The 56,442-nt window shown below is 71.0% G+C and carries 50 protein-coding genes and 1 pseudogene (2 of these 51 only partly in view); 31 read left to right on the forward strand and 20 right to left on the reverse strand.

What is annotated here, in order from left to right; all coding sequences use genetic code 11:
- Positions 1–575 carry the 5' portion of a phenylacetic acid degradation operon negative regulatory protein PaaX gene (paaX, locus tag TSO352_RS28760; protein WP_109110472.1) on the reverse strand. The gene continues 370 nt to the left of window position 1, outside the view, so only the first 575 of its 945 coding nucleotides appear in the window; it begins with the start codon at positions 573–575; its stop codon lies off the left edge, out of view.
- Between the two features lie 456 nt (positions 576–1,031).
- Here paaX and TSO352_RS28765 point away from each other — a divergent pair, with 456 nt between their 5' ends.
- The 7 genes from TSO352_RS28765 to TSO352_RS28795 all read left to right on the forward strand — a co-directional run bounded on the left by TSO352_RS28765 (position 1,032) and on the right by TSO352_RS28795 (position 9,282).
- Positions 1,032–2,192, forward strand: coding sequence for an ABC transporter substrate-binding protein (locus tag TSO352_RS28765; RefSeq protein WP_109110473.1), 1,161 nt, complete (start codon positions 1,032–1,034; stop codon positions 2,190–2,192).
- Between the two features lie 164 nt (positions 2,193–2,356).
- Positions 2,357–3,232, forward strand: coding sequence for a branched-chain amino acid ABC transporter permease (locus TSO352_RS28770; RefSeq protein WP_109110474.1), 876 nt, complete (start codon positions 2,357–2,359; stop codon positions 3,230–3,232).
- A 14-nt stretch (positions 3,233–3,246) separates the two neighbouring features.
- Entirely contained in the window at positions 3,247–4,194 is a 948-nt protein-coding gene (locus TSO352_RS28775; RefSeq protein WP_109110475.1) for a branched-chain amino acid ABC transporter permease, read from the forward strand.
- Complete coding sequence (locus TSO352_RS28780; protein ID WP_109110476.1) at positions 4,191–5,015, forward strand: ABC transporter ATP-binding protein; 825 nt, start codon at positions 4,191–4,193, stop codon at positions 5,013–5,015. The genes TSO352_RS28775 and TSO352_RS28780 overlap by 4 nt, the downstream gene beginning before the upstream one ends.
- A 15-nt stretch (positions 5,016–5,030) precedes the next feature.
- Positions 5,031–5,735: an ABC transporter ATP-binding protein gene (locus tag TSO352_RS28785; protein WP_109110477.1), complete on the forward strand. Its 705-nt coding sequence runs from the start codon at positions 5,031–5,033 to the stop codon at positions 5,733–5,735.
- 173 nt (positions 5,736–5,908) lie between these two features.
- A complete protein-coding gene (gene maiA, locus TSO352_RS28790) occupies positions 5,909–6,559 on the forward strand; it encodes a maleylacetoacetate isomerase (protein ID WP_109110478.1) in 651 nt (216 codons plus the stop codon).
- Positions 6,560–6,708: 149 nt separating this feature from the next.
- Positions 6,709–9,282, forward strand: coding sequence for an ATP-binding protein (locus tag TSO352_RS28795; RefSeq protein ID WP_109110928.1), 2,574 nt, complete (start codon positions 6,709–6,711; stop codon positions 9,280–9,282).
- 36 nt (positions 9,283–9,318) lie between these two features.
- On the opposite strand, the gene TSO352_RS28800 is transcribed toward TSO352_RS28795, so the two are convergent.
- Positions 9,319–10,245 (reverse strand): DMT family transporter, encoded by a 927-nt coding sequence (locus TSO352_RS28800; protein WP_109110479.1) that lies wholly within the window; start codon positions 10,243–10,245, stop codon positions 9,319–9,321.
- Between the two features lie 180 nt (positions 10,246–10,425).
- On the opposite strand from TSO352_RS28800, the gene TSO352_RS28805 reads away from it, so the two are divergent.
- Both TSO352_RS28805 and TSO352_RS34330 read left to right on the forward strand, forming a co-directional pair.
- Positions 10,426–11,019 (forward strand): hypothetical protein, encoded by a 594-nt coding sequence (locus TSO352_RS28805; protein WP_109110480.1) that lies wholly within the window; start codon positions 10,426–10,428, stop codon positions 11,017–11,019.
- 373 nt (positions 11,020–11,392) lie between these two features.
- Positions 11,393–12,136: a cold shock domain-containing protein gene (locus tag TSO352_RS34330; RefSeq protein ID WP_109110481.1), complete on the forward strand. Its 744-nt coding sequence runs from the start codon at positions 11,393–11,395 to the stop codon at positions 12,134–12,136.
- Positions 12,137–12,158: 22 nt separating this feature from the next.
- Here the strand turns inward: TSO352_RS34330 and TSO352_RS28815 are convergent, their stop codons facing one another.
- From TSO352_RS28815 to TSO352_RS28825, 3 genes are all read right to left on the reverse strand, one after another.
- On the reverse strand, positions 12,159–12,428 hold the full coding sequence (locus tag TSO352_RS28815) for a DUF2934 domain-containing protein (protein WP_109110482.1): 270 nt from the start codon (positions 12,426–12,428) through the stop codon (positions 12,159–12,161).
- A gap of 39 nt (positions 12,429–12,467) precedes the next feature.
- Entirely contained in the window at positions 12,468–12,899 is a 432-nt protein-coding gene (locus TSO352_RS28820; RefSeq protein ID WP_109110483.1) for a CBS domain-containing protein, read from the reverse strand.
- A 78-nt stretch (positions 12,900–12,977) separates the two neighbouring features.
- Positions 12,978–13,649 (reverse strand): NnrU family protein, encoded by a 672-nt coding sequence (locus TSO352_RS28825; protein WP_109110929.1) that lies wholly within the window; start codon positions 13,647–13,649, stop codon positions 12,978–12,980.
- 149 nt (positions 13,650–13,798) lie between these two features.
- Between TSO352_RS28825 and TSO352_RS28830 the strand changes: the two genes are divergently transcribed.
- The 3 genes from TSO352_RS28830 (at position 13,799) to TSO352_RS28840 (ending at position 15,960) form a co-directional block, all read left to right on the forward strand.
- Positions 13,799–14,419 carry a DedA family protein gene (locus TSO352_RS28830; RefSeq protein ID WP_109110484.1) on the forward strand — a complete coding sequence of 207 codons (621 nt, stop codon included), beginning with the start codon at positions 13,799–13,801 and terminating at the stop codon, positions 14,417–14,419.
- Positions 14,420–14,554: 135 nt separating this feature from the next.
- Positions 14,555–15,124 (forward strand): DUF4398 domain-containing protein, encoded by a 570-nt coding sequence (locus tag TSO352_RS28835; RefSeq protein ID WP_109110485.1) that lies wholly within the window; start codon positions 14,555–14,557, stop codon positions 15,122–15,124.
- Positions 15,121–15,960 carry an OmpA family protein gene (locus tag TSO352_RS28840; RefSeq protein ID WP_109110486.1) on the forward strand — a complete coding sequence of 280 codons (840 nt, stop codon included), beginning with the start codon at positions 15,121–15,123 and terminating at the stop codon, positions 15,958–15,960. The genes TSO352_RS28835 and TSO352_RS28840 overlap by 4 nt, the downstream gene beginning before the upstream one ends.
- A 5-nt stretch (positions 15,961–15,965) precedes the next feature.
- Here the strand turns inward: TSO352_RS28840 and TSO352_RS28845 are convergent, their stop codons facing one another.
- The gene (locus tag TSO352_RS28845; RefSeq protein ID WP_109110487.1) at positions 15,966–17,648 is read right to left on the reverse strand and encodes a phospholipase D-like domain-containing protein; all 1,683 of its coding nucleotides are present in this window, start codon (positions 17,646–17,648) and stop codon (positions 15,966–15,968) included.
- Positions 17,649–17,937: 289 nt separating this feature from the next.
- Here TSO352_RS28845 and TSO352_RS28850 point away from each other — a divergent pair, with 289 nt between their 5' ends.
- On the forward strand, positions 17,938–18,315 hold the full coding sequence (locus TSO352_RS28850; RefSeq protein ID WP_146210806.1) for a hypothetical protein: 378 nt from the start codon (positions 17,938–17,940) through the stop codon (positions 18,313–18,315).
- Between the two features lie 120 nt (positions 18,316–18,435).
- On the opposite strand, the gene TSO352_RS28855 is transcribed toward TSO352_RS28850, so the two are convergent.
- Together TSO352_RS28855 and TSO352_RS28860 are read right to left on the reverse strand one after the other, a co-directional pair.
- The gene (locus TSO352_RS28855) at positions 18,436–19,200 is read right to left on the reverse strand and encodes a gamma-glutamyl-gamma-aminobutyrate hydrolase family protein (RefSeq protein ID WP_109110489.1); all 765 of its coding nucleotides are present in this window, start codon (positions 19,198–19,200) and stop codon (positions 18,436–18,438) included.
- 11 nt (positions 19,201–19,211) lie between these two features.
- Positions 19,212–20,255 (reverse strand): amidoligase family protein, encoded by a 1,044-nt coding sequence (locus TSO352_RS28860; protein ID WP_109110490.1) that lies wholly within the window; start codon positions 20,253–20,255, stop codon positions 19,212–19,214.
- Positions 20,256–20,644: 389 nt separating this feature from the next.
- Between TSO352_RS28860 and TSO352_RS28865 the strand changes: the two genes are divergently transcribed.
- On the forward strand, positions 20,645–23,719 hold the full coding sequence (locus TSO352_RS28865) for a PAS domain-containing protein (RefSeq protein WP_109110491.1): 3,075 nt from the start codon (positions 20,645–20,647) through the stop codon (positions 23,717–23,719).
- 71 nt (positions 23,720–23,790) lie between these two features.
- Here TSO352_RS28865 and acnA read toward each other — a convergent pair whose 3' ends face one another.
- Both acnA and TSO352_RS28875 read right to left on the reverse strand, forming a co-directional pair.
- Positions 23,791–26,481 carry an aconitate hydratase AcnA gene (gene acnA, locus TSO352_RS28870; RefSeq protein ID WP_109110492.1) on the reverse strand — a complete coding sequence of 897 codons (2,691 nt, stop codon included), beginning with the start codon at positions 26,479–26,481 and terminating at the stop codon, positions 23,791–23,793.
- Positions 26,482–26,836: 355 nt separating this feature from the next.
- Positions 26,837–27,796 (reverse strand): methyltransferase domain-containing protein, encoded by a 960-nt coding sequence (locus TSO352_RS28875; RefSeq protein WP_247872487.1) that lies wholly within the window; start codon positions 27,794–27,796, stop codon positions 26,837–26,839.
- A gap of 348 nt (positions 27,797–28,144) precedes the next feature.
- On the opposite strand from TSO352_RS28875, the gene TSO352_RS28880 reads away from it, so the two are divergent.
- From TSO352_RS28880 to TSO352_RS28895, 4 genes are all read left to right on the forward strand, one after another.
- On the forward strand, positions 28,145–28,759 hold the full coding sequence (locus TSO352_RS28880) for an NUDIX hydrolase (protein ID WP_109110494.1): 615 nt from the start codon (positions 28,145–28,147) through the stop codon (positions 28,757–28,759).
- Positions 28,760–28,796: 37 nt separating this feature from the next.
- Positions 28,797–29,438 carry a 3'-5' exonuclease gene (locus TSO352_RS28885; RefSeq protein ID WP_247872488.1) on the forward strand — a complete coding sequence of 214 codons (642 nt, stop codon included), beginning with the start codon at positions 28,797–28,799 and terminating at the stop codon, positions 29,436–29,438.
- Between the two features lie 77 nt (positions 29,439–29,515).
- The gene (locus TSO352_RS28890; RefSeq protein ID WP_109110495.1) at positions 29,516–29,800 is read left to right on the forward strand and encodes a YciI family protein; all 285 of its coding nucleotides are present in this window, start codon (positions 29,516–29,518) and stop codon (positions 29,798–29,800) included.
- A gap of 17 nt (positions 29,801–29,817) precedes the next feature.
- A complete protein-coding gene (locus TSO352_RS28895) occupies positions 29,818–30,237 on the forward strand; it encodes an EVE domain-containing protein (protein ID WP_109110496.1) in 420 nt (139 codons plus the stop codon).
- A gap of 81 nt (positions 30,238–30,318) precedes the next feature.
- On the opposite strand, the gene TSO352_RS28900 is transcribed toward TSO352_RS28895, so the two are convergent.
- A complete protein-coding gene (locus TSO352_RS28900) occupies positions 30,319–31,242 on the reverse strand; it encodes a class I SAM-dependent methyltransferase (protein WP_247872489.1) in 924 nt (307 codons plus the stop codon).
- Between the two features lie 33 nt (positions 31,243–31,275).
- Positions 31,276–31,527: a hypothetical protein gene (locus TSO352_RS28905; RefSeq protein ID WP_109110497.1), complete on the reverse strand. Its 252-nt coding sequence runs from the start codon at positions 31,525–31,527 to the stop codon at positions 31,276–31,278.
- Positions 31,528–31,914: 387 nt separating this feature from the next.
- On the opposite strand from TSO352_RS28905, the gene acs reads away from it, so the two are divergent.
- Complete coding sequence (acs, locus tag TSO352_RS28910; RefSeq protein WP_109110498.1) at positions 31,915–33,855, forward strand: acetate--CoA ligase; 1,941 nt, start codon at positions 31,915–31,917, stop codon at positions 33,853–33,855.
- Positions 33,856–33,967: 112 nt separating this feature from the next.
- On the opposite strand, the gene TSO352_RS28915 is transcribed toward acs, so the two are convergent.
- The 3 genes from TSO352_RS28915 to TSO352_RS28925 all read right to left on the reverse strand — a co-directional run bounded on the left by TSO352_RS28915 (position 33,968) and on the right by TSO352_RS28925 (position 35,941).
- Entirely contained in the window at positions 33,968–34,465 is a 498-nt protein-coding gene (locus tag TSO352_RS28915; RefSeq protein WP_109110499.1) for a hypothetical protein, read from the reverse strand.
- Positions 34,462–35,034: a hypothetical protein gene (locus TSO352_RS28920; protein ID WP_109110500.1), complete on the reverse strand. Its 573-nt coding sequence runs from the start codon at positions 35,032–35,034 to the stop codon at positions 34,462–34,464. The genes TSO352_RS28915 and TSO352_RS28920 overlap by 4 nt, the downstream gene beginning before the upstream one ends.
- Before the next feature lie 202 nt (positions 35,035–35,236).
- Positions 35,237–35,941 (reverse strand): SDR family oxidoreductase, encoded by a 705-nt coding sequence (locus TSO352_RS28925; protein ID WP_109110501.1) that lies wholly within the window; start codon positions 35,939–35,941, stop codon positions 35,237–35,239.
- A 130-nt stretch (positions 35,942–36,071) separates the two neighbouring features.
- On the opposite strand from TSO352_RS28925, the gene gcvA reads away from it, so the two are divergent.
- Positions 36,072–36,980 (forward strand): transcriptional regulator GcvA, encoded by a 909-nt coding sequence (gene gcvA, locus TSO352_RS28930; protein WP_109110502.1) that lies wholly within the window; start codon positions 36,072–36,074, stop codon positions 36,978–36,980.
- Positions 36,981–37,064: 84 nt separating this feature from the next.
- Here the strand turns inward: gcvA and TSO352_RS28935 are convergent, their stop codons facing one another.
- Positions 37,065–38,102: a DctP family TRAP transporter solute-binding subunit gene (locus tag TSO352_RS28935; RefSeq protein ID WP_109110503.1), complete on the reverse strand. Its 1,038-nt coding sequence runs from the start codon at positions 38,100–38,102 to the stop codon at positions 37,065–37,067.
- A gap of 116 nt (positions 38,103–38,218) precedes the next feature.
- Here TSO352_RS28935 and TSO352_RS28940 point away from each other — a divergent pair, with 116 nt between their 5' ends.
- The 5 genes and pseudogenes from TSO352_RS28940 to cowN all read left to right on the forward strand — a co-directional run.
- Positions 38,219–38,845 (forward strand): OmpA family protein, encoded by a 627-nt coding sequence (locus TSO352_RS28940; protein WP_247872490.1) that lies wholly within the window; start codon positions 38,219–38,221, stop codon positions 38,843–38,845.
- A gap of 119 nt (positions 38,846–38,964) precedes the next feature.
- The gene (locus tag TSO352_RS28945; protein ID WP_109110505.1) at positions 38,965–39,447 is read left to right on the forward strand and encodes a cupin domain-containing protein; all 483 of its coding nucleotides are present in this window, start codon (positions 38,965–38,967) and stop codon (positions 39,445–39,447) included.
- Between the two features lie 111 nt (positions 39,448–39,558).
- Complete coding sequence (locus TSO352_RS28950) at positions 39,559–40,701, forward strand: UDP-3-O-(3-hydroxymyristoyl)glucosamine N-acyltransferase (RefSeq protein ID WP_109110506.1); 1,143 nt, start codon at positions 39,559–39,561, stop codon at positions 40,699–40,701.
- Between the two features lie 77 nt (positions 40,702–40,778).
- Complete coding sequence (locus TSO352_RS28955) at positions 40,779–41,582, forward strand: RNA methyltransferase (protein ID WP_109110507.1); 804 nt, start codon at positions 40,779–40,781, stop codon at positions 41,580–41,582.
- 40 nt (positions 41,583–41,622) lie between these two features.
- Positions 41,623–41,916 (forward strand): annotated as a pseudogene (cowN, locus tag TSO352_RS28960) (N(2)-fixation sustaining protein CowN); the annotation flags it as partial.
- A gap of 7 nt (positions 41,917–41,923) precedes the next feature.
- On the opposite strand, the gene TSO352_RS28965 reads toward cowN, so the two are convergent.
- Complete coding sequence (locus tag TSO352_RS28965; RefSeq protein WP_109110508.1) at positions 41,924–43,312, reverse strand: PQQ-dependent sugar dehydrogenase; 1,389 nt, start codon at positions 43,310–43,312, stop codon at positions 41,924–41,926.
- Between the two features lie 315 nt (positions 43,313–43,627).
- Here TSO352_RS28965 and TSO352_RS34335 point away from each other — a divergent pair, with 315 nt between their 5' ends.
- From TSO352_RS34335 to TSO352_RS28995, 6 genes are all read left to right on the forward strand, one after another.
- Positions 43,628–47,533, forward strand: coding sequence for a response regulator (locus TSO352_RS34335; protein WP_109110509.1), 3,906 nt, complete (start codon positions 43,628–43,630; stop codon positions 47,531–47,533).
- An 8-nt stretch (positions 47,534–47,541) separates the two neighbouring features.
- Positions 47,542–48,459 (forward strand): PleD family two-component system response regulator, encoded by a 918-nt coding sequence (locus tag TSO352_RS28975; protein ID WP_109110510.1) that lies wholly within the window; start codon positions 47,542–47,544, stop codon positions 48,457–48,459.
- 27 nt (positions 48,460–48,486) lie between these two features.
- On the forward strand, positions 48,487–49,725 hold the full coding sequence (locus TSO352_RS28980; RefSeq protein ID WP_109110511.1) for a molybdopterin-binding protein: 1,239 nt from the start codon (positions 48,487–48,489) through the stop codon (positions 49,723–49,725).
- Between the two features lie 23 nt (positions 49,726–49,748).
- On the forward strand, positions 49,749–51,734 hold the full coding sequence (locus TSO352_RS28985) for a molybdopterin biosynthesis protein (RefSeq protein ID WP_247872491.1): 1,986 nt from the start codon (positions 49,749–49,751) through the stop codon (positions 51,732–51,734).
- Between the two features lie 235 nt (positions 51,735–51,969).
- On the forward strand, positions 51,970–52,560 hold the full coding sequence (locus TSO352_RS28990) for a sigma-70 family RNA polymerase sigma factor (protein WP_109110512.1): 591 nt from the start codon (positions 51,970–51,972) through the stop codon (positions 52,558–52,560).
- Positions 52,561–52,600: 40 nt separating this feature from the next.
- On the forward strand, positions 52,601–53,272 hold the full coding sequence (locus TSO352_RS28995; protein WP_109110513.1) for a ChrR family anti-sigma-E factor: 672 nt from the start codon (positions 52,601–52,603) through the stop codon (positions 53,270–53,272).
- A gap of 49 nt (positions 53,273–53,321) precedes the next feature.
- On the opposite strand, the gene TSO352_RS29000 is transcribed toward TSO352_RS28995, so the two are convergent.
- The 3 genes from TSO352_RS29000 to TSO352_RS29010 form a co-directional block, all read right to left on the reverse strand.
- Positions 53,322–53,789, reverse strand: coding sequence for a preQ0 transporter (locus TSO352_RS29000; protein ID WP_109110514.1), 468 nt, complete (start codon positions 53,787–53,789; stop codon positions 53,322–53,324).
- A gap of 172 nt (positions 53,790–53,961) precedes the next feature.
- On the reverse strand, positions 53,962–55,563 hold the full coding sequence (gene cimA / locus TSO352_RS29005; protein WP_109110515.1) for a citramalate synthase: 1,602 nt from the start codon (positions 55,561–55,563) through the stop codon (positions 53,962–53,964).
- 211 nt (positions 55,564–55,774) lie between these two features.
- Positions 55,775–56,442, reverse strand: the 3' portion of a protein-coding gene (locus TSO352_RS29010) for an NAD(P)-dependent oxidoreductase (RefSeq protein ID WP_109110516.1). Its footprint extends 235 nt past the window's final position; the window shows 668 of its 903 coding nt (coding positions 236–903); its start codon lies beyond the right edge, outside the window; the stop codon is at positions 55,775–55,777.

The following is a 56,442-nucleotide window of genomic DNA, read 5'->3' on the forward strand; positions in this document are numbered from 1 at the left end:
CGGACGAGGTCGCGCAGCGCGCCGAACCCCTCGGTGCGGTCGAGGCTGGCCTTCATGTGGACGATCTTGTCGGCGATGCCCAGCTCCGCCAGCAGACGGTGCATCGCCGCCTCGTCGCAGTTGGGGTGGGCGTAGACGGTGGCCGACGCCGCGCCGAAGCCCTGCCAGACCAGTTCGCGCCGCAGCGCGTCGCGCGTCTCGCCGTCGAGCGCGTTGGGCGGCACCATCAGCAGGTCCCAGCCGCGGTCCCATTCGCGGGCCAGCGGCGCGTAGATCCGCCGTTCCGCCGCGGCGAAGCGTTCCTTGCCGCTGTCGGTGACGCGGTAGAAGCTGCGGCGGCCGATCTGCGTGTTGGTCAGCCAATCGTCCTTGCACAGCCGGAACACCGATGTGCGGACGATCCGCTCGCTCAGGCCGAACAGGGCCATCAGCTCGATCAGGCTGCCCAGCCACGCCGAGCCGCCATGCGGCAGCACCGCGTCGCCATAGACGGTGATGATCAGCGACTTCGCCCGCGGCGCGATCGTCTCGGTCAGGTGGGCGGCGAGGTCTTCGGGGCGGCGCGGGCGGGCCATGCGGTCGGAACGTCCTTGACGGCGGGTTGAGATGATGGGGATGGGCCCGCGCCGGCAGGCGCGACGGAGTTGTATACCCAGCTCTGCCCCCGCAGGGCCAGCGCCGCGATACGGCGGGTGGGGCGATCGGCGGGGCAGGGCGCCGGGATAGGAGGCATCCCGGACTTTCCGTTTGACAATCATTAATGTGATACACTACGGTTGGCGCTGCAAAGTAAAACTGTGTCATAAAATGAAACGTGCATCCGCCGCCCTGTCCTTGGAGGGATTGCAAAGGGAAAGGGTCGCTTCCGGCAACATCCGCACGTCGTTTGTGGGCAAGTCGGCGAAAATTTTTCTTCCGAAATGATTTCCTTTGAAACATTATGCTTGTCAAATCGTCCCCCGCGCTGGGGCCGGGTGATGCCCGGACCGGCGGAAGGGGGCAGAATGCCGCCAAAAAAACGGGAGGAATTCATGCGCAAACGCCTGCTCTCCACCATGGCCGCCGTCACCCTGACCGGGTTGGCGATGACCGGCCTGACCGGCACGGCCTCGGCCGCCGAGCCGATCAAGATCGGCGCCATCATCTCGGCGACCGGCCCGGCCTCCTTTCTCGGCGACCCCGAGAAGAAGGTGCTGGAGCTTTACGCCGACCGCATCAACAAGGCCGGCGGCGTCGACGGCCGCCCGGTGCAGCTGACCGTCTATGACGACGGCGGCGCGGCGGACAAGGCGGCGTCCTTCACCAAGCGCCTGATCGAAAGCGACAAGGTCGACGTGATCGTCGGCGGCACGACGACGGCCGCCACCATGGCCGCGGTGCCGCTGGTGGAACGCGCGGAGGTGCCCTTCATCTCGCTCGCCGGCGCCGTGGTGATCGTCGAGCCGGTGAAGAAGTGGGTGTTCAAGACCCCGCACACCGACCGCATGGCCGCGGAAAAGGTGATGGAGGACATGAAGAAGCGCGGGCTGACCAAGCTGGCGCTGATCTCCGAGGATTCGGGCTTCGGCAAGTCGGGCCGCGAGCAGACGCTGGCCGTCGCCAAGGAGCGCGGCGTCGAGCTGGTCGCCGACGAGACCTACGGCGCCAAGGACACCGACGTCACGGCGCAGCTGACCAAGGTCAAGAACAACGCCGCGGCGCAGGCCGTGCTGGTGTTCGGCCTGGGCCAGGGCCCGGCGGTGGTGACCAAGAACTACCGCCAGCTCGGCATTTCCCTGCCGCTCTACCAGTCGCACGGCGTGGCGTCGAAGGAATACATCCGGCTGGCCGGCGGCGCCGCCGAAGGCGTCCGCCTGCCGGCCGCCGGCCTGGTCGTCGCCGCCCAGCTGCCGGAGAGCGATCCGCAGAAGACGGTGGTGACCGACTTCACCAAGACCTACGAGCAGGCCTTCACCTCCGAGGTGTCGACCTTCGCCGGCCACGCCTATGACGGGCTGATGATCGCGCTGGACGCGGTCAAGCGCGCCGGCGGCACCGACAAGGCCAAGCTGCGCGACGCCATCGAGCAGACCAAGGGCTATGTCGGCACCGGCGGCACCGTGACGATGAGCCCGAAGGACCATATGGGCCTGACGCTCGACGCCTTCCACATGGTGGAGGTGAAGCAGGGCGACTGGGCGCTGGTGAAGTGACGAGGGCTTCCGCTCCCGTCCTTTTCACATCACCGATGCCCCCTCCCTAACCCTCCCCCACCTCCGGTGGGAGAGGGGACTGCCGCCGCCTGCCCGTAAGGCACCCTCTCCCACCGGAGGTGGGGGAGGGTCGGGGAGGGGGCCAGCGAAGCGGAAACCCAACGATGTTCGCGGAACTGCTGCAATACATGCTGTCGGGGCTGACCATCGGCGCGATCTATGCGCTGGCGGGGCTCGGCTTTTCGATCATCTACAACGCCAGCCACGTCATCAACTTCGCCCAGGGCGAGTTCATCATGATCGGCGGCATGGCGTCGGCCACCCTGACCGCGTCGGGGGTGCCGCTGCCGCTGGCGATCCTGATCGGCTGCGGCGGCGCCATGCTGGTCGGTGTGCTGGTCGCCAAGTTCGCGGTGGAGCGCGCCCGCAACGCCTCGACCGTCACCCTGATCATCATCACCATCGGCGCGTCGATCTTCCTGCGCGGCGTGGCGGAGCTGATCTGGGGCAAGGACTTCAAGCGGCTCGACGCCTTTTCGGGCGAGACGCCGATCCAGATCCTGGGCGCCTCGATGCAGCCGCAGTCGCTGTGGGTGGTCGGCTGCGCCGCGGTGCTGATCGTCGCCATCGGCCTGTTCTTCGCCAAGACGCTGACCGGCAAGGCGATGCTCGCCACCTCGCACAACCGGCTGGCCGCCCAGCTGGTCGGCATCGACGTGAAGCGGGTGGTGCTGGCCTCCTTCGCGCTGTCGGCGGCGCTGGGCGCGGTCGGCGGCGCGGTGGTGGCGCCGATCACCTTCTCCTACACCGAGATGGGCATCATGCTGGGGCTGAAGGGCTTCACCGCCGCGGTGCTGGGCGGCCTCGGCAACGGGCCGGGCGCGGTGGTCGGCGGCGTGATCGTCGGCGTGGCCGAGGCGCTGGGCGCCGGCTACATCTCGTCGGCCTACAAGGACGCCATCGCCTTCGTCATCATCCTCGCCGTCCTGCTCTTCATGCCGAACGGGCTGTTCGGCAAGCGCGGCACCGAGCGCGTGTAAGGACCGTAAAGTCGATGAATGCACTTCTCCACGGGCGGCTGACCGGCCTGCTGGTCATGGGCGCGGTGATCGCGATCCTGCCGGCCTTCCTGCCCAACAACTTCTATCTCGACATCGCCATCCTGGCCGGCTTCAACGCCATGGTCTGCGTCGGGCTGAACCTGCTGATCGGCTATGCCGGGCAGATCAGCCTGGGCCACGCCGGCTTCTTCGGCATCGGCGCCTACGCCTCGGGCGTGCTGGCCGGGACCTACGGCTGGCCGCCGATCCTGGCGCTGCTGGCCGGGGCGGTGTTCGTCGGGGTGCTGGCCTTCGCCGTCGCCAAGCCGATCCTGCGGCTGAAGGGCCATTACCTCGCCATGGCGACACTGGGCATCGGCATCATCGTCTCGATCGTGCTGCGCACCGAAAGCGGCATCACCGGCGGCCCCGACGGCATGATGGTCGACCCGTTCAAGATCTTCGGCGTCGAGCTGTATGGCGAGAAGGTCTGGTACTGGGTGGTCGGCGCGCTGCTGGTCGGCGTCGTCTGGCTGTCGCTGAACCTGATCGACAGCCCGATGGGCCGGGCGCTGCGCGCCGTCCACGGGTCGGAGGTCGCGGCCGAGGTGGTCGGCGTCGACACCGCCCGCTTCAAGGTCATGGTCTTCGTGCTGTCGGCGGTGTTCGCCAGCGTGGCGGGCAGCCTGTTCGCCCATTACGCCGGCCTGATCACCCCGGCCAAGGCCGACTTCTTCAAGTCGATCGAGCTGGTCACCATGGTGGTGTTCGGCGGCATGGCCTCGACCTTCGGCGCCGTCGTCGGCGCGGTGGTGCTGACGCTGCTGCCGCAGGCGCTGACGGTGTTCCAGGACTACCAGCAGATCGTGCTGGGCGGCATCCTGATGGCGACGATGGTCTTCATGCCGAAGGGCCTGCTTCCCACCCTGGCGGCGCTGCTCCCGGCGCGGAGGCGGGCATGAACATGCTGACGACCCCCGAACTCGCTCCCGACACCGCCGCCCAGGCCCGCCGCGTCGGCCCGCCGATCCTGAAGGTGGAGCATCTCAGCCGCGAGTTCGGCGGCGTGCTGGCGATCGGCGACCTCAGCTTCACCATTGCCGCCGGCGACATCCACTCGATCATCGGGCCGAACGGGGCGGGCAAGACCACGCTGTTCAACCTGGTGACCGGTGTCTACAAGCCGTCGGGCGGGCGGGTGCTGTTCGACGGCGCCGACGTGTCGGGCATGGCGCCCTACAAGCTGGCCGCGCGCGGCATGTCGCGCACCTTCCAGAACCTGCAGATCTTCTTCAACATGACGGCGCTGGAGAACGTCATGGTGGGGCGGCACCTGCACCTGAACACGCGGCTGCTGCCGGCGCTGTTCCGCTTCCCCTCGCTGGTGCGCAAGGACCGCGAGGCGCGTGACCGCGCGGTCCAGCTGATGACCGACGTCGGGCTGGCGAAATACGTCGACGCCGACGCCGCCTCCATGCCCTACGGCGCGCTGAAACGGCTGGAGATCGCCCGCGCCCTGGCCTCGGAACCCAAGCTGCTGCTGCTGGACGAGCCGGCCGCCGGCCTGAACGCCACCGAAAGCCGCGAGATCGACGAGGTCATCAAGACCGTCGCGGCGAACGGCGTCACCATCATCCTGGTGGAACACGACATGAAGATGGTGATGGGCATCTCGCACCGGATCACCGCGCTGAACCACGGCCGCAAGCTGGCCGAGGGGACGCCGCAGGAGGTCGCCTCCAACCCCGACGTCATCGCCGCCTATCTCGGCGCGGCACCGTAAGGAAGGCCGAGGGACATGCTTCTGGAAATCGACGGCCTCAACAGCCATTACGGCCGCATCCACGCCCTGAAATCGGCCAGCCTGACCGTGCGCGAGGGCGAGCTGGTGGCGCTGGTCGGCGCCAACGGCGCGGGCAAGACGACGCTGCTGCGCACCCTGTCCGGCGTGCATCCCGCCAGCAGCGGCCGCATCACCTTCGACGGCTGCGACATCACCCGGATGAAGGCGGCGCGCCGCGTCGCGGAAGGCGTGGTGCAGGTGCCGGAGGGCCGGCAGCTCTTCGGTCCGCAGTCGGTCGAGGACAATCTGCGGCTCGGCGCCTATCGCCGCGGCAGCGGCCGGCCCGACGACGACATCGACCGCCTGTACGAGATGTTCCCGGTGCTGAAGGTCAAGCGCGACCAGCCCGCCGGCACCCTGTCGGGCGGCCAGCAGCAGATCGTCGCGCTTGGCCGCGCGCTGATGGCCAAGCCGCGCCTGTTGCTGCTCGACGAGCCCAGCATGGGCCTGGCCCCGCTGCTGGTCGCCGAGATCTTCGACGCGGTGCAGCGGCTGAAGCGCGAGGGCACGACGATCCTGCTGGTCGAACAGAACGCCCACGCCGCGCTGTCGATCGCCGACCGCGGCTATGTGATCGAGACCGGCGAGATCGTGCTGAGCGACAGCGGCGCCGCGTTGCTGAGCAACGAGCGGGTGCGGCAGGCCTATCTGGGGCTGTGAGTGCGGTCATGATACGGTGTCGGCTGGCGAGTGCCCCCACCTGACCTCCCCCGCTTTCGCAGGGGAGGGACTGCCGCCACCTTTCCGAACAAGCACTTGCCCCCTCCCCTGCGAAAGCGGGGGAGGGTCGGGGCGGGGGCAAGCGCAGCATCAACCGAGCGGACGCCAAACCCGTGAAACTCCACACCTACTTCCGTTCCTCCGCCGCCTACCGCGTGCGCATCGCCCTGAACCTGAAGGGGCTGGCGCCGGAGCAGGCCTTCATCCATCTGCGCCGGGGCGAGCAGGCGAAGCCGCCCTACGCCGACCTCAACCCGGAGCATCTGGTGCCGGCGCTGGAGGTCGAGGGGCCCGACGGTCACCATGTCCTCACCCAGTCGCTTGCCATCATCGAGTATCTGGACGAGACGCACCCCACCCCGCCGCTGCTGCCGGCCGATCCGCTCGGCCGGGCGCGGGTGCGGGCGTTGGCGCTGGCGGTGGCCTGCGACGTCCATCCGTTGAACAACCTGCGCGTCCTGGGCCATCTGAAGGCGATGGGCCACAGCCAGGAGGAGGTCGACGGCTGGTACCGCCACTGGATCGCCGTCGGGTTGACCGCGCTGGAGGCGCAACTGGCGGCGGACCCGCGCACCGGCCGCTTCTGCCATGGCGACGCACCGGGGCTGGCCGACGTGCTGCTGGTGCCGCAGATGGCCAACGCCCGCCGGTTCGGCTGTCCGTTGGACGACTACCCGACCCTGCGCCGGATCGACGAGGCCTGCCAGGCGCTGCCGGCCTTCGCCGCCGCGGCGCCCGAGCGGCAACCGGACGCGGAAGCCTGAAAACCATCGGCCCGCCCAGCGGTTGCCGCCACGGAAAGTCACAGCCCGAACGTCGGGTGTTAACGGTTTCCGCGCCCCTTTCGGTAGTATACAGATAGGTTGAATGGGGCGGGACAAGCGGTCGGGCGATGCTGGGCAACTTTTCTTCGATGGCATACGACCTTGCCGAGAACATCGCGGCAAGCGCCTTCGTCGTGCTCGCCTACACCTTTCTGATCCGCCGGTCCGACTGTGGGCGCGACCTGACCCGGCAGTTCGCCTTCGGCGCGGTGATGGCGCTGACCGCCGTCTTCTCGATGATCCATCCGATCCATGTCGGGCCGGGCCTGATCATCGACGCGCGCTCGCCGCTGGTCGGCTTGGCGGCCTTGTTCGGCGGCCCGATCTCCGCCGCGCTGACCGCGACGGCGGCGGCCGGCTACCGCGCCTGGCTGGGCGGCGTCGGCATGGAAGCCGGCATGGCCAACGCGCTGGTGTCGTTCCTGACCGGCGTCGGATTCGCGTGGTGGATGCGCCGCCGGGGCCTGCGGCTGGGGGCGGTGTCGCTGCTGCTGTTCGGGCTGCTGCTGACGGTGGTGTCGCTGTCGACGCTGCTGCTGCTGCCCAGCCTGGATCTGGCCGCGCAGGTGCTGGGCCGGACGGCGCTGCCGCTGCTGACCATCGGTCCGCTCGGCACCCTGTTCCTCGGCGGGCTGCTGCTGCGCGAGCAGCGCCATCACAGCGCCGAGCAGCGGCTGGGCGAGAGCGAGGCGCGCTATCGCCTGCTGGCCGACAACGCCACCGACATGATCCTGGAGATGAAGGCCGACGGCGCGGTCCGCTACCTGTCGCCCTCGGTGCGCGACATCCTGGGCCATGACCCGGCGGAGATCGTCGGCCGCGCCCCGGCGGCGCTGCTGCATCCCGACGACCTGGAAAGCGCGGCGCTGGCCTTTTCCGGCATGAAGCCGGGCTCGCCGCCGGTCACCTTCACCCACCGGCTGCGCCACAAGGACGGGCGCTACCTGTGGGTCGAATCCAGCATGCGCCCGGCGCTGGACGCCGACGGCGCCTTCACCGTGGTCGGCGTCGTCCGCGACGTGACCGAGCGCAAGCGCTACGAGGAGGAACTGTCCGACGCCCGCGCCGAGGCGGAGGCGGCCAACCGGGTCAAGTCCGACTTCCTGGCGTCGATGAGCCACGAGATCCGCACGCCGCTGAACGGTGTGATCGGTTTCGCCGACCTGCTGCTCGGCACCGACCTGACGCCGGAACAGCGCCAGTACGTCGCCCTGCAGCGCGAGGCCGGGCGCGGGCTGCTGGCGATCATCGGCGACATCCTCGACTATTCGAAGATCGAGGCCGGCAAGCTGGAGCTGGAGGAGCGTCCCTTCGACCTGCAGCGGCTGCTGCGCGACTGCCGCGACCTGATGAGCAACACCGCCTCGCAGAAGGGGCTGCTGCTGCAATTGTCGCTGGGCGCCGCGGTGCCGCGCCATGTCCGCGGCGACGAGGCGCGCATCCGCCAGATCCTGCTGAACCTTGTCGGCAACGCCGTGAAGTTCACCGAACGCGGGTCGGTGCTGCTGTCGGTCGGGATGCTGTCGGCGGAGGGCGGGGAGGGCGCCGTGGCGTGGCTGCGCTTCGCGGTCAGCGACACCGGGCCGGGCATCCCCTCGGCCGATCAGGTGAACCTGTTCCAGCGTTTCAGCCAGGGCGACCGCTCGACGACGCGGCGCTACGGCGGCACCGGCCTCGGCCTCATCATCTCCAAGCAATTGTCGGAGCTGATGGGCGGGCGGATCGGCGTGCAGAGCAGCCCCGGCGTCGGCAGCACCTTCTGGTTCGAACTGCCGCTGCCGGTGACGGCGGCGACCGGGGTGGCGGGGGTGACGCCCGACCGGGCCGCCGCGGGCGCGCCCAGCCGGCGCGGCGCGCGCATCCTGCTGGCCGAGGACGTGCCGATGAACCAGATCGTCACCTCCTCCATCCTGTGCAAGGCCGGCCACAGCGTCGAGGTGGCGGAGGACGGCGCGCTGGCGGTCCAGGCGGTGCGCGGCGGTGATTTCGACCTCGTGCTGATGGACATGCAGATGCCGCGGATGGACGGCCTGCAGGCGACTGCGGCGATCCGTCAGCTTGGCGGCCGGCGGGGTGCCGTGCCGATCATCGCGTTGACCGCCAACGCGTTGACCGATCAGCTCCAATTGTGCCTGGATGTCGGCATGAACGACCATGTGACCAAACCGATCGAGCGCGACACCCTGCTGGCCGCGGTCGACCGCTGGCTCGATGCCGGGCCCACCACCGGGACGGCCGGCGACCGGCCGGACGGTTCCGGTGCGGATGGTGGGGTGGCGGAGGATGCGCCGGACGCCGACACGGTGCCGGTGCTGAACCGCGCCAGCCTGGACACGCTGGCCGACACGCTGGGGGCGGAGGTGCTGCCGCGCTTCGTGCTCGGCACGCTGAGCGAACTGGCCCTGCGCGTCGACCGCATCAGCGAGGCCCCGACCGCCAGGGAGGCGGCGGCCGACGCCCACGCCATGGTGTCGCTGGCCGGCAATGTCGGTCTGCTGGAGCTGTCGCGCCTTGCCCGCGCGGTCCAGCACGCCTGCGAGCAGGACCGCCCCGACGCCGCCCTGCTGAAGGCCGACCTGCGCGACGCCGTCAACCGCGCCTCGTCGACGCTGCACGCGGCGCTGCCGACCCTGGGCGCCGCGGTGGAGACGGTGGGGCGCTGAGCCCGCCGGAGGTCGGAACCGTCCGCCGTCAACCCGTCAGCGGTTGACGATCAGGGCGACCCCGGCGACGGCGACGGCGGCGCCGACCCAGGCGCCCAGCGCCGGGCGCTGGCCGGTCAGCACCCACATCATCGGCAGGATCAGCACCGGGCTCAACGCCGACAGGGTGGCGACGACGCCGGCGTTGCCGTTGGCCAGCCCGATCAGCAGCAGCGTCATGCCCAGCCCGACGCCCAGCAGCCCGTTGCCGGCGACCTGCAGCGCCAGCCTGGGCGTCAGGCCGGGCCCGAAGCGGAACAACCCGGCCGCCACGGCGCCGAGGCTGGTGGCGGCGCCGGTCCGCACCGCCGACAGCGCGCCGATGGCGGTGAACATCAGCGCCGCCGTGGTGACGCGCACCGCGGCCGACGCCACCGGGTCGGCGCCCGCCGCCATCACCGGCTTGGCGATGACCGACCCGACCGCCTGGCCGACCGCCGCGACCATGCAGACCGCCACGGCGGCCAGCAGGCTGCCCTGCACCGCCTCCCAACTGTGGGTGGAGCCGGAGCGCAGCGCCACCGCCAGCATCACCCCCAGCGTGACCAGCAGGACGCCCAGCATGGTCCAGGGCCCCAGCGCCTCCCCCAGCACGGCGTAGGCGAGCAGGGCGGTCAGCGGTGCGTTGGCGGCGTAGATGACGACGTTGCGGCGCGGACCCAGCCGGCTGAGCGACCAGAACAGCGCCATGTCGCCCAGCACGATCCCCATGGCGCCCGACAGCGCCAGGGTCAGCACGGCGCCGCCGTCCAGCGTGTGCCAGCCGCCCATCAGCGTGGCGGCGGCCAGCAGCCCGGTGGCGACGATGGTCAGGCGCAGCCGGTTGAAGGCGATGGAGCCGAGCACGCGCACTGGCCCGATGGCGATCAGGCCGCCGGCGGCCCAGCACAGCGCCGCGCCCAGCGCGGCCATGTTGGCGATCATGATGGTGACGGGACCGTGGTCGAACGAAAGGGACGGGCACTCTACAACCACCGCCTGCTGCCCGCAAAATGAGCATCGCGCATGGCCGGGCCGCCCTTCTCCGCAGGGGGAACCCGCCGACGGTCGCCGCCGTTGATTCGAGTGATCTCATGATTTGGGCCAGCTCAGGAGGACGCGACCATGCGGACAGGACCAACGCGGCACACCCCGGCTCCCCTCGCCGCGGCGACCGCGCTCGCGGCCGGGCTTCTGCTGTCGGCGCCGGCGGCCCAGGCCCAATCGGCCGGCGCGTCATCGAGTTGCGGCGCGATGGTGGAGCAGTTCGCCGCCGACCAGGGCCTGTCGACCAGCCCGCCGCCGGTCGCGGTGCCGGGGACCTCGGCCCCCGGCCTGTCCGGTTCGACCCCGCGTGAGGACTCCGGCAGCGGCGCGGCGGGCGGTGCGACCAGCAACCGGCTGGCGCAGTCGGGCGGCATGGTCGCGCCACCGGCCGTCGGCGACCGTTCGGTGATCGAGCCGCCGTCGACCGGCAGCAACATGCCGACGGCGCCGGCGGTCGGGGCGGACAGCGGCTCCCGGGCGACGCCGGACGGCGCCCCCGGCAGCGCGGGAAGCAGCGGCGGCGGGCTGATGGAGCAGGCGGCGCGCAACGCCCAGCTTGAATCGCTGGTCACCGCCGCGCGCAGCGCCGCCCGCGACGGCGACGAGAGCCGGTGCATGGACAGCCTGAGCGATGCCCGCCGCCTGTCGCAGACCGCGCCGGGCGGCGGCTGAGCGAGGCGTGCAGGCACCTCCACCCTGGAAACGACACGGATCATCGCGATGAAACTTGGACCCTACCCGCCGGCCCCGCCGCACGAAACTCCCGTCCCCGACCGGCCGCTGCCGGTGCCGGGCGACCCCTCGCGTCCGCCGATGGACGAACCGCCGAGGCCCATCCCGGTCCCGCCGCGCGAACCGCCGCCGGTGCCGGATCGCCTGTCTCCATGAGGCATCGACGCTGATTCGGCGTCGATCCGATGGATTCGGAGTGGTCCTGACTTGCCAAGCGGGCCAGGACGGGCGATGTGTCAGGGGTAGGCGTCCGCCGGTCCGCATCCGGGCCGGTTGGGGCGCCGCTTCTGTTCGCCGGAGTTCGGGTTTCCCCATGCACAATCAGACGCCCCGTAGCCACGTCTACCGCCAGCCCAACACCGTCGCCACGCAGGTGACGGCCACCGTCAAATGGTTCAGCCCGGAGCGGGGCTATGGCTTCGTGACGGTGGGCGGCGGGGGCAAGGACGCCCTGCTACCGGCCTCCATCGTCGTTCCGGCCGGCCACGCCACCCTGCCGGACGGCGCCACCGTCGTCGTCGACATCGTCGAGGACCGCAAGGGCCAGCAGGTCAGTGTCCTGCATTCCGTCGACCTGTCGACCGCCACCCCGGCGCGTCCGGCGGATCGCGGCTTCGGCGACCGTGGCGGCAACCGTGGCTTCGGGGATCGGGGGGGTGATCGTGGCGGCGACCGTGGTGGTCCCCGCGGCTTCGGCGACCGGGGTGGCGATCGTGGTGGGTTCGGTGCGCGCCGCGACGCCGGTCCCGGTCCGCGCGACCGCGGTTTTCAGGATCGGGGTTTTCAGGACCGGGGCGGCCCCGGCCAGGATCGCGGCCCGGCGCGGCGGCCGGCGGCGGCCGGTCCGACCAGCGAGATGGCCGGCACGGTCAAGTGGTTCAACGGTGGCAAGGGCTTCGGCTTCGTGCAGCCCGATGACGGCGGGCGCGACGTGTTCGTGCCGGCCCGCGCGCTGGAAAGCGCCGGCCTGCGCGGCCTGGACGACGGCCAGCGCGTGCGCATGACCGTCCGCCAGACCGAAAAGGGCATGGAAGCGGTCAGCCTCAAGGTGGAGTGACCGCTTCCCCGTCCGTCACGCCTCAGCGCGTGTCGGACGGCACGGTGGACTGGCCGAGATGCTCCGCCGCTTCCCGCTGGTTGCGGGCGGCGGCGTCATCGGGGACGGCCAGGCCGGCGTCGGGGCTGTTGGCGTTCGGGCCGCCGGCGTTTCGGCGGTCCTCCTCCTCGATCTCGCGGGCGGCCTGCGCCCAGTGGTCGAGATGGCGGTGGTCGGGCCGCCCCTCGCGTTCCCACAACTCATAGGCGCGCTCGCGGACCCTCGGGTCGTTGGGACCCAACGTGTGTTCCATGGCGGTCGGCTCCAATGCTGAAGGGGTGGCCGGCGGGTGTCACCGGTCCGGCTGCGAGGGTGAGGAGATGCGCTCCAGCGTGTCCTGCACCGCGCGGTCGTTCTTGGCGTCGGTCGCCAGATCGCCGAGCGAGACGATGCCGGTCAGCCGGTCGTTGCGGTCCACCACCGGCACCCGCCGGATCTGCTGGCCGCCCATCAGCTCGGTCACGCTGCCGACGGGATCGTCCTCGTAGCAATAGCGCGGGTTGGCGGTCATCACCTCCGCCACCTTGCAGCGGTCGGGCTGTTTTCCGGCCGAAATGGCGCGGACGGTGATGTCGCGGTCGGTCACGACGCCGACCAGATCCCGCCCCTCGCACACGGGCAGGATGCCGACGTTCAACTGGTCCATCAATTGCGCGGCCCGGCGGATGCTGTCGTCGGGCCGAACCGTCTGCACGTCGCGGGTCATGATCTCGCGGATTTTCATCGGGGCTTCCTGACGCGGTTGTCGTGAGGCGCGGTACTCCAGTCCGGCCTCAACAGATGCGCCGCTTTACCGTCCCGCTCAACCCACCCAATAGAGGGGATCCACCCCAAACAGCCAGGGGTGCAGCGCCAGCATGCCGGCGTAGGCCGCCAGCCCGCCCACCAGCCGCAACGCGCCCATCTCCACCAGCCCGCGGCCGGCGCCGCGCAGGCCCTGCGGCCCGGCCAGCGGCAGCAGGGACGTTTCCGCCCGGAAGGCCCGCCCGGCGGCGCTGCGGCGGAGCACGACCTCGTTCTTGACCAGCGCGAACAGCGCGATGGCCGCCATGGTGCCGAACAGCAGCACCCGACGGCCGTCGCCGGTGGCGTTCAGATGCACCAGCGCCCACAGCAGCAGCGCCAGGCTGCCCGGCGCGCGGGTGATGCGGACGATGCCCTGCGGCGGGTTCGGCGCGTCCAGGTGGCCGATGCGGGTGGTGACGCGGGCGACCAGCAGGATGAACACCACCGGCATGACGGCGGCGACCAGCGGCGCCGCCCAGCCGGCCGGGGTGAACACGACCTCCCCGCCGTCGGCCGCGCGGTAGGCCAGCACGAACAGCGCCAGCGTCGCCAGCGACCCGACGGAATGCAGCGCCATGAAGCCGCCACGGCCGAGCCGGCCGATCAGCGCGGGGCGCACCCCCGGCCAGGACGGCACGGCGTGGCTGAGGAACAGGAGGGCGGCGGCCAGGGCGAGGGGGGCGGTCATGATGGCGGCATTCAAGTGTGGACGGACGGTTCCCGCCTTGATGCGGGTCAAGCTGCGGGCCGGGGCGTCGCCAAGGCGCCAATGCGTCGGGAACGCCGGTACGGCCGCGGCGGTTCATCCTACAGGCCCTTCAACCAAGCCGGCACCCCATGACCGAGTGGATCATCCAGATCGTGCAGCAGTTCGGCTATCTCGGCATCTTCCTGATGCTGGTCCTGGCCCGCGTGCTGCCGCCGGTGCCGGCGGAAACGGTGATCCCGCTGGCCGGCATGGGGGTGGCCAGCGGCGAGTTCAACCTGCTGCTGATCGCGCTGGCCGCCGGGCTGGGGTCCGCGGTGGGGGAACTGGTCTGGTACCTGCCCTCCCACTGGATGGGGCGCGAGCGGTTCGAGGCGTTCCTGCGCCGGCACGGCCATTGGCTGACCGTCAAGCCGGAGCAGGTCCACCGCGCCACCGAGTGGTTCGCCCGGCGCGGCGGGGTGGCGGTGCTGCTGTGCCAGCCGCTGCCGGGGCTGCGCACCCTGATCTCCGTCCCCGCCGGGGCCTGCGGGCTGCCGATGGCGGTGTTCCTGGCCTACGCCGCCACCGGCGCCGCGCTGTGGTCGCTGGTGCTGGCCGCCACCGGCTATCTGGTGCGGGTCGGCTTCCCCTGGATCGCCGACTGGATGGTGCCGGGGGCGCTGGTGCTGTTCGTCGTGCTGCTGGTCACCTACGTGCTGCGGCTGGTCCGGCACCGCCGCGCCGACCGGCTGTCGCGCAGCGAAGGCTGAAGCGTGGAACTTTCCGGCTGGCGTGTGCGTTGGACGCTGCAACAGCCCGGACGGACATTCGCCTTCCGGCCAAGCCGGGGGCCTTCCGGCCGGTCCGGGCCGGCGCAACGCCGCTTCCAGAGGGAACCCGACCCGATGACCCGCAACCCCGCAACGACGTTCCGGTGGCGATCCGCCGCCATCCTGTCGGCGGCGCTCGGCATGGCCGCCTGCGCGTCCGACGTCCCGCCGCCCACCGCGCAACTCGGCGCCGCCTCGCAGGCGGTGCAGGAGGCCGAGCGCGCCAACGCCCTGCAATACGCCCCGGTGGCCCTGCAGTCCGCCCGCGACAAGCTGGCCGCCGCCGACGCCGCCATGCGCACCGACCAGCGCACCCGTGCCCGCCGCCTGGCCGAAGAGGCGCGGGTCGATGCCGAACTGGCGACGGTGACGTCGCAGCGGTCGGTGACCCAGCAGGCGGCGACCGCCGTGCGGAAGTCGGCGGTCCCGGCGGCCCCGCAATCGGCAATGACGCCGGGCGCCGTCCCGCCGGCGCCGGCCACCAGCGGGTCGTCGCTGGGCACGCCGCCCGCGCCCGGCCCGGCCTTGAACGGCTCTGCCGGCAGCTCGGCCATGGACGGCGCGGTCCCGAGCGGGTCGAGCTACGGCGCTCCCGCCACCGGCGGCAACAGCTGGGGCTACCGTTATCCGGAGGTGCAGCAATGATCGCCGCCACCACGATCCCGAAGATCGGCGCCTCCCGCACCGCGACCGCCGCCCGCGCCCTGCTGGTGCTGGCCGGGCTGGGCGTCGGGCTGGCCGGTTGCGCCACCCAGCCGACCGACAGCGCCGCGCTGACCCAGGCGCGCCAGGACTACAGCGTCGCCGCCGCCAACCCGCAGGTCGGCGCCAACGCGCCCCTGGAGCTGCGCAACGCCGAAGAGGCGCTGCGCCGGGCCGAGGCGCTGCGCGACCAGGGCGCCGACGCCGCCGAGGTCGATCATCAGGCCTACATCGCCAGCCGCCGCGTGCAGATCGCGCAGGAGACGGCCGGGGTGAAGGGCGCCCAGACGGTGGTCGCCAACGCCGACACCTACCGCCTCCAGGCCCGCAACAGCGCGCTGGAGCAGCAGCTCCGCGATCTCCAGGCGCAGCGGACGGAACGCGGTCTGGTCATGACGCTGGGCGACATCCTGTTCGCCACCGGCCGGGCCGAGCTGACCTCCGGCGCCTACGAGCGCATCGACCGGCTTGCCCAGTTCATGCAGCGCTACCCGGCCCGCACGGTGCGGATCGAGGGGCACACCGACAACACCGGCAGCGACGCCACCAACCTCCGCCTGTCGGAGGCCCGCGCCCAGGCCGTCCGCGACGCCCTGACCGCCCGCGGCGTGTCGCCGGCGCGCATCGTCTCCCAGGGCATGGGCGAGGCGCAGCCGGTCGCCTCCAACAGCACCGATTCCGGCCGCCAGCAGAATCGCCGGGTCGACATCGTCATCTCCGACGACGGCACGGTGGCCGAGACGCGGCCGCAAACCACGCCGCAAACTCCGCTGCCGTAAGGCGCTCAGCCCCGCCCTCTTCCCGCGCGGGAGAGGGCGGACCGGCGCACCAGTCCCCACAGCCCGGCGGCGGCGCCGACCGTCAGCAGCGCGGCGCCGGCGGCGCGCAGGGTGGAGCGGGGCGGGGACGGCACGCGCCGCCACGGGGCCCAGGCCTCCTCCGGGCGGTCGGGGTCGGCGATGCGGAGCGCGGCGAAGGCCTGTTCGGTCAGGCTGGGGTCGTCGACCGGCAACGGCACCAGCCGCCGCCCCGCCGGCTTTTGCAGGCGGTCCATCGCCGCGATCAGGCTGCCGGTCCCGCGCACCGCCGCCGCCAGCCGGCCGCAAGCGACGCCCATATGCTCGGCCACCAGCCGGTCGCGCACGCCGACGATGGCGGCCGAGACGTCTCCGCCCCTGGCCCCGCCCTCGTCCCCGTCCCCGTCCCCGTCCGGCGCCTCGATGGTCAGGTCGCATTCGGTGTCGTAGCCCATCGATCGGTTGTTGAGGTTCGACGAGCCGATGCGCAGCAGCCGGCCGTCGACGACGATCACCTTGGAATGGACGATGATCGGCCCGCCGCCTTCGGTGACCGGAGTCATCGTGCGCAGCCGGCCGTGACGGTCGGCCATCCGCAGGCAGCGCAGGGCGACCGCGCGCGGGGTGTCCATTGCCATGCGGTCGAACCAGCTCGGGCTTTCCATCGAGAGAACCAGCACCACCTCCGGCCCGTCCGGTTCGGCCAGGCGGCGGGCCAGCGCCTCGGCGATGCGGGCGGAGGCGAAATACTGGTTCTCCAGATAAATCGTCCGTTTCGCCGCCGCGATGGCGGCGAAGGTCAGCGCCTCGCTCTCGCGGATGGCGGGATTGCGGCTGGATGGCGGGCCAAACGGCGGCATGGTGCGCGACACGCCGACGATCGCATCGGTCAGCACCGGCGGGACCTCGGCCGGCCACGGATCCGCTTCCGTGGCGGCCGGTCCGGGCTCCGGCGCCTCGCCGGTGGCGCGGCGCCAGCGCTCCCGGCCCAGTTCGGCCAGCGCGCGGGCGGCGTCGCCGTCGACCATCATCATCACATCGTGGCGCGGGCCATAGGGCTCGCCGTTGGGGCACCGCCGCCGCGGGTCGTGGTCGCGGTGCGCCGCGGTGTCCCAGCGGTCGAAGGACAGGTCGATGCCGCCGCAGAAGGCCAGCGCGTCGTCGACCACCAGCAGCTTCTGGTGCTGGGCGGCGCCGACCGGCAGCTCCGAATCCAGGCGGGCGTTCAGCCGGCGGCCGGTGCTGCGGTCCAGCCGCTCCAACGGGTCGTGCGGATGCTCCAGCACGATGGGGAAGGGCATGTCCCATTTCAGCACCCGCACATGCAGAGTGGGCCGCGACCGCATCAGGCGGGTCAGGAAACGGTCGAGCGTCTCCGCGCGATCGGGGTCGAGCCGCATGCGCGGGTCGATGTCCCAGCCGACCAGCAGGATCGAACGCCGCGCCTGCTCCATGGCGGCGCGGGCGGCGGCGAAATACTCGGCGCCGTCGACCAGCACCGCCACCCGGCCGGTCCGCGCCGTCCGCCAGCAGGTGACGCCGGGGCGCAGCACCGGGCCGGCCGGGCGGGGCGCCGGGCCATGGGGCGCGGGATCGTCGGCCAAGCGATTTGGGGCGGAGCGGGCTTCCGGCAGGCGCGTGCGGAACGGGGCGGCGGGGTCGTCGGGCATCGTCTTCCGGAAGGACCGTGCGGCGGAACGGACGGTCCGCCTGCGCCTTGCAACCCCGGGCGGGGCCGCGTTGTTCCCGCACCGCCTCCCGGGCATTCGGGGTCACACCGAACGGCACCCCGCTTCGCCGAACGCCAGACAGGATGTGCCGTCGGGGTGGAAACTATAACGGCGCCGGCCTGTTGAGGGTTGTCGAACGAGACGCGGATGGGGTGATCGACACCGCAGCCGTGTCCTTCGGAAAAAGACGCCCGATCGCGAGGCGTCACCACCATGAAGGAGTTCGAGGATGCGTAACCTGATGATCGGTGCCGTTTCGGCCGTGTTCCTGATGGCTGCCCCGGCGATGGCCCAGACCAGCAGCACCACCGGCACCAGCACGATGGGTCCGGACGGCATCGTCCGCACCACGCCGGGCGCCACCACCTCGCCGTCGGCCGGCGCGTCGACCAACGGCCCGCTCAACGCGCCGGGCACCGCCGGGTCCAGCGGCACCTACAACAGCAATTCGTCGGGCTCGTCGATGCCGGGCGTGACCACCGCGCCGTCGGGCATGGGCAACAACACCGGCAGCAACATCCCGCGCGACAACCAGACCGCGACCGGCACCCACTGCCCGCCGGGCACCCCGAACTGCGGCCCGGACCAGGGCGGCGGCAGCCAGTAAGCATCGCGGCGGCGTCCCCGCCCCATTCGGGCGCGGGGACGGTGCCCGATCACGCAACGGGCGCCCCGGAGAGATCCGGCGGCGCCCGTGTCGTTGTGTGGGGTGTGGCGGTCCGGGTGATCAGCCGGACACGCGGGCCGGGCGGACGACGCCGTCCAGGCTGCCGTCGGCCGCCTCGTCCTGCGCCGCGATGCCCGACGCCAGCCCCATGGCGGTGGCGACCAGTTGATGGAACAGCGCCTGCTGCCGGCGGTCGGCCACCAGATATTCGGGGTGCCACTGCACGCCGATCAGGAACGGCTCCGCCGGCGCCTCGATGCCCTGGACCACGCCGGCGCGCTCGCGGGCGACCACGCGCAGGCCGTCGCCGACCCGGTCCACCGACTGGTGGTGCAGCGCGTTGACCCGGCATTCGCCGATGCCGAGGATGCGGTAGAGCCGGCTGTCCGGCACGATCCGGATGCGCTTGCGCGGCAGCACCGTGCGCATGTGCGGCGCCTCCTCGTACACCTCGTGGATGTCGATGTGCAGCGAGCCGCCACGGTGGACGTTGATCATCTGCGACCCGCGGCAGATGCCGAGCACCGGCAGCCCCAGCGCCGCCGCGGTGTCGAGCGCCCGCAGTTCCAGCCGGTCACGCTGCGGGTCGATGCGGATCTGCGGGCGGGCGGATTCGCCGTACAGCGTGGCGTCGATGTCGTCGCCGCCGCCGACGACCAGCGCGTCGAGCTGTTCGATGGGGAAGGGGGCCTCGGCGGTGATGCGGACCGACGACGCGCCGGCCCGCCGCAGCGCCAGCTTGTTGGCCCAGCCGGCGATGCGGCTGCCGTGGACCGAGGCGGTGATGCCGACCAGCGGCCGGGCCCTACCGATGATGGCGGCCATGGCGCGCGCCCTCAGCCGGCCTGCCGCGCCGGACCGGCCGGGTCCCGGCCGGCCGGACCTTGGGCCGCCAGATCCGGGGCCGCCAGATCCGGGGTGCCGGGATGGTCCGCCAGGAAGGCGCCGATGCGCTCCGGCCAGCGCTCCAGCGCCTGCGCGTCCGCCGCCCGGCGGTAGTCGGTGCCGAGCCGGTCCAGCGCCGCCCGGTCGCCGGCCAGCCGCTCCACCGCCACCCAGCGGTTCCAGTCGGCGGCCAGCGACCAGCCCGGGTCGCTCAGCCGCGCGTTGGGCAGCCGGTAATGGAAGGTCGGGCGCGGCCGCACATGCGGGTCGGCCATCGCCGCGGCCAACCGGTCGGGGTCAAGCTCGGCGAACAGCGGGAACAGGTCCAGCTCGCGGTTGCGGGTGGGGTTGTCGGCCAGATAGTCGTCGATCAGCCGGTCGCGGCCGGGGCGGTAGTCGGGATCGACCACCTTGGCGGCGTAGCCCGGCGGAAAGGAGGCGATGAAGCCGGAGAAGCGCCGGGTCGGGTCGACGCGGATCTCGCGCCGCAGCCAGGGCGCCAGCAGCAGGAACGCCTTCAGGTGGTCGAGCAGATAGTCGCCGTCGGTCCGCGCCACCTCCGGGTTGAAGTGCAGGCCGAAGGCGAACAGCGGGCTGGCCTCGGTCCCGGCGGCGCCCTGGGCGCGCAGTTGGGCGACCAGCGCCTCCAGCTCGGGCAGCTGGTCGATCGGCACCGGCGGGGCGGCGATCTCGAACGGCATCACCAGGCTGCCGATGTTGCCCCACAACGGCCGCAGCGGGTCCAGCACCGCCGCGCCGCCCTTGCCCGGGTGGGCCGAGCGCATGTCCAGCTCGACCGTGAAGTCGCCCAGCCGGGTGCCGGTCACCATGCAGCGGTGCGGGTTTTCCAGCGTCACCGTGCCGCCGAACAGCGCACGCACGCAGGCGGCCGCCGACGGCGCGTCGAGGTCGGCGAATTCAAGCTCCACCCCGACACGGCGCGGCGTGCCGTCGGGGGTGGTGCGGAGCGGGGGGAGGAGGAACGGATTGGTCATCGAGAGCCATAACAGGCCATGTCCGGCGCCGTTCCCGCCCCATCGCTGCGGCCGGGGGCACCAAACGGCCCAAGCGTCATTTTTCCAGATGGACGAAATCAAACCGATGCGACGCCCGATCCTTCCCGCGTATCGGATTGGTCGTACCCCCTTCGATCGAAGCAGCCCGGATGGGGTACGGATCGAAATTCGACCCAAATACCGTTGACGGATGGCAGATGATCGGAAGGTCTTCGCCTTTCGACCTTTGGTGACTGCTTTCCATCCCCAACTGTTTTCTGAATTAACCAGCGCTTAACCATGACGGAGCTAAAGATATCCCCGACGGCACGGTGGGCGCACCTGGTGTTCCATCCGGTCGGCTTCGCGGTGGGAGCCTTATCCACGTCATGACCCTCCTGGCACGCCTCTTCATCCTGGTCCTGCTGGCCGTGCTTCCCGCGATCGGCATCCAGATCCACAGCGTTCTCGAACAGCGGTCGGAGCGTGAGGCGGAGGTGACGGCCCAGGCCGAGCGGACGTTGCATCTGGTCGAAGGGGAACAGGGCCGGATCATCGACAACGCCCGCCTGATGCTGACCGCGATGACCGAGGCGCCGTTCCTGCGCGCCGGCGACCTGGCGCGCTGCCAGACCTATCTGGAGCGGCTGTCCTCCCGCTCCAGCGACTACCGCACCCTGTCGGTCACCGACGAGCAGGGGCGCATCCTGTGCAGCGGTGACCCGTCGCGGGTCGGCGGCACCCTGGCCGCCCAGCCGCATTTCCGCCGGGCGATGGCCCAGAACCGCTTCGTCGTCGGCGAGTGGACGATCACCCGGTCCGGCGCCACCGGCGGCGAACTGCCGGTCGCCGCCCCCTACACCGACCCCGACGGCAAGCAGGCCGGCGTGATCGCCCTGTCGCTGGACGTGCCGTGGCTGGCCGCCACCTTCGCCGCCCGGCCGCTGCCCGACAACGCCGTCCTGACCGTCGCCGACCGCTCCGGCACCATCCTGGTCAGGCTGCCCAACGGCAAGGCCCGGGTCGGTCAGCGGATGCCCGACAGCTATCTGCCCCTGCTGTCCGCCAGCGCACCGGGAGTGGCGACCGTGCTGGGCCAGGACGGCGTGTCGCGCATCGTCGCCTATTCGCCGGCCACCGCCGGGATGCGCGACCTGTTCATCAGCGTCGGCGTCGACCAGCTCGCGGCGATGGGGGCGGTGGACCGCGCCACCCGCGACGGGCTGCTGATGACGCTGACCGGCTTCCTGGTCGCCGCCGCCGCCGCCTGGATCGGCGGCACCCTGTTCATCCGCCGCCCGGTCGACGCCCTGGTGCGCGCCGCCCGCGACTGGAGCGAGGGCAAGACCTCCACCCGCGTCAACCTGTCCGACCGCGCGTCGGAGATCGGCCAGCTCGGCCACGCCTTCGACGCCATGGCCGACCGGCTGGAAGCGCGCGAGGCGGCGCTGCGCCAGTCCGAACGCCACATCCGCGCGGTGCTCGACGCGCTGCCGGCCTTTGTCGGCGTGCTGACCCCCGACGGGGCGGTGGCCCAGGTCAACCGCGCCGCCGCCGACGCCGCCGGCCTGCCGGCCGCCCGCATCGTCGGCCGGCCGTTCGACGAGATCTGCTGGCTGTCCTTCGACGATGCCGGGCGCGAGCGGCTGCGCGGCGCGCTGACGCTGGGGGCGGGCGGCCGGTCCTCCCGCTTCGACGCCGAGCTGCGGATGGCGGACGGGCGGGACCGGACGGTCGACGTCAACCTGACGCCGATGGTCGATTTCGATGGCCATGTCACCCACCTGATCGCCTCGGGCATCGACATCACCGAACGCAAGCACACCGAAGAGGCGCTGCGCGTCGCCGAGGAGCGGGTGCGCACCGCGCTGCGCAACTCCGGCGTCGTGGTGTTCAACCAGGATCGCGACCTGCGCTACACCTGGGCCCATTCGGAATGGCTGGGCGTCGCCCCGGAGGCGCTGATCGGCCGTACCGACGGCGACCTGTCCGACCAGGGGGAGGACAGCGACGGCCTGATCGCGCTGAAGCGCCGGGTGATGGAGAGCGGCATCGGCGCCCGCGAGGAGGTGCGCATCCGCTGCAAGGGCGAGGACCGCTTCTTCGACCTGACCGTCGACCCGCTGCGCGACCCGGCCGGCCGGGTTGAGGGCGTCACCTGCGCCGCCGTGGAGGTCACCGACCGCAAGCGGGCCGAGGCCGAGCTGCGCCGCGCCCGGGAAGACGCCGACACCGCCAGCGAGGGCAAGTCGAAGTTCCTGGCCGCCGCCAGCCACGACCTGCGCCAGCCGGTCCAGTCGCTCTACCTCTTCACCGCGGCGCTGGCCGACCGGCTGCAGGGGCACAGCGCCCTGCCGATCCTCGACAACATCCGCCAGGGGCTGGACACGCTGAAGGGGCTGCTGGACGGGCTGCTCGACATGTCGCGGCTGGAATCGGGCAAGATCGTCGCCACCCCGGTCGAGGTGCGGCTGAACCAGCTGCTCGGCCGGCTGGTCGCGGAGTACGGGCCGCGCGCCGCCCAGAAGGGGCTGGAACTGCGCGCCGTGCCGACCCGCGTCTGGGTGCGCACCGATCCGGCCCATCTGGAGCGTATCCTGCGCAACATGGTGGAGAACGCGCTGCGCTACACCAGCAAGGGCAAGGTGCTGATCGGCTGCCGCCGCACACCGTCGGGCATGCGGGTGGAGGTGTGGGACACCGGCAGCGGGATCCCCGCCGACCGGCTGGAGGACATCTTCGAGGAGTTCACCCAGCTGGGTGAGCGCAGTGAGCGCGGGCTTGGGCTGGGTCTGGCGATCGTGAAGCGCCTGTCGCGCCTGCTCGGCCACCCGGTGACGGTGCGCTCGTGGGAGGGCAAGGGCTCGGTCTTCGCGGTGGAGATGCCGCGGGTGATCCTGGGCACCGCACGCCCCAACGGCACCACCGCCGCCGCCGCGACGCTGGCCCAGCGCTCCGCCGCCAACGACCGCGGCCGGACGCTGAGCGCCCTGACCGGCGCGCTGGGCGGCGGCGACCGGGTGGCGGTCGGGACGTCCGTGCTGACGGTCCCGGCCACCGCTCCCGCGTCCGTTGCGACGGCGGCGGGGGGCGAAAAGGGGATGGTGCTGGTGATCGACGACGAGGCGATCATCCTGCTCGGCCTCAAGGCGATCCTGGAAGGCTGGGGCTACGACGTGCTGACCGCGAAGTCGGGCGATCAGGCGCTGGAACGGTTGCAGGCCGACGGCCGCTGCCCGCAGATCGTGTTGGCCGACTACCAGCTGCAGCAAGGGCGCACCGGTCCGGAGGCGGTGAGTGCCGTTCAGACCATGCTGGGCCAGACGATCCCCGGCATCATCCTGACCGGCGACACCAGCACCGAACGCCAGGAGGAGGCCGAGCGCCGCGGTTTCCGCATCCTGCACAAGCCGGTCTTCCCCAACGACCTGCGCCGCATGATGGCGAGCGCCGGGGCGGCCTGAGGCGCGTTCCATGGAAAAGGGCCGCTTCCCAAGAGGAAGCGGCCCTTTTTCTTAAAACGGTCGAGCTGGCCTTACGTCGCCAGGTTCCGCAGAACGAAGTTCAGCACGCCGCCGTTCCGGTAATACTCCACCTCATCCAGCGTATCGATGCGCAGCAGCAGCGTGTGACGCTCCACCTTGCCGTCGGCGCGGGTCAGGGTCAGGGTGACGTCCTTGCGCGGACGCAAATCCTGCTCGATCCCGTCGATGTCGAAGGTCTCCGACCCGTCCAGCGCCAGGTCGTTGCGGGTCAGGCCGTCCTTGAACTGCAGGGGCAGGATGCCCATCCCGACGAGGTTGGAGCGGTGGATGCGCTCGAAGCTCTCGGCGATCACCGCGCGGACGCCCAGCAGCTTGGTGCCCTTCGCCGCCCAGTCGCGGCTCGATCCGGTGCCGTATTCCTTGCCGGCGACCACCACCAGCGGCACGCCCTCGTCGGCGTAGCGCATGGCGGCGGTGTAGATCGGCAGCCGTTCGCCCGACGGGTAATGCTTGGTCTCGCCGCCCTCGACGCCGGGCAGCAGCTCGTTGCGGATGCGGATGTTGGCGAAGGTGCCGCGCATCATGACTTCATGGTTGCCGCGGCGGGCGCCGTAGCTGTTGAAGTCCTGCGGCCGCACCTGATAGCTCAGCAGATACTCGCCGGCCGGGCCGTTCTTCTTGATCGAGCCGGCGGGGGAGATGTGGTCGGTGGTGATCGAATCACCCAGCACCGCCAGCGCGCGGGCGCCACGGACGTCCGACACCGGGTCCGGCGTCTTGCTCAGGCCGGCGAAGAAGGGCGGCAGCTTCACGTAGGTGGAGCCGTCCTGCCACTGGTAGGTCTGGCCTTCGGCGGTGGCGATGGCCTGCCACTGCGGCGGGCCCTTGAAGACGTCGGAATAGCGGCCGCGGAACATGTCGGCGGTCAGCGCGGCGTCGATGGTGTCCTGCACCTCGCGGTTGCTCGGCCAGATGTCCTTCAGATAGACCGGCTGGCCGTCGGTCCCGGTGCCGAGCGGGTCTTTGCTCAGGTCGATGGTGAGGTTGCCGGCCAGCGCGTAGGCGACGCACAGCGGCGGCGAGGCCAGATAGTTGGCGCGGGTGTGCGGGTTGACGCGGCCTTCGAAGTTGCGGTTGCCCGACAGCACGGCGCCGACCACGAGGTTGCCCTCCTCCACCGCGGCGGCGATCGGGTCGGGCAGCGGGCCGGAGTTGCCGATGCAGGTGGTGCAGCCATAGCCGACGATGTTGAAGCCGATGCGGTCCAGGTAGGGCTGCAGCCCAGCCTTGGCGAGATAGTCGGTGACCACCTGCGAGCCCGGCGCCAGCGAGGTCTTGACCCAGGGCTTCTGCGTCAGCCCCTTCTCCACCGCCTTTTTCGCCAGCAGGCCGGCGGCGACCAGCACCGCCGGGTTGGAGGTGTTGGTGCAGGAGGTGATGGCGGCGATCACCACCGCGCCCTGCTCCAGGCTGTAGTCGCTGCCCTTGACCGGGACGGCCTTCTTCGGATCGTCAGCCTTGTAGGCATCGACCATGTCCTTGGCGAAACCCTGGGCGACCGCCGACAGCGCCACGCGGTCCTGCGGACGCTTCGGCCCGGCCAGCGACGGCTCCACCGTGCTCATGTCGAGTTCAAGCACGTCGGTGAACACCGGGTCGGGGCTGTCCGGCTCGCGCCACATGCCCTGCGCCTTGGCGTAGGCCTCGACCAGCGCGACACGGTCGGCGTCGCGGCCGGTGAAGGTCAGGTAGCGGATGGTCTCGGCGTCGATCGGGAAGATGCCGCAGGTGGCGCCGTATTCCGGGGCCATGTTGCCGATGGTGGCGCGGTCGGGCAGCGTCATGCTGTCCAGGCCGGGGCCGAAGAACTCGACGAACTTGCCGACGACGCCCTTCTTGCGCAGCATCTGGGTGACGGTCAGCACCAGGTCGGTGGCGGTCATGCCCTCCCTCAGCCGGCCGGTCAGCTTGAAGCCGACGACCTCGGGGATCAGCATCGAGATCGGCTGGCCCAGCATCGCCGCCTCGGCCTCGATGCCGCCGACGCCCCAGCCCAGCACGGACAGGCCGTTGACCATGGTGGTGTGGCTGTCGGTGCCAACCAGCGTGTCAGGGTAGGCGACCGGCTTGCCCGACGGATCGGCGTCGGTCCACACCACCTGGGCCAGATACTCGGTGTTGACCTGATGGCAGATGCCGGTGCCCGGCGGCACCACGCGGAAATTGTCGAAGGCCTTCTGGCCCCAGCGCAGGAACTCGTAGCGTTCCAGGTTGCGTTCGAACTCCAGCTCGACGTTCTTCTGGAAGGCGTCGGCGCCGCCGAAGTAATCGACCATCACCGAATGGTCGATGACGAGGTCGACCGGGACCAGCGGGTTGATCTTGGCCGGGTCGCCGCCCAGCGCCGCCATCGCCTCGCGCATCGCCGCCAGATCGCAGACCGCCGGCACGCCGGTGAAGTCCTGCATCAGCACGCGCGCCGGGCGGTAGGCGATTTCACGGTCGGACCGCTTGTCGACCAGCCACTGGGCCACCGCCTTGACGTCGTCGACCGACACGGTGCGCCCGTCCTCGAACCGCAGCAGGTTTTCCAGCAGCACCTTCATCGAGAAGGGCAGCCGCGACAGATCGCCGAGCCCCGCCTGTTCGGCGGCCTTCAGGCTGAAATAGTCGTAGCTCTTGCCGCCGGCGCTCAGCGAGCGGCGGGTCTTCAGCGAATCCTGACCGGTGAAGGTGGTCACGGGAAGCCTCCTTGGCTTTGGAGAGGGCTTGCGCCTTGATCGGCGCTTGGACGGGCGTCTCGGATCGGGTGGGGCGACGGGGGGCCGGTGGTGGGAGCCGGCGGCGGCGACGCTCGGATGTGGTGCCGGCAAAAATGTAGGGCGTGCCGCGGCGCGATCAAACAGGAGGCGGAAAGAAAGCGATAGCGTGGGCGTCGATCCGGCGGCCCGGCCCGTGCAGAACAGGCAAGGCGGTGCAGAACAGACAAGCCGATGGCCGGCTGGTTTCAGCCGTTTCTCATACGACCGCTCGCCCGAATACTTCCATAGAGCCTATGAGGAAAGCGAGGAGCCGGTCGCGCGTCCTCCGCCAGCCTCACGCCGGCTTCATCGCCACATAGCGGCAAAAGCGCAGCCCGCTGCCCAGCACGCGCAGCCGGGCCCACCACAGCGCCAGCTCGCGCTTCAGCGCCGCCAGCACCGGTCCGGCCGGAAGAGTCGCCGCCAGCGCGTCGGCCAGATTGCGGACGCGGTCGATGACGCGGCGGCGGTGCAGCTGGGTCAGATCCTCGGAAATGCGGAGGTCGAGGTTGCGCTGGGTCAGTTCGTCGGCCATCCGGGTGGCGGTCCAGGGATAGACCTCCATCGGCTCCTCCTCCCGCCACGCGTTCCAGGTGTCCCACGAGCCGGGGGCGCCGTCGATCACATAGTCGAACAGCACGATGCCGCCCTTGGGTTTCACGCACTCGCCGACGCGGTCGAGGAACAGCTCCTTGTCGCGCACGCGGTGGACGATGCGGTCGGCCATCACCAAGTCGAAGCTGCCGGCCTGGTTGAAATGCTCCGGGTCGTACTGGGTGATCGCGGCCTTCTTCGACAATCCCAGCGCCTTCGAGCGGTCCATCGCCAGCTTGGCCAGCAGCGGCGACGGCTCCAGCCCGGTGACCCAGGTGTCGCACGCCTCCACCAGCGCCCGGGCGGTGCCGCCCAGCCCGGCCGACAGGTCGAGCACGCTCTTGGCCGGGTTCAGCCCGAAGGAACGCACGGTGTCGACCATCCACTGCGCGTCCTCGGGGCCGGTCATGCCCTCGCCCCACAGCAACTGCGCGCCCTGGCTGCGGGCGGGCGACCAGACCGGCTCGCCATGGCGGTCGAGCTGCATCAGCGCCAGCCGGTCCAGCTCCGGGTTGCCGTCCGGCGTCGTCGTGTCGGGTGCGGGAGCGACCGCGGAAACCGTCGGCGACACGGCGGTGCCGATCGCACCCACCGGCCGCGGCATCCGGCGCTCCGCCAGTCCCGGCATCTTGCGGTCGGAGACGCGGGGCAGGCGGGACAAGTCATAGCCTTCCCACCACGCGGTAAGACGGGTGCGCCAATCGGGGTTTCGCCACCGCTCCAGACCTTGTGGATCGTTCTGCGGAACCACGGTTTTGTCCCTTCCCGGTCGAGGGGGCGATGGAGCGATCACCTGTTCGGGTTATGACTCCGTCACTTCACCCCGCAATTTAGAAGTAAGGTTCGTCCCATTGTCTGTCAAGAAACCATTATTTAACGATTTTCACTTGGTTTTGGTCAATTGTCGGAGAATTTTGCCCAATTTTGTTTCCATTTGCCTCGGGGTGGACCATTGCGGCAACCCGGCCGCCTCCCTATACTCCGGTCGCAACCGACGGAGGGGCCTGGCGTGCCGAACGACACCGGTGATCACACCGGCAACCCCCAGGGCAATCCCTGGACCGTGCTGACCAGCACGACGAAGTACGAGAATGCCTGGATGGAGGTGGTCGAACACAAGGTTCTGACCCCGAAGGGCAGCCCCGGCATCTATGGCGTCGTCCACCCGCGCAGCGTCGCCACCGGCGTGGTGCCCATCCATGACGACGGGTCGGTGACGCTGGTCGGCCAGTACCGCTTCCCGTTGAAGCGCTACAGCTGGGAAATTCCGGAAGGCGGCGGGCGCAAGGGCGTCGATCCGCAGATCTCCGCCGCGCGTGAGCTGAAGGAGGAAACCGGCCTGACGGCGCGGCGCTGGATGCCGCTGATGACGTTGCACCTGTCCAACTGCATCACCGACGAGGTCGCCCACACCTTCGTCGCCTGGGGCCTGGAGCAGGGGGAGTCCGCGCCGGACGAGACGGAGGTGCTGGCGGTGCGCCGGGTGCCCTTCGACGAGGTGATCGAGATGGTGATGAGCGGCGCGATCACCGACGCCATGGCGGTGGCCAGCCTGCTGAAGGTCCGGGTGATGGCGGCGCAGGGTGAACTGCCCGACGACCTCGCCCGCCTGATCGGCCCCTGAGCATCGCCACCCCGCAACGCCCCTCCGCAACAGCCAGATGTCCATGTCCGTCTTCCCCGGCCGCGATCACGCCGTCGCCATCGATTTCGAGACCGCCAACGAAACCCGCACCAGCGCCTGCTCCATCGGCGTCGCCTGGATCGAGAACGGGCGGGTGACCGCGACGGAGGAGCATCTGATCCGCCCGCGCGAGTTGCGCTTCAACAGCTTCAACAGCGCCATCCACGGCATCCGGGCCGGCGACGTCGCCGACGCGCCGGAATTCCCGGAGGTGTGGGGGCGCCTGCGCGAGCGGATGGAGGGGCGGCTGATCCTGGCCCACAACGCCGCCTTCGACATCAGCGTGCTGCGCCACACGCTGACCGACTATGGCTTGGACTGGCCGGACTGCGCCTATCTCTGCACCGTGGTGCTGGCCCGCCGGGCGTGGCCGACGCTGACCGCGCACAAGCTGAACCACCTGGCCGAGTTCCTGGGCATCGCGCTCGACCACCACCACGCCGGCAGCGACGCCGAGGCCTGCGGCCGCATCGCGCTGGCCGCGGCGCGCGAGCTGGGGCTGTTCGGACTGGCCGAGGTGGCGGGCACCGGCATCAGCTTCGGCCGCATCGCCCCCGGCGGCTACACCCCCTGCAAGGGCGGCAAGGCCGCGCCGCGCCGTCCGCGCGTGGTGGTGTGACCTTCCGTCAGGCGACGCTTTCCCCCCGCCGCCGGCTGCGCTAGGCTCCCGCTCCACCGAACGGAGGAGGGGATCGCATGCTGTTCATGTTCCATTGCGTCGACAAGGCGGGCGCCGCCGACGTCCGCACCGCCAACCGCGCCGAGCATCTGGCCTATCTGGAGGCCAACGCCGCCCGCCTGTTCGCCGCCGGGCCGCTGCTGTCCGACGACCAGAGCGGCATGGTCGGCAGCCTGCTGATCGTCGAATGCGCCGACGCCGCGGCGGCCCAGGAGTTCGCCGCCAACGACCCCTACGCCAAGGCCGGCCTGTTCGACAGCGTGACGATCCGGCCCTGGCGCCGCGTCTACCCCAAGGCCTGAGCGGGAGAGCGCCGGCGATGGCCTATTGGCTGCTGAAGTCCGAACCGATCAAATATTCGTGGGACCGCATGGTCGCCGACGGACGGACCCACTGGGACGGGGTGCGCAATCACCAGGCGTCGAACAATCTGAAGGCGATGGTGGTGGGCGACCGCGCCTTCTTCTACCATTCCAACGACGGTCTGGCGGTGGTCGGCATCGTCGAGATCGTCCGCACCTATTACCCCGACCCCAGCGACGAGTCCGGCCGTTTCGGCATGGTCGACGTCGCGCCGGTGATGCCGGTGAGGACTCCGGTCACGCTGAAGCAGATGAAGGCCGACCCGCTGCTGCAGGGCATGGCGCTGGTGCGCCAGTCGCGCCTGTCGGTCTGCCCGGTCAGCGACGAGGAATGGGCCCGGGTCTGCGACTTGGCCGGTGTGGCCGTCCCGGCCTGATCGGCCGCGTCGGGCTGTGGCGGGAGAGCGGAAAGCCAACCCTCTCCCGTCGTTTGCCACGACGGCGGAATCCGGGAGCGTTCAGGCCGTGGCGGTTATGACGTGCGCCTGGATTTTGCCGTCGATCGGGCCGTCGCCGAACCGCCGCGCGACCGCCTGGGCGGCACGATCGGTCACCTCGTCGAGGCGGCCGGCGTCGCGCGCCTCGATCTCGTGGCGCAACGGTGTCCCGGTGCAGAAACCGATCGCCGGGTCCGCCGCCGAGGCGGCCCGGCTGCGCAGCGCCACCGTGTCGATGGTGATCCGGCTGAAACCGGCCGTGCGCAGATCGTGCCGGATCCGCTCCTTGTCGCAGTAGCCGTGGGGCGTGCGGGCCAGGAAGCTGGGCGGGTCGTCGGGGAAGGCGGCGGCGACCGTGTCGCTCACCACCGCGGGGATGTCGTTCTCCTCGATGCGGTCCCACACGCTGAACAGGAAGCGGCCACCCGGACTCAACACCCGGCGCGCTTCGGCGAAGCCGGCGGGCTTGTCCGGGAAGAACATCGCGCCGAATTGACAGACCACCGCATCGAAGCTGGCGTTTCCGAAGGGCAGGCTGAGTGCATTGGCTTGCCGCCACGTCACCTGCGGCGCGTCCAGCGCTTGGGCCGCGTGATCGAGCATCGGCTGGTTGAGGTCCGTCGCGGTGATCGCGACGCCGGCCGGGAGTGTGCGGGCCAGGGCGCGGGTCACGATCCCGGTTCCGGCCGCCGTTTCCAGAAGGCGTCCCCTGAACCCGGCCAGCCGTTCGGCGAGATCGCAGGCGTAGGGCTCGAAGATGAACGGGCCGAGGTAACGGTCGTAGAGCGCCGGGATCGATCCCGCGAAGACTTTGTCCGCCTCGGTCATCACGTTCACCGTGGCCATACAGCGAAACACGCAGCCTATTCCTTGCGGACGGCGCATGGCGACGGCGATTCGGAGAGCGGGAGCAGCCTTCTTGGGTTCGCGGATCGACGAAATCACGTCGGGAGTCAGGCGGCCGGGCGGCGCCGCTTCCTACTCCGCCGCGTCCTGCAGGACGGCACGGAAGTCGCCGGTGGCCTGGAGCATGCGGCGGGCGATCTCCGCGACGCTGGTGGCGGCCGATGTCGGGTCGAACAGGGCCGGGCCGCCGGGGTTGCCATCGCGCGGCAGGGCGCGCAGGGTGGCGTCGAGGGCCATCAGGCTGGTGTGGTCGGCCAAGCCGGTCAGGCGGCCGGTGGTGTCGCCGGATTCGGGAAGATCGTCCGCGCTGGTGGTGCTGGGCATTGCCGTCCTTGCCGCCGATGATCGTTACCGGGATGCAGCAACTCTATAGCCACCGCGGGTTAAGGGTCGGTTAAGCAAGGGAATGCGGGGCGTTGCCCGGGGCGGGCGCGTTACGGCGTTGTCATCCGGGGCGCGGCAGATGGTCGCGGCGACGGACGGTTCGCCCGCCGGAACGAGCTGTTGCGCGGGTTGGCCCGGCCTGGGAAGAATCAGTCTTGCGCTGCAAAAATCGAGAAACAATCCTCCTTTGGTCGGGGGGAGGCCGGGGGCCGATTTGCTTGTTCGTCCCGCAACTTGTGTGGATAATGCGCCTCAATTCGGGCGGCGGCCCGCCGCCCTCCAACATCTTCCGGCCTAAGCGGAAGCACCACGGGGGAATCGCGCCACATGACCGACAACAGCTTCTTTCCGGTAAAGCCCGAAATCGCCGCGGCTGCCCATGTGAACGAGGCGGGCTATGCCCGCATGTACGAGCAGTCGGTCAAGGACCCCGAGGGCTTCTGGGGCGAGCAGGGCAAGCGGCTCGACTGGATCCGGCCCTACACCAAGGTGAAGGACGTCAACTTCAACGACGACGTCCACATCCGCTGGTTCCACGACGGCACCCTGAACGTCTCGGCGAACTGCATCGACCGTCATCTCGCCACCCGCGGCGACCAGACCGCGATCCTGTTCGAAGGCGACGATCCCGGCGTGTCGAAGGCGATCACCTATCGTGAACTGCACGAGAAGGTCTGCCGCCTCGCCAACGTGATGAAGAAGAACGGCGTCAAGAAGGGCGACCGCGTCACCATCTACCTGCCGATGATCCCGGAGGCGGCCTACGCGATGCTGGCCTGCACCCGCATCGGCGCCATCCACTCGATCGTCTTCGGCGGCTTCTCGCCCGACAGCCTGAAGGACCGCATCGTCGACTGCGACAGCCACTTCGTCATCACCTCGGACGAGGGCCTGCGCGGCGGTCGCAAGGTTCCGCTGAAGGCCAACGCCGACAAGGCGGTGGCCGGCGCCCCGATGGTCCAGCATGTGCTGGTGGTCAAGCACACCGGCGGCGACGTCGCCTGGACCGCCGGCCGTGACCTCTGGTACCACGAGGAGATGGACTCGGTGTCCGCCGACTGCCCGCCGGAAGAGATGAGCGCGGAAGACCCGCTGTTCATCCTCTACACCTCGGGCTCGACCGGCAAGCCGAAGGGCGTGCTGCACACCACCGGCGGCTATCTGGTCTACGCGTCGATGACGCACCAGTATGTCTTCGACTACAAGGACGGCGAGGTCTATTGGTGCACGGCCGACGTGGGCTGGGTCACCGGCCACAGCTACATCGTCTACGGCCCGCTCGCCAACGGCGCCACCACGCTGATGTTCGAAGGCGTGCCGACCTACCCGGACGTCTCGCGCTTCTGGCAGGTCATCGACAAGCACAAGGTCAACATCTTCTACACCGCGCCGACCGCCATCCGCTCGCTGATGCGCGAGGGTGAGGGGCCGGTCAAGAAGACTTCGCGCGCCTCGCTGCGCGTCCTGGGCTCGGTCGGCGAGCCGATCAACCCGGAAGCGTGGCTGTGGTACTACAACGTGGTCGGCGACGCCCGTTGCCCGATCGTCGACACCTGGTGGCAGACGGAGACCGGCGGCATCCTGATCACCCCGCTGATCGGCGCCATCGGCCAGAAGCCGGGTTCGGCGACCAAGCCGTTCTTCGGTGTCCAGCCGGTCGTCGTCGACAACGAGGGCCAGATCCTGGACGGCGAGACCGAGGGCAACCTCTGCATCGCCGACGCCTGGCCCGGCATGATGCGCACGGTCTATGGCGACCACGAGCGCTTCGTCCAGACCTACTTCTCGACCTTCCCGGGCAAGTACTTCACCGGTGACGGCTGCCGCCGCGACGCCGACGGCTATTACTGGATCACCGGCCGCGTCGACGACGTCATCAACGTGTCCGGTCACCGCATGGGCACCGCCGAGGTCGAAAGCGCGCTGGTCGCCCACCCGAAGGTCGCCGAGGCGGCGGTCGTCGGCTACCCGCACGACCTGAAGGGCCAGGGCATCTACGCCTACGTCACGCTCAACGCCGGCGAGACGCCGACGGAAGAGCTGCGCAAGGAGCTGGTGAACTGGGTCCGCAAGGAAATCGGCCCGATCGCCTCGCCCGACCTGATCCAGTGGGCCCCCGGCCTGCCGAAGACCCGGTCCGGCAAGATCATGCGCCGCATCCTGCGCAAGATCGCCGCGAACGAGCATGACAGCCTGGGCGACACCTCGACGCTTGCCGATCCGGGCGTGGTCACCGACCTGATCGACAACCGCATGAACAACGCCTGATCCCGTAAGGTCGGGGGTGCCGCCGGCGCCCCCATCCGCGGGCAAGACGTGAACGAAGGCCCCGGCATCCCGCCGGGGCCTTCGTCATGACCAGATCAGCGTGCTGTCCGGATCAGCGTTCCGGCAGAACCAGCGGCGTCGCCGGGGCGATGGCGAAGGCGGCGGCGGTGGGATGGCGTTCCTGGATGCGTTTGCGCGCCTCGTCGGCGCTGGCGGCGGCGATGGCGTAGTGGCGGACCCCGGTCCAGGGCGCGGTGCGGTCCAGCGCTTCGACCGCGACGTACCACAGCGGACCGTCGGCACCGCGGGCGATGCGGTCGACGCAGTGAAACTCCATCGGCGCCAGGGCGGCATCGTCGGCGAGCGCGGCTTGCCGCGCCTGGATGTCGGCCTCGACCTGCGTCGATTCCTCGCGCAGGGCGGCCAGCGACTCCTCCGCCTCGGCACGGCGCAGGGCGGCCAGCTTGCCGTAGTTGGCGTAGACGTCCAGGCGTTCGTTCAACGCCGCCAGCTTGTCGTTCTGCCGCTTGGCGCGGATGCGCAGGATACGCTCGCCCAGCAGGCCGACGCCCAGGCTGACCAGGGCCACCAGGAGCCACAGGCTGTTCATCGCGCCGCAGCCTCCCGCCCGGCATCCGCGCCACCCCCCGCGCTGGCCCCGGCCACGTCGTCGGGATCCTCGCCGCCGGTGATGGTCACGCCGACGCCGTCGTGGAAGATGCTGCGGCTCAGCATCTGTGCCGCGCCGAAGTCGGTGGCCCAGACCTGCGCTTCGTTCTCGAACCGCCAGATGGCGGGATGGACCACCGCCTTGGCGTCGGGCCGGTCGAGGAATCCGGGCGCCATCGCCAGACGGAAGGTGAACTGGCTGCGGCCGGGCTCGAACCGGCCGATCTCGTGGATGAACCGGCGGGAGGTGGCGGCGCGCTTGCCGCTGCGCCGGTCCAGGATCAGCTTTTCGGTCGACAGCTCGACCAGTCTGGCCTTCAGCCGTCCGATGTCGGCCTGCATGGCCTCCAGTTCGTTGGCCTGGGCTTCCAGCGCGTCGCGCTCGGCGATCAGGGCGGCACCGGCGCGCCGGATCTCCCGCTCCGTCCGATGGATCAGGCCGCGGCGGACCGCCAGGAACAGCGGGGTGGCGGTGATGCAGAACAGCGCCAACAGGACAACCGGTGTCATACCCGCCCGCTCCGGACCTCGATGTCGGCCCCTCGATCCCTGGCCATGCTTTGGCCCGACCGACGGCTGATGAGCCGGCGCCGGCCCGTTTCAGCAAGCACCGTCAGACACATGTACCCGATTGCGCCGCAATCCGCATCACGCGGACGTGTGACCCCAGCCCTGAAAATCTGCTCTGGCCCGCCCCCGCCTCACTGGGGCTTCAGACCGACCGGGTGAGGCCGCCATCGACGCGGATGTTCTGGCCGGTGATGTATCCGGCCCCCGGCGAGGCGAGGAAGGCGACGGTCGCGGCGATCTCCTCGCTGCGCCCGTAGCGGCCCATCGGGACGCTCTGGCGGCGCTCCTCGGTCGCGGGCAGGCTGTCGATCCAGCCGGGCAGCACATTGTTCATGCGCACGTTGTCGGCCGCGTACTGGTCGGCGAAGATCTTGGTGTACGCGGCGAGGCCGGCGCGGGCGACGGCCGAGGTGGGGAACATCGCGCTCGGCTCGAACGCCCAGGCGGTGGAGATGTTGACGATCGAGCCCGACTTCTGCGTCACCATGATCGGCGCCACCAGGCGGGTGGCGCGGACCACGTTGAGGAAATAGACGTCGATGCCGCGGTGCCAGTCCTCGTCGGTGATGTCCAGGATGGGGGCGCGCGGGCCGTGGCCGGCGCTGTTGACCAGCGCGTCGACCCGGCCCCAGCGGGCCATCGTCTCGTCGACCAGACGCTTCAGGTCGTCGTTGGACTGGTTGGAGCCGGTCACGCCGATGCCGCCGAGCTCCGCCGCCAGCGCCGCGCCCTTGCCGGAGGAGGACAGGATCGCGACCTTGAACCCGTCCGCCGCGAGCCGCCGCGCCGCCGCGGCACCCATGCCACTGCCGCCCGCGGTCACAATCGCCACTTTTTCTACAGACATCCTGCGATCCTCCCGACGCCGTGAGCCGGACAAAACACTGTTGCCCAGGCTGGTTCATGCTTACGATATGGACGGCGTGTCATCGGCACAAACCAATTCAACGCCTCCGTCCCGATAGAAAATCTACTGCATGCGCGATCCGCACTCCCGGCTGCCGCCTCTGAACGCGTTGCGCGCCTTCGATGTGGCGGCGCGGCACCTGAACTTCCGCCTCGCCGCGGAGGAGATGGGGGTCACGCAGGGGGCCGTCGCGCAACAGGTGCGCAATCTGGAGGCGACGCTCGGCGTGAAAATGTTCGAGCGGCGGCCAAGATCGCTGGCGCTGACCGATGAGGGGCGGTCCTATGTCGTGCAGATCCGACGCGCCTTCGCCTTGATCGCCGACGCCACGGCCGCCGTACGCCCGGCTCCGTTGCGTCTGACCATCAGCGTCACGCCGACCTTTGCCTCGAAGTGGCTGATCCCACGGCTTCCCGACTTCACCGCCGCGCACCCCGACGTGGATCTCCGTGTGCTCGCCGCCGAAAGCCTGTCGAATTTCCAGTCCGACGGCGTCGACATCGCCGTCCGCCAAGGGAAACCGCCCGTGGCGCCGGGACTGCGGGTGGACCCGCTGTTCGAGCAGGGCGTCACGGCGGTGTGCAGCCCCAACCTGTTGGCCGGTGCGCGGCTGCCCCTGGCGCCGGACGACCTCACCCGGTTCACGCTGTTGCACGACGCGCACAACCTCTGGCCCGACTACATCGAGGCGGAGTTCCCCGGGGCTGGTCTCTCCGCCGGGAGGGGCATCCGCTTCAGCCACACCTCGCTCGCCATCGACGCGGCGGTGGCGGGCCAAGGCATCGCCCTGGTGAGCGGAGTCCTGGTCGAGCAGGAGCTTGCCGCCGGTCGGCTCGTCCGTCCGTTCCGCACGACGATCGCGGCGCCGGGGTTCTACGTCGTCATGCCGCGCAAACCGCGTCATCCCGCACCGACCCTGGCGATCCGACGCTGGCTGTTGGAAAACGGCGCCGGACAGGGAGCCTGTTCGCCGGAGTGACACCGGATCCGGAACGTTCGGACGTTTCGGATCCGGTGTCGGCGGCGGATGGCCGGGCGCCCCGGCGTCAGGACGCGCGACCGGTCACTTGCGGGCGGCGATGGCGGTCTGGGCCGCCTTCACCAGATCGGGGCCGATCTGCTTGGCCCACTTGTCGAAGACCGGCTGGGTGGCGGTCTGGAACGCCTTCTGCTGGTCCGGCGTCAGCCGCACCACCTCGACGCCCTGGGCGGCGATGTCCTTCAGCAGGCTGTCGTCGTCGGCGGTGATGCCCTTGCGGGAGATCGCCACCTCCTCGGCGGCGGCCTGGACGGCGGCGGCGCGCACCGCCTCCTGGTCTTCCTTCGACCAGCTCGCCCACACTTCCTTGTTGACGACGAAGATCAGCGGGTCGGCGACGTAGCCCCACAGCGTCAGGTTCTTCTGGCCCAGCGTCGCCAGCTTGGCGGCGACGAAGATGGTCAGCGGGTTCTCCTGGCCGTCGACGGCACCGGTCGACAGGGCGGGCTGCGCGTCGGCCCAGCTCATCTGCGTCGGGTTGGCGCCCAGCGCGCTGAAGGTGTCGAGGAACAGCGGCGAGCCGACGACGCGGATCTTCAGGCCCTTCAGATCCTCCGGCGCCCGGATCGGGTGCTTGGAGTTGGAGATGTCGCGGAAGCCGTTCTCGCCCCAGGCCAGCGGCACGACGTCCTTGGTCGCCAGCAGGTCGAACAGTTTCTTGCCGACCTCGCCCTGGGTCAGCGCGTCGATCGCCTTGTGGTCGGGCATCAGGAAGGGCAGGGAGAACAGGTTCAGTTCCTTCACCTGCGGCGACCAGTTGATGGTCGACCCCACCGCCATGTCGATCGTGCCCTGGCGCAGCGCGGTGAATTCCTTGGTCTGGTCGCCGTTGACCAGCGATGTGCCGGGGTACATCTTGATCGTGATGCGGCCGTTGGTCTTTTCCTTGACCAGTTCGGCCCAGCGGTCCCCGCCCACGCCCCAGGGGAAGGGCTTGCCCAGAACGGTGGAAAGCTTGTACTCCGCCTTGTAGTCGGCGGCGCCGGCGGCACCCGGCAGCAGGGCCGGAACCGTCAGCGCGGCCAGCGCGATGCCGGCGAGCAGAGCCTTCAACATCTTCATCCTTGTTTCCTCCCAAGCGCCCTATACGAAAGATACGGACCGGGATCGTACAGATGCACCCAGGACCATTCCACGCGCAATTTGCCCGGACCGTCCGTGGCGCGAACAATGCGGCCATGCGGCGGGTGCTTTTTGCCGGCGCTTGCGTGTGGCTTGGGCTTGGGTTTGGCCTGCCGGGCACGGCGGTCGCCCAGGGGCTGCCCAACCCGGCGGTACCGATGGGGCCGAACCCCAGCGAGTGCGAGATCCAGGCGGCGCTGCTGGGCACGACCGGGGCCGGCTGCCCGCCGATGCGGATGCAGCGTCCGGCCGCCCCGCCGCCCGCGCAGGCGCCGGCGGCCAAGCCCGGTCCGGTGACGGTGCCGCCGCTGCCCGGACCGTCCGCGGTGCCGGTGCCGGAACTGCGCGCCGCCTTCCGGGTGGAGTTCGATTTCGGCTCGGCCGTCATCCGTCCCGAATCGCGGGTGATCCTGGACCGGGTGGCGGCGGTGATGAGCAACCCGGCGGCGGGGGCCACGCGCTTCCGCATCGTCGGCCACACCGACGTGGTCGGCGGCGACGCGGTCAACCGCGTCCTGTCGGAACGCCGGGCCAGGGCGGTGGTCGAGTATCTGGTGTCGCGCCACCACATCCGCCGCGACCGGCTGGAGGCGTCGGGCATGGGGGCGCGCGAGCTTCTGCTGCCCGACCAGCCCAAGGCGGCGGCCAACCGGCGGGTGGAGATCGTCAATCTGGGAGAATGACGTTCGGCGGGGGCGACGGGAACCTTCGGCGCCGCCATCTGTTGCGACCACGCTGCGGATCCGTCCGTGCGCCGCCGGCCCTCCGCCAGCCCCGTCCAGGAGAGTTCCCAGGAGACCCGATGACCGACTTTACCCCCGTGCCGATCGAAAGCCACCGCATCGCCGATGACGAGGTCGGCAAGCCGGCGCTGTTCGGCACCGTGCTGTCCGGCCAGCCGCTGGAAATCCACCGGGACCTCTACCAGGGCGATCACGGCCGCTTCAAATCCGGGATCTGGCAATGCACCCCCGGCACGGTGGCGATGAAGGACTGGCCGTACGAGGAGTTCTGCGTGCTGCTGTCCGGCCGCGTCATCATCACGCCGCAGGGGGGAACCCCGCGCGAATACAAGGCCGGCGACGCGCTGGTCCTGCCGATGGGCTTCACCGGCACCTGGGAGATCATCGAGACGGTGCGCAAGTACTTCGCGGTGCAGAAGCGGCAGTCGCTGCTGCGGCAGGCGAAGGCGCGGGCGACGGGCTGGCTGCGGTCGCGGCGGCCCGGTGCCGGAAAGACGGGCGCCGGGCAGGCCGGGGGCGCGCAGCCCGGCACCGCGTTCTGAACGCCTCGCCATCCGCCGGACGCCCGTGTTAGGGTCCGCGCCGTCGTCGTCCGTCCATGCCCGGCATGGCGCGTCGGCGGCCTTCACGACCCTGACACCGGTGCTGCCCCCATGACCCAGGCCCTGACCCAGGCCCCGCTGACCCTGTCCGAGATCGCCGCCGCCCTTGGCGCCCAGGTCGAAGGCGACGGTTCCCTCGTGATCCGGCGCGCCGTCCACCCGTCCGAGGCGACGGGCCCCGGGGATCTGGCGCTCGCCATGGACAAGGAGCTGTTGGCGCTGCTGCCCGGCAGCAAGGCGGTCGCCGCCGTGGTCGCCGAAGGGGCCGAGGTGCCGGAGGGGATCGCGGGCCGCGTCGTGGTGAAGCGCCCGCGCTACGCCATGGCCGGGATGCTCGACCTGTTCGAGCGGCCGGTCCACGCCGAACCGGGGGTGTCGCCGCAGGCCTACGTCGCGCCCGACGCGGTGGTGGCGCCGGACGCCTCCATCGCCCCCTTCGCCTACATCGGGCCGCGCGCCCGCGTCGGCGCCGGCGCCATCGTGCTGCCGCACGTCACGGTGGGCGCCGACGCGGTGATCGGCGACGGCTGCCTGCTGCACCCCGGCGCCCGCATCGGCGAGCGGGTGGAGATGGGCGCCCGCTGCATCATCCATCCCAACGCCGCCATCGGCAACGACGGCTTCAGCTTCGTCACGCCGGAGCCGGGCAGCGTCGAATCGGCCAAGACCACCGGCCGCGTCGTCGGCACCAACGTGCTGCTGCGCCGGGTGAACTCCATCGGCACGGTGATCCTGGGCGACGACGTCGAGATCGGCGCCGGCGCCACCATCGACCGCGGCACCGTCACCGCGACCCGCGTCGGCAACGGCACCAAGATCGACAACCTGGTCCAGATCGGCCACAACGTGCAGATCGGCACCAACTGCATGCTGTGCGGCCATGTCGGCGTCGCCGGCAGCACGGTGATCGGCGACCGCGTGGTGCTGGCCGGCAAGGTCGGCGTCGCCGACCATGTCAAGATCGGCAGCGACGCGGTGGTCGCCGCCAATTCCGGCGTCGGCACCGACATCCCGGCCAAGGCGGTCTACATGGGCTATCCCGCCGTCCCGCGCAGCCGCGCCTTCGAACAGTACAAGGGCCTCGCCCGCCTGAAGCGCCTGTTCACCGACGTCGCCGACCTGAAGGCGCGCCTGCGCGCGCTGGACGGCGGCGGTGCGCCGAAGGTCGAGGCGGAGGCGGAGCAGCAGGAGTAAGGCGCGGCCCCCGCTGTCCCCATCCTGACCCTCCCCCGCTGGGGGCACGTGTTTTCCACTCGAACCATTGTCGTCCCATGACCTCCGGCCAGAATCCAACCCGCGACATGATCCTCGGCGGCCCCGCCGTCATCCTGGTGCAGCCGCAGCTTGGCGAGAACATCGGCGCCTGCGCGCGGGCGATGCTGAATTGCGGGCTGACCGACCTGCGCCTCGTCAAGCCGCGCGACGGCTGGCCGAACGAGAAGGCGACCGCCGCGGCGTCGGGCGCCGATCTGGTGATCGACAACGTCCGCCTGTTCGACACCACGGCCGAGGCGGTGGCCGACCTGGAGGCGGTCTACGCCACCACGGTGCGCACCCGCGACATGATCCAGCGCTTCGTCACCCCGCGCGTCGCGGCGGGGGAGATGCGCGAGCGCCACGCCGCCGGCCAGCGCATCGGCGTGATGTTCGGGCCGGAGCGCACCGGCCTGTTCAACGACGACCTGACGCTGGCGCAGACGCTGGTCACCGTGCCGCTGAACCCGGCCTTCTCGTCGTTGAACCTGGCGCAGGCGGTGCTGCTGATCGGCTACGAGTGGTTCCAGACCGGCGACCGCACCCCCGACAGCTTCCTGCACACCGGCGCGACCCGTCCGGCGACCAAGGCCGAGCTGGTGAACTTCTTCGACCGGCTGGAAGGCGCGCTGGACCGAACCGGCTTCTTCACCAGCCCGGAAAAGCGCCCGTCGATGGTCCGCACCCTGCGCAACGCGCTGGAGCGGATGGAGATGACCGAGCAGGAGGTCCGCACCTTCCACGGCGTCGTCGCCGCGCTGACCTCGGTCAAGCAGCCTGGGACCAAGCAGCCGGCCGCCAAGCGGAAAGGCGAGAGTTAAACCGCGACCGCGGCTATAGTGGGCGTCCATGGACTATGCGTTGCAGAACATGGACGCCCCCGACCGCTATGTTTCCTTCAAGGGCATCGACTGCGAGGGCAACAGCCGCCGGATCATCGAACGGCTGTATACGCACATCGACGATCCCGCCAAGACCAACGCCTTCCGGGAGCGCTTCCGCGCCAAGCTGGCGGTCGCCGACGACCCGCTGAAGCGGCAGGCCGACGGGCTGTGCCTGCTCTGCTCCAACATCTGTTACATCGCCGACCTGTTCGAGGAGCACGACGACGAGGACGGGCTGGCGATGCTGCGCCGGCTGGAGGACGAGTGCTGCTGCCGCCTCACGGCTTGCCGGCTTCCGGCGCGCCGCCGGCCGGGTCCTTCTCCGCCGGTTCCTTGTCCGCCGGATCCGCCGCGGCGTAGGCGACCCGCCAGACCGAGCCGCTGTCCTCGGCGATCAGCAGGCTGCCGTCCCTGGCCACGGCAAGGCCGCTCGGCCGGCCCCACACCCGCGGGCTGTCGTCCTTGCCGGCCCCGGCCCCGGAATCAGCCGTCACGCGGAAGCCGGTGACGAAGGTCTCGTAGGTGCCGGTCGGTCGGCCCTGGTCGAAGGGGACGAAGGCGACGGCGTAGCCGGTCGGCTTCGACCGGTTCCACGACCCGTGCAGCGCGACGAAGGCGCCCTGGCGGAAGCGCATCGGAAAGCGTGTCGCGTCGCCGAAGACGAGGCCCAGCGGGGCGGAGTGCGCCTGGAACAGCAGGTTGGGCGTCAGCGCCGCCTCGACCAGGTCCGGCCGCTTGCCGGCGAGGTCCGGCTGCGGGTGCGACCCGATGTAGGAGTAGGGCCAGCCGTAGAAGCCGCCCTCCTTCACCCGCGTCAGGTAATCGGGGACCAGCTGGTCGCCCAACCCGTCGCGCTCGTTCACCACGGTGTAGAGGTCGTTGGTCCCCGGCTTGAAGACGAGCCCGACCGGGTTGCGCAGGCCGGCGGCGAAGGTGCGCTGGCCGCTGCCGTCGATGCGGAATTCCTGGATGGTGGCGCGCGGTTCCGGCTCAACCCCGATGTTCCCCTCCGACCCGATGCCGACGTAGAAATGCCGGCCGTCCGGCGCCACCGCGATGGTCCGCGTGTTGTGGCCGCCGCGCTTGCCGAACGCGCCCGCCGCGGTGATGCGGCGGCGCTCCCCGGGCCGGTCGGCCCCCTCGCTCCAGGGCAGGCGCCACACGCCGGTCAGATCGCCGACCAGCACCGCCCCGTCGTGGAAGGCGAGGCCGAAGGGGTGGTCGAAGCCGCTCGCCCACTCCAGCGCCACCTCCGCCTTGCCGTCGCCGTCGGCGTCGCGCAGCAGGGTCAGGCTGCCCGGCCGCTGCTGCGCCACCAGCACGTCGCCGTTGGGCAGGACCAGCAGGTTGCGGGCGTTGTCGACCTTGTCCCGGAACAGCGTGGCGGTGAAGCCGCGCGGCACCCGCAGCGGCTGGCCGGCCGGCCGCGGCGCCGGTTCCGACAGGTTGGCGACCGCCGGGGTGTCGTAGGGCTTGGGCAGCGCCTCCATCCGGACATGGACCTCCGCCCCCACCGTCTGCATCGGGTCGGTCCTGACCGGGCCGGAGGCGGCGGACTGCGCCGCGACCGGACCGGCGGCGAACATGGCGACGAACAGAAGCCGGGCGGTCAGAGCCGGGGCAGCCGGCACCCGGAGGGCTAGCGGGGCGGCACGGCGGTCGGGCATCGGTCGGGCACTCCCAGGGGCAGGGACGGCGGCGGAACAGGGGGGAAGCGGGGCCGGGGGCGGATCGGTCCTGTGCTGCGATGTGGCCCGGCCGGCGCGTGGTGCAAGGGGATGCGCACAGGAGACGGGCGGAACAAGAGAGGCTGCACAACAGGGGGCGTCCACACGCGCCGGACGCGTCCGGCCGGGACGCCCGTTGTCGCCGTTGCGCGCATCAAGCCGCTTGCGGTCGCCGCGCGCAGAAGCCCATACTCCGCGCGAAAGTGGCGCGGCCGGGGGGCCGGCACGCGGTGATGAAGCGGCGATGACTCGGCAATGATGGACAGGACTCCGACCGACGCTGCGGCGCTGGCCCTTTCTCCCGCCCGAACCCGTCTGCTGCTGGCCGCCGCCTTTGCCCTGATCGCCCTGTTGGGCGTCGGCTTCTGGGGATTCGTGGTCTGGAGCGACCGGGTCGAAACCCTGCGCCATTCGCGGGAGCAGGCGCAGTCGGCCGCCCGCCTGCTGCAGGAGCATGTGCGGCGAACCGTCGCAACCGCCGACCTCGCCATCGGCCGCACGCTCGACCTCATCCGCCACCAGGGGCTGGAGGGGCTGGAGACCAACCGCACCGTCTGGTTGCCGATGCGCGACATGGTCGAGAACCTGCCGGAGATCGCGGCGCTGTGGGTGCACGGCCCGGAGGGCGACAGCGTGCTGAGCAGCCGGCAGTTCCCGACCCCGCACAGCAACATTGCCGACCGCGCCTATTTCCAGGTCCATCAGGCCGGCGCCGAGTTCCACGTCGGCGAGCGGATCGCCGGGCGGCTGACCGGCGCCCAGTCCTTCACCGTCAGCCGGGCCGTGCTGATCGACGGCCGGTTCCAGGGCGTGGTCCACGCCAACGTCGAACTCGACTATTACCGCCAGCTCTACGAGAGCCTCGACCTTGGGCCGGGGTCGACCATCGCGCTGTTCCGCAGCGACGGAAAGCCGGTGCTGCGCTTCCCCGCCGCCGAGCCGCTGGAGGCGCTCGACAGCCGCGAGGTGATGCGCCGCGCGGTCGATGCCTCCACCGAGACCTTCGAGGTGGCGGCGGCGGTGCCCGGCGGCCGGCGCATGGTGTCGTACCAGCGGGTGCCGACCCTGCCGCTGATCGCCTTCGTCGGCCTGTCGGAACAGGCCGAACTGGCCGACTGGCGCGAACGCACGACCCGCGGCAGCCTGCTGGTCGGGTTGGCGGTGCTGGCCTGCGCCGGGCTGGCCTACGCCGCCCTGCGCAGCCTGGAGCGCGAGGTGGTGAGCCGCCGCCGCCTGGCCGACACCAACGCCGAGCTGGACGCCAAGAAGCGCGAACTGGAAACCGCGAACGAGGCTTTCGCCACGGCGAACCGGCGGCTGAACCTGATCCTGCACTCCGCCTCCGACAGCATCTGCGGCGTCGACCGCGAGGGGCTGATCACCTTCGCCAATCCGGCGACCTCCGCCCTGACCGGCTACGCCAACGACGAGCTGCTGGGCGGCAGCCTGCACGCGCTGATCCATTCCAGGCGGGCCGACGGCTCGCATTACCCGTCGCTGGAGTGTCCGGTGACGGAGGTGCTGCTGAGCGGCGAGACCCGCCGCGGGCTGGAGGACACCTACTGGACCAAGTTCGGCCTGCCGGTCGCCGTCGAATACACCGCCTCGCCCATGCTGGGCGACGGCAAGGTCGAGGGCGCGGTCGTCGTCTTCCACGAGATCGCCGAGCGCAAGCGGGCGGAGGCGGCGATGCAGCGCGCCCGCCTCGCCGCGGAGGCCGCCAGCCGGGCGAAGAGCGAGTTCCTGGCCAACATGAGCCACGAGATCCGCACGCCGATGAACGCGATCCTCGGGCTGATCCACCTGCTCCAGCAGACCGAGCTGACCGACCGCCAGAGCGACTACGCCCAGAAGCTGCGGGTGTCGGCGCAGTCGCTGATGGGCATCCTGAACGACATCCTCGACTTCTCGAAGGTGGAGGCCGGCAAGCTTGAGCTGGAACGCGCCGATTTCCGGCTGGACGACCTGCTGCAGACGCTGGCGGTCATCGTCGGCTCGGCCGCCCAGGAAAAGGACATCGACGTCCTGTTCTCGGTGGCGCCCGACGTGCCGCTCGACCTGATCGGCGACCCGCTGCGGCTTCAGCAGATCCTGATCAACCTCGCCGGCAACGCCATCAAGTTCACCGACCAGGGCGAGGTGGTGGTGTCGGTCCGGCTGCGGTCGCAGTCCGACGACCGCGCGGTGCTGGACTTCGCGGTGCGCGACACCGGGATCGGCATCCGGCCGGAACAGCGGGAACGGCTGTTCCAGGCGTTCAGCCAGGGCGACAGCTCCACCACCCGGCGCTTCGGCGGCACCGGGCTGGGGCTGGCCATCTGCGCCCGGCTGGTCCGCCTGATGAACGGCTCGATGGACGTGGAGAGCGAGGTCGGCAAGGGCAGCGTCTTCCGCTTCCAGGTGGAGTTCGGGCGCCATGCCGGGACCGGCGGTTCCGACGCGGCGCTGCCGCCGCGGCTGGTGCCGCGCGACCTGTCGGTGCTGGTGGTGGACGACAACGCCACCGCCCGCGACGTGTTGAGCGAGATCGCCGCCGCCTTCGGCTGGTCGGTCACCGCCTGCTGCGACGGGCGGGCCGCCATCGACGAGCTGGAACGCGCCGCCGCCGGCGGCCGGTCCTACGACGTGGTGCTGATGGACTGGAAGATGCCGGGGATGGACGGCATCGAGGCGGCGCGCCGCATCCGCGCCGACGCGCGGGCCGGCACCCCGATGATCATCGTCATCAGCGGCTACGGCCGCGACCGGCTGGGCTCCCGCTTCGAAGAGGCGGGGGTCGCCGGTTTCCTGGTGAAGCCGGTCACCGCCTCGACCCTGCTGGACGCCGTCACCGTCGCCTACGCCCATGGCGGCCGGGATGCCGATCCTGCGCCGGACGCCGATGCTGCGGACGGCGCCGCCGACGGCACCCCAGACGGTCCCACCGCCGGAACGTCCACCGGTCCCGGCAACGCGCTGTGCGGCCCGGGCTGGGACAGCCGCCCGGCGCTGCACGGTCGCCGGCTGCTGCTGGCCGACGACAACGCCATCAGCCAACAGGTGGCGCGCGAAATTCTGGAGCGTGCCGGCGCCGCCGTCACCGTCGTTGCCAGCGGCCGGCAGGCGGTGGACTGCGTGCGTCTGGCCGAAACCCCCTTCGATGCGGCGCTGCTCGACGTGCAGATGCCGGATATGGACGGGTTCGAGGCGACGGCGGCGATTCGCGCCCTGGCCGGCGGGCGGCGGCTGCCGATCATCGCCATGACCGCCAGCGCGATGCCGGCCGACCGCCAGCGCTGCCTGGACAACGGCATGGACGACCATGTGCCGAAACCGCTCGACCTGCCGCAGCTGTTCGCGACGCTGGCGCGCTGGCTCGGGCCGCCGCTGGTGGCCGCGGCGGGCCGCGCCGCCCCGTGCGCACCGGCGTCGGTGCTGAAGGAGGCGGCCATGGCGGCCGGCATGGCGGGTCAGGGCCGGGACGACGTGCTGGCGGCGGCGCGGCGGCCCGACGGCTTGCCGGACACGCTGCCGGGGATCGATCTGTCGGACGCGTTGAACCGCCTGGACGGCGACGGCGGCCTGCTTCGCCGTTTCCTCGCGGAGTTCCTGGGCAGCTACGCCGACGTCGCCGAACGGATCGCCACGGCCGTGGAGGCGGACGACCTGTCGGGCGCCAAGGCGGTGGCGCACGAGTTGAAGAGCGTCGCCGGCAACCTCGGCGCCCGCCGGCTGTCGGCCGCCGCCGACGCGGTGCAGACCGCGGCCCATCTGGACGACCGGGCCGCCGCCGCCGCGCAGGTGCCGATCCTGCGGGCGGAGCTTGCCCTGGTGCTGGAGGGCGCGCGCCTCCTGGCCGGCAAGGGCGCCGAGGTTCCGGAACCGGGCGATCGGCGGCAGGACGCGGCCTCGCCGGCGGACGCCGCCGCCGATCCGGCCCGGCTGGCGGAGAGCCGGCAGGCGCTGGCCGGCACCCTGCCTCAATTCGCAATATTGTTACATGACAGCAACTTCGCAGCGGCGGAAGAGTTCGCTATGCTCGCACCGCTGTTGACGGAGTGGGTCGAGCCCTCGGTGATGAAGGGGCTGTCCACCGCCATCGACGGTTTGGATTTCACCAAGGCGCTCGGCATCGTGCAGCGGATCGCACGGGACCTGGGCCTCTCGTTACCGACGGTCTGAACCCGCCCATGGCCGACCCGCGCCCGAAGATACTGGTGGTGGACGACATCCCCTCCAACGTCCATGTGCTCAGCCGCATCCTGAAGGACGATTACGACATCTATTTCGCCACCGACGGTGAAAAGGCGCTGGAGCTGGTGCAGGCGCGGATGCCCGATCTGGTGCTGCTGGACATCATGATGCCGGGGATGGACGGCTACGAGGTGTGCAGCCGCATCAAGGCCGACGCCGCCATCCACGACATCCCGGTGATCTTCATCTCCGCCAAGAGCGAGGTGGAGGACGAGACGCGCGGGCTGGAGGTCGGGGCGATCGACTTCATCACCAAGCCGATCAGCCCGCCGATCGTGAAGGCGCGCGTGCGCAACCACCTGCTGCTGAAGCGGCAGGCCGACCTGCTGCGCAGCCTGTCCTTCCTGGACGGGCTGACCGGCATCGCCAACCGCCGCCGCTTCGACGAGGCGATGCTGCGCGAATGGCGCCGCTGCGCCCGCTCGCACCTGCCGCTGTCGCTCATCATCCTCGATGTCGACCATTTCAAGGCCTACAACGACCAGTACGGCCATCAGGCCGGCGACGAATGCCTGCGCGTGGTGGCGGAGGTGCTGTCGGAGCGGGCGCGGCGGTCGTGCGACCTCGTCGCCCGCTATGGCGGGGAGGAGTTCGTCTGCCTGCTGCCGGAAACCGATGGCCCCGGCGCCGCCCTGGTGGCGGAGGGGTTTCGCGCCGGGGTCGCCGAACGCCGCATCCCGCACGCCCAATCGCCGGTGGCGCCCTACGTCACCATCAGCCTGGGCGTCGCCACCGTGGTGCCGACCGTCGACGGCAATCCGGAGAGTTTGGCGCAGACCGCCGACCAACTGCTCTACCAGGCCAAGCGGGCCGGCCGGAACCGCGTGCAGGACGCCGCGGTCGCGGCCCTGTGACCGCCCGGCCGGCTTGAGAGGCCGAGGATGACCGGAGCGCCCGCAACACCGGCACCACCCCTCCCGCCGCAGGACGTCCGCGGCCGCGGCTTTGCCCGCCGGGCGCCGCTGCCGGACGCCTGGGCGTGGATCGACCGCCACACCGCCCCGCCGCCGCCCTGCACGCGGCCGCTGGCTGATTGCGCCGGGCTGGTGCTGGCGGAGGAGGTCGCCGCCGCGGCCGACTGGCCGGCCACCGACCGCGCCGTTATCGATGGCTACGCCGTGGCGTCGGCCGACACGCTGGGCGCCGGCTCCTACAACCCGGTGCCGCTGGCCGGCGCGGTCGCGCTGTCGGCCGGCGAGCCGATCCCGGCCGGCTGCGACGCCGTGATCGGCCACGAGGCGGTTCAGGCGTTCGGCCCGGCCGCCGGCCTGATCGTCGAGGCGGTCGACGCGGTGGCGCCCGGCAGCGGGGTGGAGCGGCGCGGCGCCTGGGCGGCTGCCGGAGCGGTGCTGCTGCCGGCCGGGCGCCGGCTGCGTCCCGCCGACCTCGGTCTGCTCGCCGCCTTTGGTCGGACGGCGTTGCGCGTCGTTCCGCCGCCGCGCGTCCGCATCCTGCTGGCCGGCGGGCCGAAGGGTGGCGGGGCGGAGATGCTGGGGGCGATGCTGGCCGCGCTGGTCGACCGCGACGGCGGCCGTGCCGATGCGCCGCTGCTGCTGCCCGCCGACCGTGCGGCGCTGGCCACGGCCTTCCGTCAGCCCGGTGCCGACCTGATCCTGTCGGTCGGCCGCACCGGCACCGGGATGGACGATGTGGCACCGCCGGCGCTGGCCGGTCTGGCCGCCCTCGGCGCCGGGCGCCTCGATGTCCACGGCATCGCCATGCGGCCGGGGGGCAGTGCCGGGCTTGGGCTGGCGGAGGGCGTGCCGGTGCTGTTGCTGCCGGGCGAGCCGATGGCGGCGCTGGCCGCTTACGAGCTGCTGGCCGGCCGCGCCGTCCGCCGGGCTGCCGGCCGGTGTGTCGGTGATCGTTCGGCGGGGTTGCCCCACGCCACCGTCGCCGCCGTCACCGGCCGCAAGCTGGTGTCGGAGATCGGCTGCGTCGATCTGCACCGGGTGCGGCTGAGCGCCGACGGCCGGGTTGAACCGGTGGGCTCGCCCGGCTGGCCCGGTCTGGCGGCGGCGGCGGCGGCCGACGGCTTCGTCCTGATCGCCGCCGACAGCGAAGGCGTGCCGGACGGCGCCCCGGTCACCATGTACCGTTTCGATCCCGCCACCGTCTGACCCGAATCGAGAAGGTTTGCCGCGTGCAGAACCCTGACCAGAGCCGTCCCGACAACCGTGAGGACATCCGCCGTTTCGTCGCCCAGGCCGCCCGCCAGGACCAGTTCCTGGAGGTGGTCAGCGGCGACGAGGCGCGCGCCCGTTTCCACCGTCACCTCGCCCTTGGCCCGTGCGGCGAGGAGAGTGTGCCGCTGGCGGCGGTGCTGGGCCGGGTGCTGGCGGCCGACGTGGTGGCGGCGGTCGACGTGCCGGGCTTCGACCGCTCGGTGGTCGACGGCTTCGCCGTGCGCGCCGCCGACACCGTGGGGGCGGCCGACGACCGCCCGGTCGAGCTGCGGCTGAACGACGAGGTGCTGGCCGCCGGTCACGCCCCGGTCCTGACGGTGGAGCCGGGGACCGCCACCGTGATCGCCACCGGCGGCATGCTGCCGCGCGGCGCCGACGCCGTGGTGATGGTGGAAACCACCGAGGCGGTCGAGCGCCCGGACGGCCTGCGCGTCGCGCTGACCCGGCCGGCGACGCCCGGCGCCTGCGTCGCCGCCGCCGGCTCCGACATCGGCCGCGGCGAGGTGGTGCTGCGGCGCGGCCAGCTTCTGACCTCGCGCGAGATCGGCGTGCTGGCCGCCATCGGGCTGGCCGAGGTCGCGGTGGTGCGCCGCCCGCGCGTCGCCATCCTGTCGACCGGCGACGAGATCGTGGCGCCCGGCCAGCCGCTGCGCACCGGCGCCGTCTATGACAGCAACGGCGCCATCCTCGCCGCCGCCGTCGCCGAGCTGGGCGGCGAGCCGGTGCCGCTGGGCATCGCCCCCGACGAGGATGCGGCGCTGGAACGGCTGGTCGCCCAGGGGCTGACCTGTGACGCCCTGCTGCTGTCGGGCGGCACCTCGAAGGGGGCGGGCGACCGCTCCCACCGGATCGTCGCGCAACTGTCCGACCCCGGCATCGTCGTCCACGGCGTGGCGCTGAAGCCGGGCAAGCCGCTGTGCCTCGCCGTCACCGCCGGCAAGCCGGTGGTGATCCTGCCGGGCTTCCCGACCTCCGCCATGTTCACCTTCCACAGCTTCGTCGCGCCGGTGATCCGCGCGCTGGCCGGGCTGCCCCCCGCCACGGCGGCGGAGGTGCCGGCCACCCTGCCGGTGCGGCTGGGGTCGGAACGCGGGCGCACCGAATACGTCATGGTCTCGCTGGTGCGCGGCGCCGGCGATGATCTGGCCGCCTATCCGCTGTCCAAGGGATCGGGCGCCGTCACCGCCTTCAGCCACGCCGACGGCTTCCTCGCCATCGACGCCCAGGCGGAGGCTGTGGACGCCGGCACCGCCGTCTCGGTCCAGCTGCTGGGCCGCGCCCTGGCCCCGGCCGACCTGATCGTGGTGGGCAGCCAGTGCATCGGCCTGAACGCCGTGCTCGGCCGGCTGATCGGCGAGGGCCTGACGGTCAAGGCGCTGAACGTCGGTTCGATGGGCGGCTTGGCGGCGGCACGGCGCGGCGAATGCGACGTGGCGCCGGTCCACCTGATGGACCCGGCGACCGGCGCCTACAACACGCCTTTCCTGGCCCCCGGTCTGGAGCTGGTCACCGGCTACCGCCGCATGCAGGGCATCGTCTTCCGCCGCGGCGACCCGCGCTTCGAAGGCCGGACGGTGGAGGAGGCGGTGGCCGCGGTCGCCGGGCTGCCCGACTGCATCCTGATCAACCGCAACGCCGGCAGCGGCACCCGCATCCTGACCGACCGGCTGCTGGGGGCGGCGCGGCCGACCGGCTATTGGACGCAGGCCAAGTCGCACAACGCCGTCGCCGTCGCCGTCGCCCAGAACCGCGCCGACTGGGGGGTGGCGATCGCCCCGGCGGCGACGCTCTACGGCCTGGGCTTCCTGCCGCTGCAGGAGGAGCATTACGACTTCGTCATCCCGACCGCCCGGCGCGACCGCCCGGCGGTGCGCCGCTTTGTCGAGGCGCTGGAGGACCCGGCGGTGGCCGAGGCCCTGCGCAAGATGGGGTTTTCGCGATAGAGTCTGAACAATTTTGTCGGTCAAACCAAACAAAACGTCGCGCCCGCGATTTTTTGTGATCCGATTTTTGTGATCCGACCGGCGACCGGTTGCGTACCGACGGTCACGATGCAACATACAGCCCGGCGGGACATCCGGGGCAGGGGGCGGGGCGTCGTAAGGTACGGTGGGCGAATTCCGGTGGTGGGACCATCCCCGGCTTGTGCGGCGACGCGTGTTCCCCTTGAATGGGGGCATGCATGACCAGCACACCCCAGCGGCCGACACGGCTCCCGGCCTGGAAGACCTGATCGTCGCCGTCGGGCGCGAGCGGGACAAACTGGCGTTCGGGGCCCTGTTCGGCCACTTCGCGCCGCGGTTGAAGACGTATCTGCGCCGGCTGGGATGCGAGTCCGGCGCCGCGGAAGAGCTTGTTCAGGAGGTCATGCTGTTGGTCTGGCGACGCGCCGAAACCTACGATCCGGTCCACGCCTCGGCCAGCACCTGGGTGTTCACCATCGCGCGCAACAAGCGGATCGACGCGCTGCGCCGCGAACAGCGGCCGGAGATCGATCCCGACGATCCTGCCCTGGTGCCGGCGGGTCTGGTGCCGGAAGCCGAGCAGGCCGCCGACCGCCGGATCGAGGTGAAGGAAAGCAGCGGCCGTCTGCGCGCGGCGCTGAAGGACCTGCCGCCCGAACAGGCCGACCTGCTGCGCATGGCCTATTTCGAGGACAAGCCGCACAGCGTGATCTCCGCCGAGCACGGCATCCCGCTCGGCACCGTGAAGTCCCGCCTGCGTCTGGCGATGGAACGCCTGCGCAAGGCGATGAGGGACGGGGCATGAGAAACGCGATTGTGCGAGATGCCGGCATGAGGGTCGCCGCATGAGCCTGCCCAGCCATCATCCGGGCGACACGCTGCTGATCGACTATGCCGGCGGCGGCCTGTGCGAAGGGGCCGCCCTGGCCGTCGCCACCCACATGGCGTTCTGCCCCGCCTGCCGCCACGCGGTCGCGGAGATGGAGGCGGTCGGCGGTGTCCTGCTCGACGATCTCGAACCGGAGGTGCTGTCGCCCGGCTGCCTGGACGCGCTGATGGCACGGCTCGACCATGAACGGCCGCCGCCCTGCCGTCCCGCCGCGCCGCCGGTCGCGTCGCGCTCGCGCTATCCGGAGCCGTTGCGCAGCTACCTGCGCGGCCGGCTCGACCGCGACGGACGGCTGGTCCCGGCCGGCTGGCGCTTCTTCCAGCCGGGCATGCGCGGCCTCGACCTGATGGCCGGTTCGGTCGGCACGACGCGGCTGATCCGCATGAAGGGCGGCGTGGCGGTGCCCCAGCACACCCACGGCGGCCTGGAACTGACCGTGGTTCTGGAAGGCGGCTTCAGCGACGAGTTCGGCGCCTTCCAGCCCGGCGACATCGCCGTCGGCGACGGCTCGCTGGAGCATCGCCCGGTGTCGGACCCGGAAGGCTGCCTCTGCCTTGCCACCACCATCGGCGGTCTGCGGCTGACCGGCCCGGTGGGGCGGTTCCTCAACCGCTTCATCTCGTTCTGAGGGGGGAGGGGGCGAATGCCCCCTCGTCGCCTCGGGGGTCGCCCCGGGGTCAGGCGGCCACGGCCACCCGGCCGTCCCGCGTGCGCATCAGCAGCCACACCGCCGACACGCCCAGCAGCTTGGACGCGAGGCTGGCGGCCCAGACCCCCGGCACCCAGATGTCGAGCATGCCGAAGAAGATCGCGGTGTCGACCGGCACCGACAGGGCGGCGCTGATCCACAGGCGGTCGCGCAGCGGACGCCGGGTGACGGTGAAGACCGCCCAGTCGATCATTTCCGACACGGCGAAGGCGGCGACGCTGGCGGTGGCGACGAACGGGTCGGTCAGCAGGTAGGACAGCACGGTGCCGCCGAGCATGGCGGCGAGCGCCCAGTGGCCGAACCGGACCTGCACCATGTCGCGCAGGACGAAGATCAGCCCGGCCCAGCAGGACCAGACGAGGTCCAGGTGCGGAAACAGGCTGAAGGCGGAGTTGATGGCAAGAATGCTGCCGATGTAGGCGGCGAGCCAGAGCATGGCGGTGATCCTCCGAAAGCGGACCCGCGGCAATACGGGCGCTGATGACCGGAGCAGCCCCCGCGTGAATGCGAGCGCCCCGAAACCGCCTTGCTATCAGATCACGCCATCCTCGTGAAGCATCGTCGTGAAGCGCGTATTGTCCCCTCTCTCCCCGGGGGGAGAGGGAGACTCACACCGGCGTCGCGTCGCTCTTCAGCAGGGCGTAGGTGTAGCTGTCGACCAGGGCTTCCATCGACGCCTCGATGATGTTGGTCGACACGCCCAGCGTCGACCATTCGGTGCCGTCGGTGCGGGCGGAGCGGATCAGCACGCGCGGCATGGCGCCGGTGCCTTCCTTGGCCGCCAGGATGCGGACGCGGTAGTCGGACAGGCTGACCTGGGCCAGCGCCGGATAGACCGGTTCCAGCGCCTTGCGCATGGCGACGTCCAGCGCGTGGACCGGGCCGTTGCCGTCCGCCACCTCCATCCGCACCGTGTCGCCGACCCGCACGCGCACCACCGCTTCGGATTCCACCACCAGCTTGCCGACCGCGTTGTAGCGGCGCTCGTCGGTGACGTGGAAGCGCAGCAGCTCGAAGAAGCGCGGCACCTCGCCCAACTCGCGGCGGACCAGCAACTCGAAGCTGGCTTCGGCGGTGTCGTAGGCGTAGCCGTCGCTGTCGCGCTGCTTCACCAGGTCGAGCAGGCTGGTCAGCCGGTCGTCCTTCGCGTCGACCGCCATGCCGATGTCGCGCAGCCGGACGATCAGGTTGGAACGGCCGGCCTGGTCGGACATGACGATCTGCCGGCGGTTGCCGACCGCGTCGGGCGCGACATGCTCGTAGGAGGACGGGTCCTTCTCCACCGCCGAGACGTGCAGCCCGCCCTTGTGGGCGAAGGCGCTGGCGCCGACATAGGGCGCGTGGCGGTTGGGGGCGCGGTTCAGCCGGTCGTCGAAACTGCGGCTGAGCTGGGTCAGCAGCGGCAGATCCTCGCGCCGGATGCCGGTCTCGAAGCCCATCTTCAGCATCAGCGTCGGGATCAGCGAGACGAGGTTGGCGTTGCCGCACCGCTCGCCCAGGCCGTTGATCGTGCCCTGGACCATGCGCACCCCGGCCCGCACCGCGGCCAGCGAGTTGGCGACCGCGTTCTCGGTGTCGTTGTGGCAATGGATGCCCAGCCGGTCGCCGGGGATGCCGTGCCGTTCCACCACCTCGCGCACGATGGCGTCGATCTCGTGCGGCAGGGTGCCGCCGTTGGTGTCGCACAGCACGATCCAGCGCGCGCCGGCGTCATAGGCCGCCTTGATGCAGGCGATGGCGTAGTCCGGGTTGCGTTTGTAGCCGTCGAAGAAATGCTCCGCGTCGAACAGCGCCTCGCCCTTGGCGGCGTGGAGCGCGGCGATGCTGTCGCGGATCAGGTCGAGATTCTCCTCGCGCGGGATGCCCAGCGCGACGTCGACGTGGAAGTCCCAGGTCTTGCCGACCATGCAGACCGCCTTGGCCCGCGACTGCGCCAGCGCGTTCAGCTGCGGGTCGTTGGCGGCGCTGCGGCCGGGGCGGCGGGTCATGCCGAAGGCGGTGAAGGTGGCCCGGGTCAGTTCCGGCGCCTCGGCGAAGAACTGGTCGTCGGTCGGGTTGGCGCCCGGCCAGCCGCCCTCGACATAGTCGATGCCGATGCGGTCGAGATCCTGGGCAATCGCGATCTTGTCGGCGACCGAGAAATCCACGTCCTGGGTCTGCGCCCCGTCGCGCAGCGTGGTGTCGTACAGATGGATGCGTTCGCCCGTCATCGCCGCCTGACCTGAAGAATGCGGAGCCGTGCCACCCCGCGGAAAGCCGGGAGAATGGACGATGCGGCGCCGCCGCTCAACCGTTTTGACAAGGGCGCAGGGGGTGTTCCGACAAGAAACTTGCGGGAAGCGGTGATTTATCGCAACGGAGGGAATGCCGGAGCGGTCCTGGCCGCTCCGGTCATGCGGTGTGGAACCCCCGCGGTTGCGGTCAGCGCGCGAACAGCCGGTACAGCGCGGAATGGTCCAGGCCGCCGTCGCCCTGGTCGACCAGCATCTCGAACAGCTCTAGCGACAGGCCGAGCGTCGGCAGGTCGATGCCGGACTGTTCGGCCAGCTCTTCCGCCTGCCGCAGGTCCTTGACCTGGGTGGTCACCCGGCCGCCGGGCGTGAAGTCGCCGCTGACCATCCGGCCGCCATGCAGGTCGAGGATGCGGGATTCGGCGAAGCCGCCACGGATGGCGTCGCGCACCTTGGCCGGGTCGGCCCCGGCCGCCCTGGCCAGCGCCAGCGCTTCCGCCACCGCGCCGATGGTCAGGGCGACGATCACCTGGTTGGCGGTCTTGGCGATCTGGCCGGCGCCGCTGGCCCCGACATGGGTGATGCGGCGCCCCATCGCCTGCAGCAGCGGCAGGGCGCGGGCGAAGGCCGCCTCGGTCCCGCCGGCCATGATGGTCAGCGTCGCCGCCTCCGCCGCCACCGTGCCGCCGGACACCGGGGCGTCGAGCCACGCGGCGCCGGTGGCGGCCACCCGGTCGGCCAGCGCGCGGGTGGCGGCGACGGCGGTGGTGCCCATGTCGATGACCAGATGGCCGGGGCGCAGCACCGGCAGCAGGGCTTCCGCCACGCTTTCGACCGCGGCGGTGTCGGTCAGCATCA

The sequence above is a fragment of the Azospirillum sp. TSO35-2 genome (assembly GCF_003116095.1).
In the GTDB taxonomy this organism is placed as follows: domain Bacteria; phylum Pseudomonadota; class Alphaproteobacteria; order Azospirillales; family Azospirillaceae; genus Azospirillum.

Excerpts from the sequence above, each read along its gene's own strand:
- TSO352_RS28765 (WP_109110473.1), top strand. The coding sequence starts at position 1,032 with ATGCGCAAACGCCTGCTCTCCACCATGGCCGCCGTCACCCTGACCGGG.
- TSO352_RS28770 (WP_109110474.1), top strand. The coding sequence starts at position 2,357 with ATGTTCGCGGAACTGCTGCAATACATGCTGTCGGGGCTGACCATCGGC.
- TSO352_RS28775 (WP_109110475.1), top strand. The coding sequence starts at position 3,247 with ATGAATGCACTTCTCCACGGGCGGCTGACCGGCCTGCTGGTCATGGGC.
- TSO352_RS28780 (WP_109110476.1), top strand. The coding sequence starts at position 4,191 with ATGAACATGCTGACGACCCCCGAACTCGCTCCCGACACCGCCGCCCAG.
- TSO352_RS28785 (WP_109110477.1), top strand. The coding sequence starts at position 5,031 with ATGCTTCTGGAAATCGACGGCCTCAACAGCCATTACGGCCGCATCCAC.
- TSO352_RS28795 (WP_109110928.1), top strand. The coding sequence starts at position 6,709 with ATGGCATACGACCTTGCCGAGAACATCGCGGCAAGCGCCTTCGTCGTG.
- TSO352_RS28800 (WP_109110479.1), bottom strand. The coding sequence starts at position 10,245 with ATGATCGCCAACATGGCCGCGCTGGGCGCGGCGCTGTGCTGGGCCGCC.
- TSO352_RS28805 (WP_109110480.1), top strand. The coding sequence starts at position 10,426 with ATGCGGACAGGACCAACGCGGCACACCCCGGCTCCCCTCGCCGCGGCG.
- TSO352_RS34330 (WP_109110481.1), top strand. The coding sequence starts at position 11,393 with ATGCACAATCAGACGCCCCGTAGCCACGTCTACCGCCAGCCCAACACC.
- TSO352_RS28815 (WP_109110482.1), bottom strand. The coding sequence starts at position 12,428 with ATGGAACACACGTTGGGTCCCAACGACCCGAGGGTCCGCGAGCGCGCC.
- TSO352_RS28820 (WP_109110483.1), bottom strand. The coding sequence starts at position 12,899 with ATGAAAATCCGCGAGATCATGACCCGCGACGTGCAGACGGTTCGGCCC.
- TSO352_RS28825 (WP_109110929.1), bottom strand. The coding sequence starts at position 13,649 with ATGACCGCCCCCCTCGCCCTGGCCGCCGCCCTCCTGTTCCTCAGCCAC.
- TSO352_RS28830 (WP_109110484.1), top strand. The coding sequence starts at position 13,799 with ATGACCGAGTGGATCATCCAGATCGTGCAGCAGTTCGGCTATCTCGGC.
- TSO352_RS28835 (WP_109110485.1), top strand. The coding sequence starts at position 14,555 with ATGACCCGCAACCCCGCAACGACGTTCCGGTGGCGATCCGCCGCCATC.
- TSO352_RS28840 (WP_109110486.1), top strand. The coding sequence starts at position 15,121 with ATGATCGCCGCCACCACGATCCCGAAGATCGGCGCCTCCCGCACCGCG.
- TSO352_RS28845 (WP_109110487.1), bottom strand. The coding sequence starts at position 17,648 with ATGCCCGACGACCCCGCCGCCCCGTTCCGCACGCGCCTGCCGGAAGCC.
- TSO352_RS28850 (WP_146210806.1), top strand. The coding sequence starts at position 17,938 with ATGCGTAACCTGATGATCGGTGCCGTTTCGGCCGTGTTCCTGATGGCT.
- TSO352_RS28855 (WP_109110489.1), bottom strand. The coding sequence starts at position 19,200 with ATGGCCGCCATCATCGGTAGGGCCCGGCCGCTGGTCGGCATCACCGCC.
- TSO352_RS28860 (WP_109110490.1), bottom strand. The coding sequence starts at position 20,255 with ATGACCAATCCGTTCCTCCTCCCCCCGCTCCGCACCACCCCCGACGGC.
- TSO352_RS28865 (WP_109110491.1), top strand. The coding sequence starts at position 20,645 with ATGACCCTCCTGGCACGCCTCTTCATCCTGGTCCTGCTGGCCGTGCTT.
- TSO352_RS28885 (WP_247872488.1), top strand. The coding sequence starts at position 28,797 with ATGTCCATGTCCGTCTTCCCCGGCCGCGATCACGCCGTCGCCATCGAT.
- TSO352_RS28890 (WP_109110495.1), top strand. The coding sequence starts at position 29,516 with ATGCTGTTCATGTTCCATTGCGTCGACAAGGCGGGCGCCGCCGACGTC.
- TSO352_RS28895 (WP_109110496.1), top strand. The coding sequence starts at position 29,818 with ATGGCCTATTGGCTGCTGAAGTCCGAACCGATCAAATATTCGTGGGAC.
- TSO352_RS28905 (WP_109110497.1), bottom strand. The coding sequence starts at position 31,527 with ATGCCCAGCACCACCAGCGCGGACGATCTTCCCGAATCCGGCGACACC.
- acs (WP_109110498.1), top strand. The coding sequence starts at position 31,915 with ATGACCGACAACAGCTTCTTTCCGGTAAAGCCCGAAATCGCCGCGGCT.
- TSO352_RS28915 (WP_109110499.1), bottom strand. The coding sequence starts at position 34,465 with ATGAACAGCCTGTGGCTCCTGGTGGCCCTGGTCAGCCTGGGCGTCGGC.
- TSO352_RS28920 (WP_109110500.1), bottom strand. The coding sequence starts at position 35,034 with ATGACACCGGTTGTCCTGTTGGCGCTGTTCTGCATCACCGCCACCCCG.
- TSO352_RS28925 (WP_109110501.1), bottom strand. The coding sequence starts at position 35,941 with ATGTCTGTAGAAAAAGTGGCGATTGTGACCGCGGGCGGCAGTGGCATG.
- gcvA (WP_109110502.1), top strand. The coding sequence starts at position 36,072 with ATGCGCGATCCGCACTCCCGGCTGCCGCCTCTGAACGCGTTGCGCGCC.
- TSO352_RS28935 (WP_109110503.1), bottom strand. The coding sequence starts at position 38,102 with ATGAAGATGTTGAAGGCTCTGCTCGCCGGCATCGCGCTGGCCGCGCTG.
- TSO352_RS28940 (WP_247872490.1), top strand. The coding sequence starts at position 38,219 with ATGCGGCGGGTGCTTTTTGCCGGCGCTTGCGTGTGGCTTGGGCTTGGG.
- TSO352_RS28945 (WP_109110505.1), top strand. The coding sequence starts at position 38,965 with ATGACCGACTTTACCCCCGTGCCGATCGAAAGCCACCGCATCGCCGAT.
- TSO352_RS28950 (WP_109110506.1), top strand. The coding sequence starts at position 39,559 with ATGACCCAGGCCCTGACCCAGGCCCCGCTGACCCTGTCCGAGATCGCC.
- TSO352_RS28955 (WP_109110507.1), top strand. The coding sequence starts at position 40,779 with ATGACCTCCGGCCAGAATCCAACCCGCGACATGATCCTCGGCGGCCCC.
- TSO352_RS28965 (WP_109110508.1), bottom strand. The coding sequence starts at position 43,312 with ATGCCCGACCGCCGTGCCGCCCCGCTAGCCCTCCGGGTGCCGGCTGCC.
- TSO352_RS34335 (WP_109110509.1), top strand. The coding sequence starts at position 43,628 with ATGATGGACAGGACTCCGACCGACGCTGCGGCGCTGGCCCTTTCTCCC.
- TSO352_RS28975 (WP_109110510.1), top strand. The coding sequence starts at position 47,542 with ATGGCCGACCCGCGCCCGAAGATACTGGTGGTGGACGACATCCCCTCC.
- TSO352_RS28980 (WP_109110511.1), top strand. The coding sequence starts at position 48,487 with ATGACCGGAGCGCCCGCAACACCGGCACCACCCCTCCCGCCGCAGGAC.
- TSO352_RS28990 (WP_109110512.1), top strand. The coding sequence starts at position 51,970 with ATGCATGACCAGCACACCCCAGCGGCCGACACGGCTCCCGGCCTGGAA.
- TSO352_RS28995 (WP_109110513.1), top strand. The coding sequence starts at position 52,601 with ATGAGCCTGCCCAGCCATCATCCGGGCGACACGCTGCTGATCGACTAT.
- TSO352_RS29000 (WP_109110514.1), bottom strand. The coding sequence starts at position 53,789 with ATGCTCTGGCTCGCCGCCTACATCGGCAGCATTCTTGCCATCAACTCC.
- cimA (WP_109110515.1), bottom strand. The coding sequence starts at position 55,563 with ATGACGGGCGAACGCATCCATCTGTACGACACCACGCTGCGCGACGGG.